The 44,754-nt window shown below is 74.0% G+C and carries 33 protein-coding genes; 24 read left to right on the top strand and 9 right to left on the bottom strand.

Annotated features, from left to right (window positions below; all coding sequences use genetic code 11):
- Positions 1 to 154: 154 nt before the first annotated feature.
- Positions 155 to 2,314: a hypothetical protein gene (locus tag ACFV4N_RS09280; protein WP_499671985.1), complete on the bottom strand. Its 2,160-nt coding sequence runs from the start codon at positions 2,312 to 2,314 to the stop codon at positions 155 to 157.
- A gap of 253 nt (positions 2,315 to 2,567) precedes the next feature.
- Here ACFV4N_RS09280 and ACFV4N_RS09275 point away from each other — a divergent pair, with 253 nt between their 5' ends.
- The 14 genes from ACFV4N_RS09275 to ACFV4N_RS09210 all read left to right on the top strand — a co-directional run bounded on the left by ACFV4N_RS09275 (position 2,568) and on the right by ACFV4N_RS09210 (position 22,520).
- A complete protein-coding gene (locus ACFV4N_RS09275; RefSeq protein WP_499671984.1) occupies positions 2,568 to 6,062 on the top strand; it encodes an ATP-binding protein in 3,495 nt (1,164 codons plus the stop codon).
- Positions 6,063 to 6,081: 19 nt separating this feature from the next.
- Positions 6,082 to 9,849, top strand: a complete 3,768-nt coding sequence (locus ACFV4N_RS09270; protein ID WP_499671983.1) for a DNA gyrase subunit A — start codon at positions 6,082 to 6,084, stop codon at positions 9,847 to 9,849.
- A 30-nt stretch (positions 9,850 to 9,879) separates the two neighbouring features.
- On the top strand, positions 9,880 to 10,551 hold the full coding sequence (locus ACFV4N_RS09265) for a hypothetical protein (protein WP_499671982.1): 672 nt from the start codon (positions 9,880 to 9,882) through the stop codon (positions 10,549 to 10,551).
- Between the two features lie 158 nt (positions 10,552 to 10,709).
- Positions 10,710 to 11,471, top strand: coding sequence for a sugar phosphate isomerase/epimerase family protein (locus tag ACFV4N_RS09260; RefSeq protein ID WP_499671981.1), 762 nt, complete (start codon positions 10,710 to 10,712; stop codon positions 11,469 to 11,471).
- Positions 11,468 to 12,436 carry an ABC transporter substrate-binding protein gene (locus ACFV4N_RS09255; RefSeq protein WP_499671980.1) on the top strand — a complete coding sequence of 323 codons (969 nt, stop codon included), beginning with the start codon at positions 11,468 to 11,470 and terminating at the stop codon, positions 12,434 to 12,436. The genes ACFV4N_RS09260 and ACFV4N_RS09255 overlap by 4 nt, the downstream gene beginning before the upstream one ends.
- Positions 12,433 to 13,374: a FecCD family ABC transporter permease gene (locus tag ACFV4N_RS09250; protein ID WP_499671979.1), complete on the top strand. Its 942-nt coding sequence runs from the start codon at positions 12,433 to 12,435 to the stop codon at positions 13,372 to 13,374. The genes ACFV4N_RS09255 and ACFV4N_RS09250 overlap by 4 nt, the downstream gene beginning before the upstream one ends.
- Positions 13,361 to 14,314 (top strand): FecCD family ABC transporter permease, encoded by a 954-nt coding sequence (locus tag ACFV4N_RS09245; protein ID WP_499671978.1) that lies wholly within the window; start codon positions 13,361 to 13,363, stop codon positions 14,312 to 14,314. Before ACFV4N_RS09250 ends, ACFV4N_RS09245 begins: the two co-directional genes overlap by 14 nt.
- Positions 14,315 to 14,340: 26 nt before the next feature.
- Positions 14,341 to 15,090 (top strand): ABC transporter ATP-binding protein, encoded by a 750-nt coding sequence (locus ACFV4N_RS09240; RefSeq protein ID WP_499671977.1) that lies wholly within the window; start codon positions 14,341 to 14,343, stop codon positions 15,088 to 15,090.
- Positions 15,091 to 15,154: 64 nt separating this feature from the next.
- The gene (amiA, locus tag ACFV4N_RS09235; RefSeq protein ID WP_499671976.1) at positions 15,155 to 15,265 is read left to right on the top strand and encodes a streptamidine family RiPP; all 111 of its coding nucleotides are present in this window, start codon (positions 15,155 to 15,157) and stop codon (positions 15,263 to 15,265) included.
- Positions 15,266 to 15,323: 58 nt separating this feature from the next.
- On the top strand, positions 15,324 to 16,187 hold the full coding sequence (locus tag ACFV4N_RS09230) for a hypothetical protein (protein ID WP_499671975.1): 864 nt from the start codon (positions 15,324 to 15,326) through the stop codon (positions 16,185 to 16,187).
- Positions 16,177 to 17,529 carry a CocE/NonD family hydrolase gene (locus ACFV4N_RS09225; protein ID WP_499671974.1) on the top strand — a complete coding sequence of 451 codons (1,353 nt, stop codon included), beginning with the start codon at positions 16,177 to 16,179 and terminating at the stop codon, positions 17,527 to 17,529. Before ACFV4N_RS09230 ends, ACFV4N_RS09225 begins: the two co-directional genes overlap by 11 nt.
- On the top strand, positions 17,526 to 18,815 hold the full coding sequence (locus tag ACFV4N_RS09220; RefSeq protein ID WP_499671973.1) for a YcaO-like family protein: 1,290 nt from the start codon (positions 17,526 to 17,528) through the stop codon (positions 18,813 to 18,815). The genes ACFV4N_RS09225 and ACFV4N_RS09220 overlap by 4 nt, the downstream gene beginning before the upstream one ends.
- Positions 18,812 to 19,357, top strand: coding sequence for a SagB/ThcOx family dehydrogenase (locus tag ACFV4N_RS09215; RefSeq protein WP_499671972.1), 546 nt, complete (start codon positions 18,812 to 18,814; stop codon positions 19,355 to 19,357). Before ACFV4N_RS09220 ends, ACFV4N_RS09215 begins: the two co-directional genes overlap by 4 nt.
- Before the next feature lie 10 nt (positions 19,358 to 19,367).
- Positions 19,368 to 22,520 (top strand): NACHT domain-containing protein, encoded by a 3,153-nt coding sequence (locus tag ACFV4N_RS09210; protein WP_499671971.1) that lies wholly within the window; start codon positions 19,368 to 19,370, stop codon positions 22,518 to 22,520.
- On the opposite strand, the gene ACFV4N_RS09205 is transcribed toward ACFV4N_RS09210, so the two are convergent.
- Together ACFV4N_RS09205 and ACFV4N_RS09200 are read right to left on the bottom strand one after the other, a co-directional pair.
- Positions 22,517 to 23,755: an MFS transporter gene (locus ACFV4N_RS09205; protein WP_499671970.1), complete on the bottom strand. Its 1,239-nt coding sequence runs from the start codon at positions 23,753 to 23,755 to the stop codon at positions 22,517 to 22,519. The genes ACFV4N_RS09210 and ACFV4N_RS09205 overlap by 4 nt on opposite strands.
- Before the next feature lie 61 nt (positions 23,756 to 23,816).
- Positions 23,817 to 24,857 (bottom strand): acyl-CoA dehydrogenase family protein, encoded by a 1,041-nt coding sequence (locus ACFV4N_RS09200; protein WP_499671969.1) that lies wholly within the window; start codon positions 24,855 to 24,857, stop codon positions 23,817 to 23,819.
- A gap of 132 nt (positions 24,858 to 24,989) precedes the next feature.
- Between ACFV4N_RS09200 and ACFV4N_RS09195 the strand changes: the two genes are divergently transcribed.
- The 3 genes from ACFV4N_RS09195 (at position 24,990) to ACFV4N_RS09185 (ending at position 27,512) form a co-directional block, all read left to right on the top strand.
- Positions 24,990 to 26,078, top strand: a complete 1,089-nt coding sequence (locus ACFV4N_RS09195) for an LLM class flavin-dependent oxidoreductase (protein ID WP_499671968.1) — start codon at positions 24,990 to 24,992, stop codon at positions 26,076 to 26,078.
- Entirely contained in the window at positions 26,075 to 26,653 is a 579-nt protein-coding gene (locus ACFV4N_RS09190) for an FMN reductase (protein ID WP_499671967.1), read from the top strand. The genes ACFV4N_RS09195 and ACFV4N_RS09190 overlap by 4 nt, the downstream gene beginning before the upstream one ends.
- Positions 26,654 to 26,792: 139 nt before the next feature.
- On the top strand, positions 26,793 to 27,512 hold the full coding sequence (locus ACFV4N_RS09185; RefSeq protein WP_499671966.1) for a GNAT family N-acetyltransferase: 720 nt from the start codon (positions 26,793 to 26,795) through the stop codon (positions 27,510 to 27,512).
- Here the strand turns inward: ACFV4N_RS09185 and ACFV4N_RS09180 are convergent.
- Positions 27,509 to 27,838 (bottom strand): DUF7489 domain-containing protein, encoded by a 330-nt coding sequence (locus tag ACFV4N_RS09180; RefSeq protein ID WP_499671965.1) that lies wholly within the window; start codon positions 27,836 to 27,838, stop codon positions 27,509 to 27,511. The genes ACFV4N_RS09185 and ACFV4N_RS09180 overlap by 4 nt on opposite strands.
- A 119-nt stretch (positions 27,839 to 27,957) precedes the next feature.
- Complete coding sequence (locus ACFV4N_RS09175; protein ID WP_499671964.1) at positions 27,958 to 29,100, bottom strand: MFS transporter; 1,143 nt, start codon at positions 29,098 to 29,100, stop codon at positions 27,958 to 27,960.
- A gap of 300 nt (positions 29,101 to 29,400) precedes the next feature.
- On the opposite strand from ACFV4N_RS09175, the gene hisG reads away from it, so the two are divergent.
- The 3 genes from hisG to ACFV4N_RS09160 all read left to right on the top strand — a co-directional run bounded on the left by hisG (position 29,401) and on the right by ACFV4N_RS09160 (position 32,359).
- On the top strand, positions 29,401 to 30,264 hold the full coding sequence (gene hisG / locus ACFV4N_RS09170) for an ATP phosphoribosyltransferase (RefSeq protein ID WP_499671963.1): 864 nt from the start codon (positions 29,401 to 29,403) through the stop codon (positions 30,262 to 30,264).
- A 287-nt stretch (positions 30,265 to 30,551) separates the two neighbouring features.
- Complete coding sequence (locus tag ACFV4N_RS09165) at positions 30,552 to 31,520, top strand: ATP-binding cassette domain-containing protein (protein ID WP_499671962.1); 969 nt, start codon at positions 30,552 to 30,554, stop codon at positions 31,518 to 31,520.
- Positions 31,517 to 32,359: an ABC transporter permease gene (locus tag ACFV4N_RS09160; RefSeq protein WP_499671961.1), complete on the top strand. Its 843-nt coding sequence runs from the start codon at positions 31,517 to 31,519 to the stop codon at positions 32,357 to 32,359. Before ACFV4N_RS09165 ends, ACFV4N_RS09160 begins: the two co-directional genes overlap by 4 nt.
- Here ACFV4N_RS09160 and ACFV4N_RS09155 read toward each other — a convergent pair.
- Positions 32,344 to 35,337, bottom strand: a complete 2,994-nt coding sequence (locus tag ACFV4N_RS09155) for an ATP-binding protein (protein WP_499671960.1) — start codon at positions 35,335 to 35,337, stop codon at positions 32,344 to 32,346. The two genes, ACFV4N_RS09160 and ACFV4N_RS09155, sit on opposite strands and share 16 nt — an antisense overlap.
- 48 nt (positions 35,338 to 35,385) lie before the next feature.
- Entirely contained in the window at positions 35,386 to 35,976 is a 591-nt protein-coding gene (locus ACFV4N_RS09150) for a TetR/AcrR family transcriptional regulator (protein WP_499671959.1), read from the bottom strand.
- A gap of 76 nt (positions 35,977 to 36,052) precedes the next feature.
- Here ACFV4N_RS09150 and ACFV4N_RS09145 point away from each other — a divergent pair, with 76 nt between their 5' ends.
- The gene (locus ACFV4N_RS09145) at positions 36,053 to 36,946 is read left to right on the top strand and encodes an SDR family NAD(P)-dependent oxidoreductase (RefSeq protein ID WP_499671958.1); all 894 of its coding nucleotides are present in this window, start codon (positions 36,053 to 36,055) and stop codon (positions 36,944 to 36,946) included.
- Positions 36,947 to 37,114: 168 nt separating this feature from the next.
- Positions 37,115 to 39,196 (top strand): glycosyl hydrolase, encoded by a 2,082-nt coding sequence (locus tag ACFV4N_RS09140; protein WP_499671957.1) that lies wholly within the window; start codon positions 37,115 to 37,117, stop codon positions 39,194 to 39,196.
- On the opposite strand, the gene ACFV4N_RS09135 is transcribed toward ACFV4N_RS09140, so the two are convergent.
- Together ACFV4N_RS09135 and ACFV4N_RS09130 are read right to left on the bottom strand one after the other, a co-directional pair.
- Positions 39,186 to 41,297: a putative bifunctional diguanylate cyclase/phosphodiesterase gene (locus ACFV4N_RS09135; protein WP_499671956.1), complete on the bottom strand. Its 2,112-nt coding sequence runs from the start codon at positions 41,295 to 41,297 to the stop codon at positions 39,186 to 39,188. The genes ACFV4N_RS09140 and ACFV4N_RS09135 overlap by 11 nt on opposite strands.
- 2 nt (positions 41,298 to 41,299) lie before the next feature.
- Positions 41,300 to 42,127 (bottom strand): SAM-dependent methyltransferase, encoded by an 828-nt coding sequence (locus tag ACFV4N_RS09130; RefSeq protein ID WP_499671955.1) that lies wholly within the window; start codon positions 42,125 to 42,127, stop codon positions 41,300 to 41,302.
- Positions 42,128 to 42,304: 177 nt separating this feature from the next.
- Here ACFV4N_RS09130 and ACFV4N_RS09125 point away from each other — a divergent pair, with 177 nt between their 5' ends.
- Entirely contained in the window at positions 42,305 to 43,651 is a 1,347-nt protein-coding gene (locus tag ACFV4N_RS09125) for a cytochrome P450 (RefSeq protein WP_499671954.1), read from the top strand.
- 19 nt (positions 43,652 to 43,670) lie between these two features.
- The gene (locus ACFV4N_RS09120) at positions 43,671 to 44,669 is read left to right on the top strand and encodes an alpha/beta hydrolase (RefSeq protein WP_499671953.1); all 999 of its coding nucleotides are present in this window, start codon (positions 43,671 to 43,673) and stop codon (positions 44,667 to 44,669) included.
- Positions 44,670 to 44,754 lie beyond the last annotated feature (85 nt).

The raw sequence follows: 44,754 nt of genomic DNA, 5'->3' as shown, positions 1-44,754 counted from the left end.
CCAACGCCTACTGAGCGACCGACTGCCGAGCGATCGACTGATGACCGGTGCCCGCCGACTCGCCGACGTGGCGGAGTCGCCCGCCTCGATCAGGTCGTCGAACCGGTCCCGGGCCGCGACCGGTCCGACGACCCGACCTCGTCACCCGACCTCGTCACCCGACCTGGCCCGCCGTCGCCCGCGCGTGGTTGCGCAGCGCCACCGCGGCCCGCTCCAGGGTGCCCAGCACCCCCGGCGGCAGCTCGTGGTGGCGCCCCACCACCTCCTGCGCCATCACCTGCATCGGCGCGGACTCCTCCGCCTCGACCACCGCCAGCACCTTGAACGCCGTGCCCGGCGCGAACACCACCCGCTCCTGCACCAGGCCGCCGAACGAGTCCACCACCGACACCCGCCGCCCGGTCATCGACCACAGCAGGAACTCCACCCGCCCGTCCACCGGCACCACGGGCCCCGCCACCGTGCTCAACAGGCCGTGCTCCACCAGCACGTCACCCGTCCGGAACCGGCGCGCCTCGCCCCAGCACACCGTCACGCCCTGGTGCACCGGCAACCGCCGCAGGCCCGACACCACCGCCGCCGCGTACGGCCACAACCGGCCCAGCCTCCCCGTCCGCAACGCCTCCACCAGGATCTCCTCGTCCTGCTGGAAGCACGCCGACACCGCCGCCAGGTCCGTCACCACCGCCTCGAACGCCTCCGGGTCCTCCGGCCGCGACACGATGTGCCGGCACGCCACCGCCGCGTGCTCCCCGTACCGCTCGCCCAGCATCCGGCGCAGCGCGTCCCGCTCCTGCTCGGTGCTGCGGTGGTCCGAGGGCACCACCTCGTCGCCGGACCGCTCACCCCACACCGGCGCGACCGGAGGGTGGAGCGGCCCGTCCACGCTGATCGGCACCGGGGCGTCGGCCTCCTCCGGCCCGACCGGCTCCAGCCGGATGACCTCGGTCCCGACCTCCTCCGGCCCGGTCGCCTCGGGTACGGGTTCCCCCGCCACCGGCTCCGCGACCTCGACCTCCTCCGCCACCGGCGGCCGCGGCGGCGGCGTCGGGTCGCAGAACACCACCTTCAGCAACCGGCGCACCTCCGGCTCCAGCCGCTCCACCAGCGACGCGCCCACCACCGCCACCGCGCCCGCCGTCGTGCGACCCGGCGTGCCCACGGTCAGCCGCGCCCACTCCGGGTCCACCGGCAGCGCCCGCACCTCGGCGCTGATGTCCTCCGCGTCCCGCACCCACAACCCGGACGGCACCACCTCCAGGTACACGCCGCCACCCAGGTCGAAGATCCCCGGACCGCGCTCCACCAGCCCCGCGACCGGCACCCGGTACCCCGACACCACCGGCGGGCCGCCCGGCGAGTGCCGCACCTCCGTCACGTACGGCCGCCACGTCTGCTGCCCCCGCGGGTTCACCGCCACCACGGCCGCACCCGTGCGCAGCGACCCCACCGGCAGGCCCGTGTACAGCGAGATCGGCTCACCGAGCTGGTCGGCCACCGCCTGCGCCTGGTGCTCGCCGCCGTACCAGACCAACCGCACCCGCGACCGCGCCGCCGACGACAACCCGCCCAGCAGCCGGCACACCTCCTCGACCGGGATCGGCGGCTGACCCGGCCCGCCGACCACCACGGTCAGCACGTTCTCCCGGCACGGCAGCCCCAGCACCGCCCGCGACTCCGGCGCCTGCGGGTCGAACGGCGCCCGCTGCGCCCGCAACCACAACCCCGCCGGGATCGGTTCCGAGACCCCCACCTCGCCCGTCGGCCACGGCGCGTTCGGGTCCACCGCCTCCCACTGCGGCACCGGGAACCGCCTGCCCATCGGCACCGGCGAGGCGCCCGGCACGAACCGCAACCAGCACCCGTACCCGCCGTTACCCACCACGAACGCCGCACCCGGCACCGTGGTCACCGCGCCGTCCGGCGCCACCACCTCGGCCTGGAGCTGCTCCGCCAGCCACTGCGCCGGCGCCGTCGGCCGCATCGACCCCGAGTGCGACGTCATCAGCCGCACCGGGCCCCGGCCCTGCAGCGCCGACGCCACCACCGGCCAGAACGCCACCTCGTCGCCGTGCGGCGGGTCCACCACGACCACCGTCCGCCCCCGGTCCACCGGCAACGCCCTGGCCAGCGCCACCGCCTGCGGACCGGCCCCGCCGGGCGGCCCCACCACCAGCGTCGCCCCCGCGAACGAAGCCGAGAACCGCTCGGGCGCCGGCGGCGGAGGAGGAGGGGGCTGCGGCACGGGCTCGGGCTCGACCACGGGCTCCACGGGCGGAGCGGCCTCCTTCTTCGGCGCGGCACGTCGGAACATAAAGACGCCCTCCAGGCAGGTACTGCGGGGACCGCCCAAACTCTACGCGGACCCGCCCACCCGGGGGCCGGCGCGCCTTCCGCCCGTGCTCAAGCCCCGTCCACAATGGATCAACGCAGGTCGGGGCGCTGCCGACGTGTGCCGCGCCACCCCGGCCGGCCGTCGGGTACCACGCAAAAATGTCGGACCCACTGGTTACGCTCCTCTACCGTGAACCGCTCGCCGCACGCCACGACCTGGGGAGAACGACCCGGTGACCGCTGAGATCCTGTACGGTGCCGACGACCTGACCCACCTCGAAGGTCTGGAAGCGGTTCGCAAGCGCCCCGGCATGTACATCGGGTCAACCGACAGCAGGGGCGTCAACCACCTCTTCACCGAGATCGTCGACAACTCCACCGACGAGGGCGTGGCCGGGCACGCCACCAAGATCGTCGTCACCCTCCACGCCGACGGCAGCGTCCAGGTCGACGACGACGGCCGGGGCATCCCCACCGGCGTCCACGCCAAGTCCGGCCTCTCCGGCGTCGAACTCGTCCTCACCAGGCTCCACGCCGGCGGCAAGTTCGGCGGCTCCGGCTACAAGACCTCCGGCGGCCTCCACGGCGTCGGCGCCTCCGCCGTCAACGCCCTCGCCCACCGCTTCGACGTCGTCGTCCGCCGCGAGGGCAAGACCCACGAGATGTCCTTCGCCCACGGCGTGCCCGGCGTCTTCGCCGGCCCCGGCCCCGACGCCGCCTTCACCAGGCAGAGCGGCCTGCGCGTCACCGGCCGCACCCGGAAGACCGGCACCTCCATCCGCTACTGGCACGACGCCCGCTACTTCGAGAACGGCGCCGCCCTCGACGTCGAGGCCGTCCGCGCCAAGCTCCGCAACACCGCGTTCCTCGTGCCCGGCGTCACCTACGTGCTGCGCGACGCCACCGGGGGCTCCACCGCCGAGGAGACCTTCCACTTCCCCGGCGGCGTCACCGACATGGTCGACTTCCTCGCGCCGGCCGGCGACAAGCCCGTCTCCGGCACCCTCCTCATCACCGGCACCGGCGTCTACCACGAGAACGCCGCCGACGAGAACGGCGTCATGCGCGCCAAGGTCGAGCGCCACGCCGAGGTCGAGATCGCCCTGCGCTGGGGCACCGGCTACGAGCGCACCGTCGAGTGCTTCACCAACACCATCCGCAACGTGCACGGCGGCACCCACCGCCGCGGCTTCGAACGGGCCGTGCTCAAGGCCGTGCAGGACGCCATCGGCCGCACCCGGGGCCTGCTCAAGCCCAAGGAGGACCCGCCCACCCTCGACGACGTGCTCGAAGGCATGACCGCCGTCGTCCACGTGCGCATCCCCGAACCCCAGTTCACCTCCCAGACCAAGGACGAGCTGTCCACCGCGGGCATCACCAAGGTCACCCAGGGCATCGTCGAGAAGCACGTCAAGGCCTGGACCGAGGACCGCCGCACCAAGGGCGAGGCCAAGGTCGTCCTGCAGAAGGTCGTCGACGCCGCCCGCGTCCGGCTGACCCAGAAGCAGCAGAAGGACGCGGCCCGCCGCAAGACGGCGCTGGAGGGCGCCGCGATGCCGCCCAAGCTCGTCGACTGCCGCACCACCGGCGTCGCGCGCAGCGAGCTGTTCCTCGTGGAAGGCGACAGCGCCCTCGGGTGCTTCACGGGGGACACGATGGTCGCGCTGGCCTCGGGCCGGGCGATGAGCTTCGCCGACCTCGCCGCGGACTGGCGGAAGGGCGTCACGCACTTCGGCTACACCACCAACAAGTCGGGCCGCGTGATCGTCGCCCCGCTCGTCGAGCCCCGCCTGACCAAGCGCGACGCGCCCCTGGTCCGGGTCACGCTCGACAACGGCGAGTCCGTGCGCTGCACCCCCGACCACCTGTTCCGGCTGCGCGACGGCTCCTACCGGCGAGCCGACCAGCTCCGGCCCGGCGACTCGCTGATGCCCCTGTACCGCTCGGTCTCGGCCAAGGCCTCGGGCGACAAGCTCGACGGCTACGAGCGGGTCTGGATGAACGACCGCGCCGAGTGGGTCTACACCCACTACCTCGCGGATGCCCACAACCTCCGCCACGGTCTCGACAGCGCCGAGAACGGCACGGTCCGCCACCACGTGGACGTGGACAAGCGCAACAACGACCCGCGCAACCTGCGGCGCATGACGTGGGAGGACCACGCGGCCCTGCACGCGTCGATGATGGGCGAGCACGTCCACGCCGGTTACCGGGCGTGGTTGGCCGCGGGCGGTCTGGAGTTCAAGTCCGCGATGCTCTCCGCCCAGTGGCGCGACCCGGCCTTCCGGGAGTCCTGCCTGGCGAGGCTGGCCGCGCTCAACGCCGACCCCGCCTTCCGGCAGCGCATCGAGCAGGGGTTCCAGGACTGGTACGACTCGCTCACCGACGCCGAGCGCGCCGAGTACGCCGAACGGATGCGCGAGCGGCAAGCCGCTTACTGGAGCGACCCCGAGCACCGCGCCCGGGCCGCCGAGCGGGTTCGGGCCTTCTTCGCCGACCCCGCCCGCAGGCAGGAGTGGAGCGACCGCTCCCGCGCCCAGTGGCAGGACGCCGACCTGCGCGCATGGCGCTCCCGGGCCACCACCGAGCAGTACGCCGACCCCGCGGCCCGCGAGCGGCAGCGCGCCGCCGTGGTCGCCTGGCACCAGGAGAACCCCGAGTTCGGTCGCGAGCACTCGGCCCGCATGAAGAAGCGGATGCTCGACCCCGCGAACGGCCACCTCGCCGCGGCCCAGGCGGGTCGTCGGCGCTACGTCGAGAGCGTCCCGAAGGCCGCGCGGGTGGCGCAGCAGGTCGAGGGCAGGCGGCTCGCCGCGCTCAAGCGACTGCGCCCGCTCCTGCGACTCGACGACGCCGAACTCGCCACCGCGTACGAATCGGAGCGCCTGGCCACCGCGCGCACCGGTCTGCGCTTCGACCGGCTGCTCGACGGCTTCGACGGCGACCTCGTCCGCCTCCGCGAAGCCGCGAGCCGGGTCAACCACACCGTCGCCGCCGTCGAACCGCTGACCGAGACGGCCGACGTGTACGACCTCACCGTGGACGGCTACCACAACTTCGCCCTCGAAGCCGGCGTCTTCGTCCACAACAGCGCCCGCATGGCCCGCGTCTCCGAGTACCAGGCGCTGCTCCCGCTGCGCGGCAAGATCCTCAACGTGCAGAAGGCCAGCCTCGCCGACACCCTGCGCAACGCCGAGATCGCCTCGATCGTCCAGGTCCTCGGCGCCGGCACCGGTCGCACGTTCGACCTGTCGGCCATGCGCTACGGCCGCGTCATCCTCATGGCCGACGCCGACGTCGACGGCTCCCACATCCGCACCCTGCTGATCACCCTGTTCGCCAAGTACATGCGCCCGGTCATCGAGGACGGCCGCCTCTACGCCGCCATGCCGCCGCTGCACAAGGTCATGACCAAGGGCCGCAACCCGGAGACCCACTTCACCTTCACCCAGCGCGAGATGGAGCAGAAGGTCGCCCGGCTGGAGAAGGCGGGCAAGACCGTGGTCAAGCCCGTGCCCCGGTTCAAGGGCCTCGGCGAGATGGACGCCGACGAGCTGTGGGAGACCACGATGAACCCGGCCACCCGCTCGGTGCGCCGCATCACCCTGCACGACGCGGAGGCCGCGGAGGCCGCGTTGGAGCTGCTGATGGGTGAGAAGGTCGAGCCGCGCCGGGCGTGGCTCGTCGAGTCGGCCGCCCGGGTCGACCAGTCCGCGATCGACGTCTGACACGAGGGAACGCCCAGCCATGGCACGCCGCAAGACCCCCGTCACCCGGGTCGACCCGTCCGCCTTCGACCGCGCGGGCGCCCAGGTCTTCGACAACTCGCTGACCACGGAGATCGAGGACTCCTACCTGGAGTACGCGTACTCGGTCATCCACTCCCGCGCCCTGCCCGACGCGCGCGACGGCCTGAAGCCGGTGCACCGGCGGATCCTGTTCTCGATGAACGAGCAGGGCCACCGGCCGACGAGCCCTTACGTGAAGTCGTCGCGCGTGGTCGGCGACACGATGGGCAAGTACCACCCGCACGGTGACACGGCCATTTACGACGCGATGGTGCGGTTGGCGCAGGACTTCTCCCTGAACACGCCTCTCATTGATGGGCATGGAAATTTTGGAAGTCCGGACGACGGCCCGGCCGCGTCCCGCTACTGTGTCGTCGGTGATACGCGAATTCGTTTGGCGGACGGTTCGAGCCCGCGCATCGCCGACCTGGTGAACCTGCCGGCCGACGCCGAGGCGGATGCCGATTTCGAGGTCCTGGACAAGGACGGCAAGGCCGTTCAGGTCGACAAGGTTTTCAACTCCGGCGTGCACCCGACGATTCGGATGGCCACCAAGTCGGGTTTCTCGCTGCGGGGCAGTGAGAACCACCTCGTGCTGTGCCTGGAAGCCCCGATGGGGGTGCCCGTCTTCCAGTGGCGGAGGCTGGACGAGCTCAAGCCGGGCGCGGTGGTCGCGGTGGCGCGCAACGCCTGGTCGCAGGTAGTGCCGACGGCTCGTGAGTACATGCTCGGCGTGCTGGCGGGCGCCTGGGTGTCGGAGGGTTTCGCGAGCGAGGGCCGCGCCGGGTTCAGCAACACGGATGAGCACTTCTTCTCGGAGGTCTTGCACGCTTACGACCAGGTCGTCGGGGGGAAGCGGTATGTCTCCGAGCGGCAGACCCGGCGTGATCGCAAGCTGATCAGGGAACTCGACGTCCAGGACTACGCGGGCGGAATGGACGCCTTCCGGGCGAGTCCGATGGTCGAGTTCATCGGGCACCAGGCCCGGGACAAGTTCGTCCCGGAATTCGTCTGGAATGGTGGTTGGGGCGTTAAACGCGCTTTCCTCATGGCCGCTTTCGAAGGCGACGGCGGTTGCCGGGTGGCGGACAACGGCTTCACCATCCAGTACTCGACGTACAGCCCGCGACTGGCGGTGGAGATGCAGGAGTTGATGGCCGAGTTCGGGGTCATCGCCACGCGTCGCGGCTACACCAGGCCGAACGGCTCGGTGGAGCACCGCCTGGTGGTGTCCGGGTTGAGGAACGCCCGTGCGTTCGCGGAGCGCATCGGCTTCCTGAAGACCAAGCAGGCGAAGCTCCAGGACCTGCTCCGGCACTCCCCCCTGTCGGCGCACCGCTTGAGCGCGGACCACGTGCCCTTCGTGGCGGACTACGTGCGCGGCGCGCTGGACTTCGACCGGCGCGGCAGCGGGCGGAAGTGGCTGACCAGTCACAACTTCGACCGGGTCGAGCGGTGGGAGACCGAGCGGCTCCGGATCATCGACCGGATCAAGGACACCGAGGTCCTGGCGACCATCCTGCCGGTCATGGACTCCGGGTACCGCTTCGAGACCGTGACCGAGGTGGAGTCCGCCGAGCCGGCCGAGGTGTACTCGGTTCGCGTGCGGTCCGAGGACCACTCGTTCCTCGCGGGCGGGTTCGTCAACCACAACACCGAAGCGCGCATGTCGCCCGCCGCGATGTTGCTGGTCGGGGAGCTGGGCGAGGAGACGGTCGACTTCCGGCCCAACTACGACGGGTCGTTGGAGGAGCCGTCGGTGTTGCCGGCCGCTTTTCCGAACCTCCTGGTCAACGGCACGTCGGGGATCGCGGTCGGCATGGCGACGAACATGATCCCGCACAACCTGGGCGAGGTGGTGGCGGCCGCGCGGCACCTGGTGACGCACCCGGACGCTTCGTTGGACGAGCTGATGGGGTTCGTGCCGGGCCCTGACCTGCCGACGGGCGGGGTGCTGCTCGGGCTGGACGAGGTGCGCAAGGCCTACGAGACCGGGCGCGGTGTGGTGCGGATGCGGGCCAAGGTGGAGACCGGGCCGCTGGAGGGCAGCCGGGGCCGGCAGGCGATCACGATCACCGAGCTGCCGTACGGGGTGGGCCCGGAGAAGATCATCGAGAAGATCACCGACGAGGTGACGAAGTCGAAGCGGCTGACCGGGATCGCCGACGTGAAGGACCTGACCGACCGGGAGAACGGCGTCCGGGTGGTCATCGAGTGCAAGGTCGGGGTGAACCCGCAGGCGCTGCTGGCCGACCTGTACCGGCTGACGCCGATGGAGCAGTCGTTCGGCATCAACAACCTGGTGCTGGTGGACGGTCAGCCGCGGACGCTGGGGTTGAAGGCGTTGCTGGAGGTGTTCCTCCGGCACCGGTACGAGGTGGTGACGCGGCGGACCCGGTACCGGCGGCGGCGGCGCGAGGAGCGGTTGCACCTGGTCGAGGGCCTGTTGAAGGCGCTGCTGGACATCGACAAGGTGATCCGGTTGATCCGGGGCAGCGAGAACGCGGCGGCGGCCAAGGAAGGCCTGGTGAAGCGGTTCAAGCTCTCCGAGGTGCAGGCGGCCTACATCCTGGACACGCCGTTGCGCCGGTTGACCCGCTACGACTCGCTGGAGCTGGAGGCGGAGCAGGAGAAGCTGCGCGGTGAGATCGCGGAGCTGAGCAAGATCCTGGACGACGAGCGGGTGCTGCGCCGGGTGGTGTCCTCCGAGCTGGGCCGGGTGGCCAAGGAGCTGGGGCGGGAGCGGCGGACGGTGCTGCTGGGCGGCGACCTGAAGGAGGTCCTGGCGGCGTCGAGGCCGGCCGGGCCGCTGGAGGTGGCGGACGACCCGTGCCAGGTGGTGCTGTCGGCGACGGGCCTGGTGGCGCGCACGGCGGCGGAGTCGGAGGAGGCGACGGAGGCGCGGCGGCGCAGCGGTCGGGTCCGGCACGACGCGGTGGCGGCGGTGGTGCACACGACCGCGCGCGGGCAGGTGCTGCTGGTGACGAACCGGGGTCGGGCGTTCAAGACGGACGTGCTGCCGCTGCCGGTGCTGCCGGAGCAGAGCGGCACGGTGTCGTTGAGCGGTGGCATGGCGGCCGGTGAGCTGGTCGACCTGGTGGCGGGTGAGCGGGTGGTCGGGATCGCGCCGCTGAACCCGGGGGAGTCGCCGGGGCTGGCGCTGGGCACGCGGCTGGGCACGGTGAAGGTCTGCGCGCCGGAGTGGCCGGTGCGGTCGGACGAGTTCGAGGTGATCACCCTCAAGGAGGGTGACGAGGTGGTCGGCGCGACGTGGTTGGGCGGCGCCGAGGAGTCGTTGGTGTTCGTGTCGTCGGACGCCTCGCTGCTGCGCTACTCGGCGTCGCTGGTGCGGCCGCAGGGCCTGAAGGGCGGCGGCATGGCGGGCATCAACCTGGCGTCGGGCGCGAAGGTGGTGTTCTTCGGCGCGGTGCGCACGGACGACGACGAGCACGGTGAGCCGATGGTCGTGACGTCGACGGGGCAGAGCGTGAAGGTGACGCCGTTCTCGGTGTACCCGGCCAAGGGTCGGGCGACCGGCGGTGTGCGGGCGCAGCGGTTCCTGAAGGGCGAGGACGCGCTGGCGCTGGCGTGGGTCGGGCCGAGGCCGGCGGGCGCGGCGGAGAACGGTTCGCCGGTGGAGCTGCCGGCGGTCGACGAGCGGCGGGACGGCTCGGGGCACGCCCACCCGGGTCCGGACGTGGTGGGCCATCTGGTGGAACGGGGTTGACCGGGCCCGTTCCCGGGCACTGTTGAGGGTGTGATCGCGGAGAGCGGAGTGGTGGTCCCGGCGCGTTTCAGCGGCGCGCCGGACACCGCGCACGGTGGTTACACGTGCGGTGTCCTGGCGTCGTCGGTGGGACCGGTCGCCGGCACGCCGGTGGTGTCGCTGCTGCTGCCGGTGCCGGTGGAGCAGCCGATGCACCTGGAGGTCAGCGCGGACCAGGCGGTGCTGGTGCACGGCGAGCAGGTGGTGGCCACGATGGTGGCGAGCCCCGACCCGGTGCCGGTGGTGCCGCCGGTGGGGGTGCTGGAGGCCGAGCGGGCGGCGGAGGCCTACGCGGGTTTCGACGCGCACCCGTCGCCGACGTGCTTCGCGTGCGGCCACGACCGCGTGGACGGGTTGCTGCTGTCGCCGGGGTTGGTGGGGGAGAACGCGGTGGCGTGCACGTGGACGCCGGTGGAGACCTCGCCGGAGGTGCTGTGGGCGGCGCTGGACTGCCCGGCGAGCTGGGCGACGGACGAGCCGATGACCCTGACCAGGATGGCGGCCGACCTGGTGGCGCCGCCGGTGCCGGGTGAGCGGCACGTGGTGGTGGCCCGGCAGGTGCACCGGGCCGGGCCGGTGGCGGCCACGGTGACGTCGATCTACGGGCCGGGTGACGTGCTGGTGGCCACGGCGACGGCGCAGTGGGCGCTGCCGGAGCTGTGACCCCGGCGCCGGCCGACTCGCGGTCGGCCGACCCGCGGCCGGTCGAGCCGTCGAACGGGTGAGCGGTCCTGCGGCGTTCGCGGCATCGCGGACTTGATAATCGTTGTCATCTTCAGGTAGATGTTGTGCGCTCTCACCCGCACGAGTGAAGGACGCGCATGATCACCGCAGGATTGGCCTCGGTCACCTTCCGGGGCAGGCCGGTCGAGGAGGTCGTCGACCTCGCCGCCGGGGCCGGGTTGGGGGTGGTCGAGTGGGGCGCCGACGTCCACGTGCCGCCCGGCGACCTGGTCGGCGCCGCCCGCACCGCCCGGCTGTGCCGCGATCGCGGCCTGGCCGTCGGCACCTACGGCTCCTACTACAAGGCGGGCGACAGCGACCCCGCCGACTTCGCCCCCGTGCTGGACACCGCCGAGGCCCTGGGCTCGCCGCGGATCAGGGTGTGGGCCGGGGTGCGCGGTTCGGCCGGGACGGACGCCGCGGAGCGCGCCGTGATCACCGACGACCTGCGGCGGTGCGCCCGGTCGGCGGCCGGGCGCGGGATCTCGGTGACCGTCGAGCACCACGTCTCCTCGCTGACCGACGCGCTCGACTCGGCCCTCCGGCTGCGGGACGACGTGCCCGAGCTGGTCGGGCACTGGCAGCCCCGCGAGGAGCCCGACGCGCGGGAGTGCCTGGCCGAGGTGACCGCCCTGCTGCCCGGGTTGGTCGCGGTGCACGCGTTCTCGTGGGGGCCGGACGGGTTCACCGAGCGGTTGCCGCTGGCCGCGCGCGAGGACCTGTGGCGGCCCGTCATCGCCCTGCTCGCCCGGGACGGCGCCGAGCGGCACGTCCTGCTGGAGTTCGTGCGGGACGACGATCCCGGCGCGTTCCGCCGCGACGCCGCGGACCTGCTCGCCTGGGTCGGTGAGGCCGCGTGAAGCGCGTCGCCCTGGTCGCCGCCGGACTGCTGCTCACCGCTTGCGGCACCGCCTCGCCCCAGTCCGAGGGCACCACCACCACCTCGATCGCGCGCGCCGCCGAACCGCTCACGGCCGCGTTGACCGTCACCGACCCGCACGGGCAGCAGGTCACCGTGGCCGAGCCGCCCGAGCGGATCGTCTGCCTCAACGGCCTGTGCGACGACATCGTGGTCGACCTGGGGCTCGTCCCGGCGGGCACCAGCAACCCCACCCTGATCACCCACCCGGCGCTGCTCGGCGACGCCGGCCAACGGGTGCCCGTCGTGCCCGGCACGTTCGGCGGCGAGGACGTCGAGGCGATCGCCGGGCTCGAACCGGACCTCGTCATCGGGCTGCCCGGCGTGCACGACGCGCTGCGGCCGGCCATCGAGAAGTTCGCCCCGCTGTGGCTGGCCGAGCCCGCCACGTGGGAGGAGTCCGTCGGCTACCTGCGGGCGCTGGGCGCGCTCACCGGTCGCACCGACGAGGCCGTGCGCGCCGAGGAGGCGTTCCGCGGCCACCTGGCCGACGCCGTCGCCAGGACCGCCGGCAACGGCCAGGGCGCCAGGAAGACCCTGCTGATGTACGGCAGCGTGGACTCCATCGGCGTGGACACCACCTCCTCGCTCAAGGGCCACCTGCTGGACCAGCTGTTCGACCACCCCTTCCCGGCCAAGGGCGCGGACGTCGACACGGCCTCCAACTACAGCGTGGAGGAGCTGCTGGCCAGGCAGCCGGACGTGGTGTTCGTGTACTCGCTGCTGTTCTCCGCCGACGACAAGACGTTGAGCAGCCAACTGGCCGACAACCCCGTGTGGCGGCAGATCCCCGCGGTGCGGTCGGGGCAGGTGCACGAGATGCACGCGAAGCTGTGGGGCTCCGGTCGCGGGCTGCGCAGCCTCACCGCCGTGGTGGACGAGGCGTTGGCCAAGGTCCCGGCTTGAGGCTGCTGGCGGCCGTCGCGGTCGTCGTCGTGCTGGCGTCGCTGGCACTCGGTCAGCCGGTGGTGTGGTTCCCCGGGACCGAGCTGGAGCAGGTCCTGGTGTGGCAGTTGCGCGCGCCCAGGCTGCTGCTCGGCGCGGTCGCCGGGGCGTGCCTCGGCGTGGCGGGGCTGCTGCTCCAGACGTCGTTGCGCAATCCGCTGGCCGTGCCCGAGCTGCTGGGCGTGGCCGGCGGGGCCGCCGCGGCGGTCGGGACGTGCGTGGCGTTCGGGGTGTCGGTGATCGGCGCGCCGCTGACGCCCGCGCTGTTCGGGGCGCTGGTCGGCGGCGGGGTGACGCTGCTGGCGGTGCGCGGCGCGACCTCGCCCTCCGCCGTGCTGCTGATCGGCGCGGCGGTCAGCTCGGCGTGCCAGGCGGTGATGCTCGCCGCCACCGCCGCGACCGACTCGCGCGAGCAGGGCGTGCTGGTCCGCTACCTGCTCGGGTCGCTGACCGGCACGACGTGGCCCACGCTCGGCCCGGTGGCCGCGGGCCTGGCGCTGGCGGTGCCCGCGGTGGTGCTGGTGCTGCCCCGGGTCCGGCTGCTGCGGCTGGGCGACGAGGAGGCGTGGTCGGCCGGGCTGCGGCCGGGTCGGGCGCGGGTGGCCGTGCTCGCGGTGGCGTCGCTGCTGGTCGCCGTGGTGGTGGGGCCGGCGGGGCCGGTCGCGTGGGTCGGGTTCTTCGCGCCGCGGCTCGCCGAGCGCCTCACCGCGGCCTCGGTCACGAGCGCGGCCGGTGTCGCCTCGACGGCCTTCCTGGGCGCGCTCCTGGTCGTGGCGGCGGACCTCGTCGCGCGGACCGCGCTCTACCCGATCGAGCTGCCGGTCGGCGGGTTGACCGCGTTCGCGGCCGTGGCCGTCGGGCTGCTGGCCGGGAGGAGGGGTCGTCGTGTCGCGCCCTAGCGCTCCGCTGGTGCTCGGCGGGCTGGCGGTCCTGGTGCTGGTCGCCGCGCTCGCGCACCTCGGCATCGGCGCCACCGGGGCGACCCTGGCCGCGTTGTTCGGGGACGACGAGCGCGCCCGCGCCGTGGTGCTGGAGCTGCGCGCGCCGCGGTTGCTGGTCGGTCTGTGCGCGGGGGCGTGCCTGGGCGTCTCGGGCGCGCTCCTCCAGGCGGGCGTGCGCAACCAGCTCGCCTCGCCGGAGATCACCGGCGTCGGGTCGGGCGCGGTGCTGGGCGCGGTGGTCGCGTCGGTGATCGGCGGCGTCGCCGCCCAGCCCCTGCCGATGGCCGCCGCCGCGCTGCTCGGCGGCGTGGTCGGCGGCGGGGTGCTGTGGGTGGTGGTCGGGCGGTCCGGCGACGTCGCGGTGCGCGGCGTGGTCGTGTCCGCGGTGCTGGTCGGCACGATGCTGGTGCTGCTCACCGCGCGCCCGCAACTGGCCGGCGCGGTGTCGCGGTGGCTGCTGGGCTCGCTGGTCGGCCGCACGTGGGAGCACCTGGCCCCGCTGTGGCCGGCGCTGCTGGCCGTCCTGGTCGTCGCGACGGCGCTGGGCGGCGTGCTCGACGTGCTGGCCGTGGACGACGACCACGCGCACGCCGTGGGCCTGGCGGTCGTGCCGTGGCGCAGCGCGGTCCTGCTGCTCGCCGCGGTGGCGACGTCGGCGGCGGTCGCGGCGGTGGGCGCGACCGCGTTCGTCGGCCTGCTCGCACCGCACGCCGCGCGGTGGCTGGTCGGGCCGGTGCACCGCTGGACCGTGCCCGCGTCCGCGCTGACCGGGGCGATCTCGGTGGCCGCGGCGGACGCGGTGGGGCAGCTCGTGGGCGTGCCGGCGGGGGCGATCACCGCCCTGGCCGGCGCGGTGGTGCTGGTGTCGGTCGCGCGGAGGACGGGAGGGATCGGGTGACACCGCTGCGCGCCGAGGGTGTGCACGTGAGGTTCGGGGAGCACGTCGTGCTCGAGGGCGTGGACCTGGCCGTGGGCGCGGGGGAGTGGGTGAGCCTGCTCGGGCGCAACGGCAGCGGCAAGACCACGCTGCTGAGGGTCCTCGCGGGACTCCTGCGCCCCGCCGAGGGGACCGTCCACATAGGTCGGGACCCGCTGGGTTCCCTGTCGCGCAGGGAGGTCGCCCGCCGCATGGCGGTGCTGCCCCAGTCGACGCCCGTGGTGCGCGGGCTGACCGTGCGGCAGTTCGTGCGCCAGGGCCGTTACGCGGCGCGGGGGGCGCTCGGGATGCTCGGCGACACCGACGACGACCAGGTGCGCGAGGCGTTGCGGTGCACCGGGGTCGCGGAGTGGGCCGACGTGCCGCTGGAGCAGCTGTCCGGCGGCCAGCGGCAACGGGTGCGGCTCGCGCTCGCCCTGGCCCAGGACGCGCCGGTGCTCCTGCTCGACGAGCCGACGACGTTCCTGGACGTGCGGCACCAGATCGACGTGCTGGAGCTGGTCCGCGCCCTGCAACGGGAACGCGGCCTCACCGTCGTCGCGGTCCTGCACGACCTCGCCCAGGCGGCCCGCTACTCCGACCGCGTGGTGGCCCTGCGCGACGGCGTGGTGCACGCCGACGGCGCACCGTCCGAAGTGGTCGACGCCGCGTTCCTGGCGGACGTCTACGGCGTGGCCGGGGAAGTGCGGTGGATCACCACGAACGGGGTGTTGAAAATGGTAATCATTCCCGATTAGGTTGGGGGAGGTCGAACGACCGAGCCCGGTCGCCCGGGTCAGCCGAGGAGGAAGGAGCCGTCCGATGGACCAGGTCTTCGTGAACGTCGAGGCCGAGCGCCTGCTGCCGCACAACTCCGCCAGCCACAGCAACGCGCTGGTCGAGAACCCGTTCGACAGCGGCGACGACGAGTGACAACCCCGGGGCCGCCCCTCACCGGGCGGCCCCGGGCCTCGAACCCGGAGGCGGACGCGTGGAAACCCTCAAGCCCGGCACGGCGCTGTTCAGCGGCCCGACCGGCGCGGTGCTGCGGGACTCGACCGGCGAGCTGTTCGCCGTCGCCCTGCCCGACGAGGCGGTCGAGGCGGTCCGGGCGGCGCTGACCGCGGACGCGCCCGCCCCGCCCGAGCTGGCGGCGTTCAGCCGCGCCGGGCACCTGGGCCGCCGCGCCGCCTGGCCCGCCGACCGGCGCGTGGTCGGCGTGCTCGACACCGGTGGCCCGGTCGGCGAACCCGGCCGCGGTGGGGAGGACGGCCGCGGGGAGGACGGCCGGGCCGGCGGCTTGGCCGGTGACCCGGCCGGCGGACCGCCCGGTGAGCTGGTCCGCGCCCTGCGCCTGGCCGGCGCCGAGGTGGTCGTCGTGCCGCCCGACCCCGCCGCCGTCCTCGAACTCGCGCCCGCCGCGCTGTGCGCGTGGCACGACGGCCCCGCGCCGGAGCACTGGCTGGAGCTGGATGCGCTGGCCGGGCACGGCATCGGCTGGCAGCGCGTCAGCCGCGAGGGCAGGCACGTGCTGCTCGAACCCCTGGGCGTGTCCCACCGCGACGTGCGGCTGCGCCGGCTCGCCGCCGCCGGTTCGGGGCACGAGCACCTGCGGGCCTACTGGGCCGGCACCCGCGCCGTCACCGGGGACGAGGCGCCCGACGCCGCCGAGCGGGAGCTGATCGCCGCCCTCGCGGTGAAGGACCTGGCCCGCTGGATCACCGGCGCGACCGGCTCCGGCGGCTCCCTGACCCCCGCCGGCGTCCCGGCCGACCGGCGGCTGCGCGTGCTCGACCTCGACACCGGCGCGATCGCCGACCACCCGGTGCTGCCCGTGCCGGACAGTGCGCCGTGAGCTGACCGTGGCGGGGCTCGCGCACACCCTCGTCACGGCCGACCGGCCCGGTCCCGCGGTGCTCATCCGCACCCCGTACGGCCGGCACCACCACCTGCCCGAAGCCGAGGCGTGGGCGCGGCGCGGCTTCCACTGCGCGGTCGGCGACGTGCGCGGCCGGCACGGCTCGCCCGGCGCGTTCCACCCCTACCGGCACGAGGCCGAGGACGGCGCGGCCGTCGTGGACCACCTGCTGGGCCTGGGTTACGACCGGATCATCACCGCGGGCGCCTCCTACGCCGCCCACTGCGCGGTGACCGCCGCCGTCGCCCGGCCGGCGCACGTCGCCGGCGTGCTGGCCGCCGTGCCCGCGCTCGGCCTCGGCGAGACCGCCCGCGAACCCGGCGGCGCGGCCCGCCTGGCGTGCCGGGTCGGCTGGTGGGGCGAGCACGTCTCCCCGGCGCGGCACCCCGACCCGCGGCACACGCCCGTGGTCGACGCGGTGGCCGGGTGGGACGACCTGTGGGCCGCGCCCGAGCGCACCGCCGGGCTGTGGGACGCCCTGCCCGGCCTGACCATGCCGCTGCTGGCCGTCGGCGGGCTGCGCGACCCGTTCGCCGCCGACACCGAACAGCTCGCGCGGCGCTGGGGCGGACCCACCCGGCTGGTCCTCGGGCCCTGGGGGCACGAGCTGGACGCGCCCGCGCCCGGCGCCGCGCTCGCGGGCCGCCGCGTCGGCGCGCTGTACGTCGCCTGGGCCCGTGCGCTGGGAGACCTGCGCGGCGACAAGGCCTTCCTGGCCGTGGACGGGTGGCGCCGCCACACCCCGCACGACGGCCCCACCGGTCCGCCCGTCCCGCTGCGCGTCGTGCGCGGGCGGTTCCGCGCCGACCCCGAGGACCCGTTCCGCTCCGCGCCGCAGGGCGTCCGCGTCGCCGACGACCGGTGCGCGCTGCTGACCGCCGACCTGCCGCCCGGCGAGCTGCGCGGCCGGACCACCGTCACCCTGGACGTGGTCGCCGACACCCCGGACGCCGACTGGGTCGTGCGGCTGTCCCACGACGGCGTCCACGAGGCGCACGCCGTGCGCCGGGTGGCGCACGAACCCGGCGTGCCGCGCACCGTCACCCTCGACCTGCCGCCGGTCGGCCTCGCGGTCACCGGGCCGCTGCGCCTGGAGGTCGCGGGCCACCACTGGCCCCGCCACGCCCGCAACCCGCACACCGGCGAGGACCCCGTGCGCGCCACGACCCTGCTCCCGAGCCGCCGCGAGGTCCGCGCGGCCACCGCCGACTTCCCCTGGCACCCCCGGCGCGCGGACGCCGTCCCCGCCGCCGCACTACCCGAGGAGATCGCATCGTGACCGCGCCGCTGCTGGTGGACCCGCTGACCGGGATCGTGCGCAGGCTCGTGGACGTCGCGCCGGTGCCCGGCGTGCCGCGCCGCTACCGGGCCGTCACCGCCGAGGTCGCCGACGCCCGCCGGCTCGGCACGTGGCCCGCCGACCGGGTCAGCCTGGGCACCACGTTCGGCGACGTGGACGCCGCCCGCGCCGCCGCGGTCGGCGAGGCCGTGGAGCGCTACTGCGGCAACCGCGTCCCGCCGGGCCTGCGCACCGCGACCGCCGCCGAGCTGCGCGCCGAGGGCGCCCGCCACTTCGGGCCCGACGACCTGCCGTTCTTCGCCGACTGGCAGTACGGGCAGCCCGGCTTCCCCTACCGGCCCTTCACCGACGACGTGCCGATCGCGTGGGCCGAGGGCGAGGAGGGCGGCGAACCGTGCCTGCTGCCCGCGTCCTGGGTCCACCTGAACTACCACTCCGGCGCACGCCGCCGCGAACCCCGCCTGCACCACCTCAACTACGCGGGCATCGCCACGGGCGTCAGCGCCGAGGACGCGTTCACCCGCGCCCTGCTGGAGCTGGTCGAGCGCGACGCCCTGGAGCGCTGGTGGCACCTCGGCGCGCCCACCACCGGCATCGCGGTGGACGACGTGCCCGGCCTGGCCGCCGAACTGGCCGGGTGCCCGCTGGAGGTCCACCTGGTGGAGCTGCCCACCGAGCACCCGGTGTCGTGCGTGGCCGCGGTCGTCGTCGACCCGGCCACCGGGATCGTCGCGGGCGGCGGCGCGGCCCGGTTCGACCCGGCGGAGGCGTGCACGAAGGCCGTGCTGGAGGCCGTGCACACGTGGGTGTTCACCCAGGGGCTGCTGGAACCCGACGGCTGGGTGTTCCAGGCCGTCGAAGCCGGTGTCCTCGCCGAGGGCCTGTACCTGGACCACCGCCCCGACCGCTCGTACCGCGACGCGGCGGGGGAGCGGTGCTCGCGCGTGCGCGACCTGGGCGCGCAGGTGCAGGTGTGGCTCGACCCGCGCGTGCGGGCGGAACTGCTGCACCGCTTCACGGAACCGTCCCGGACGACGTCGTTGGCGGTCCGCGGCGACCTGGCCGACCTGCGCGCGAGCCTGGCCGGCGAGCGCGTCGTCACCGTCGACCTGACCACGCCCGACGTGGCCGAGGCCGGGCTGCGCGTGGTGCGCGTCTGCGCCACCGGCCTGGTGCCCAACGCGCCCGCCGCGTTCCGCTACCTGGGGCTGCCCCGCTGGGGCGACACCTCGACCCTGCTCCTCGACCCGCCGCCGTTCCTGTGATCCCGCTGCCCGACCCCGCGCCGGACCTGGACGCGTCCCTGGGGCACGTCCTGCTGAACCGCCGGTCCCGCTACTCGTACCGGCCGCTGGGCCTCGACGTGCTGAGCACGCTGCTGCGGTACGCGGTGGGCGTGCAGCGGCGCGTCCCGCCGCACGTGCTGGGCACCAACCCGACCGCGGGCGGGCTGCCGTCGCTGCGGGTGCACGTGGTGGTGGGCGGCAGGCTGCACGAGTACCACCGCGAGCAGCACGCCCTGGACGACCTGGGTCCCGTGGACCTGGACGGGGTGTTCGCGCAGCCGGAGTTCGCCGAGCGCGCCCACACCGTGGTCGTGCTGAGCGGGCGGATGGGGCCGGGGCTGGCCAAGTACGGGCCGCGCCACCACCGCACGGTGCTGCTGGACGCGGGGATCGCGGTGCAGAACCTGTACCTGGTGGGCACGGCGCTGGACCTGCGGTGCTGCGCGGTGGCCGGGTTCGACGACGAGGTGGCGCGGGAGCGGGTGGGCGAGGCGCCGTTGGCGCTGTTCGTGGTGGGCTAGGGTGCGGTGGGTGCACCGAAAGCCCGCGCTGACCTTTTCCGGAGCCTTGCGCATCCTGGGCAGGCACGACTCCGAGGTGGTCGCCAGGCTCGACAAGGCGTTGGGCGGCGCGATCCTGGCCGCCGGGACGGGCGTGGTGCTGCCGGTCGCGCTGTGGGGGTGGGTCGACCAGAAGAACGAGGCCGTCCGCCTGCTGACCGGGCTGGTCGGCGGGTTGTCGGACCGGTTGGCCGGGGTGCGGGGGCTGGAGCGCCGGGACGCGGTCCTGGCCGCGCACACCACCCTCGTGGCGGCGGCGTTCTTCGAGGTGCTGGACGAGACGCTGGGCAAGGCGGTGCGCGAACTGGCCATCACCGAGGAGGAGCGGCGGTTCCTCGTCACCGGCCGGAGCAAGCGCACGGCGCACCAGTTCTACGAGGACCTGTACCGCTCGGAGGTCCCCGCCCCGTCACCCTCGTGCGGCTTCCACGAGAACCTGGAGCGCATCGCCGAGTGGCTCGTCGTCATGGCCCACCGGCTGTACCTCTTCATCGACGGCCTGGACGTCGAGCGGGGGCTCACCGTGCACTTCGGCGACGACTTCCGCGGGCGCGTCCTCGACCGCTACGAGTCGCACTACCTGCGATTGGCGGAGAAGGCGCCGGAGTTCGTGTTCTGGGCCGTGCTCGGGGAGCACGCCGCCGCCCGGCACCGGATCGACGTCCTGGACGCCGGCCTGAGGACCGCGCTGGACGCCCAGGGACAGGCGTTGTCGCGGGTCATGGCCTTGCTGTGCCTGGTGTCCGAGCGCGGGAGGGGCGTCGACCGCCACCGCGAGGGACTGCACAGGGTGAACACCGGCGTGCTGGACCAGCAGATCGTGCCCGGCGACGCCGAGCGGTACGACACCGAGGTCACGTTCCCGACCATCGAGCGGGCGTTCCTCACGCCGCACTACCGGATCACGGCGTACAGCAGGGAGTCCCGGCCCTCCGACGAGGACTGGTGGTCGGAGCGCGAGGTCTCGCGGGACCTGGAGGTGATGCTGGCCGCGTACCTGACGTCCGCCGACGCCACCAGGGCGCCGATGCTGGTCCTCGGCCACCCCGGCGCCGGGAAATCGATCCTCACCAAGGTGCTCGCGGCCCGCCTGCCGCCCGAGGAGTACACGGTGGTGCGGGTGCCGCTGCGCAACGTGGCGGCCGGCGCGCCGATCATCGACCAGGTGCAGCAGGCCCTGGACCAGGCCACGAACAACCGGGTGCAGTGGCAGGCCATCACCGACCACGACGTGGACACCGTGCTGGTCGTCCTCCTCGACGGCCTCGACGAACTGCTCCAGGCCGCCGCCTTCGGCCGCAGCGGCTACCTCCAGGAGGTCATGGAGTTCCAGCGCATCGAGGAGGAGCAGAACCGCCCGGTCGCCGTGGTCGTCACGTCGCGGACGGTCGTCTCCGACCGCGTCGACATCCCGGCGGGCTCGCCGGTCGTCAAGCTGGAGGAGTTCACCGATGACCAGGTCGTCGCCTGGCTGGAGGAGTGGTCGGTCACCAACGCGATGATGGTCCGGGCCGGCGCGGTGCGCGCGTTGACCGCGGACGAGGCGCTCCACCTGCGCCACCTGGCCCGCCAGCCGCTGTTGCTGCTGATGCTCGCGCTCTACGCGGCCGACCCCAGGTCGCCCAAGCTCGACGCCGGCCTGTCGACGTCGGCGCTGTACGAGAGGATCTTCGACAACTTCGCGCGGCGCGAGGTGCGCAAGCGCGCCGGCGCCCGGCTGTCGGACGACGAGCTGGAGCGCCGGGTGTCCGACCAGGTGTTCCGCCTCTCGGTCGCCGCGCTGGCGATGTTCAACCGGGGCGTCCAGCACGTTCGGGAGGTCGAGCTGCGAGCGGACCTCGTCGCGCTCACCGGTGGCGGCGACCTGCCCGACGACGCGGGGACGCGCCTGCTGGGCGAGTTCTTCTTCGTCCACGCGCCGGAGGCGGTGATCAGGGGCAAGGAGCGGTCCTACGAGTTCCTGCACTCCACGTTCGGGGAGTACCTGGTCGCCCGGCACGTGGTGGGCGAGCTGGCCGCGCTGGCGGACGCGGCGTACGGCGGCCGTTACGGCGACCGCCCGTTGGACGACGAGATGCTGTTCGCGCTGCTCTCCCACCAGGTCTGGGCCGCCCGCCCCTCGATCGCCCAGTTCGCCGTGGAGATCCTCACCACCGCGCCGGTCGGGGAACGGCGGGACGTCCGGCGCGCCCTGGAACAACTGCTCCGGTCCCACCGGGGGAGGCGGCGCTCCAACCGGTACGACGGCTACCGGCCGACACCGGTGGACCTCATCCGGCAGGCGGCGGTGTACTCGGCGAACCTGACCACGCTGGCGATCTGGTGCGGCGCGCAGGACACCGGTTTCAGCCTGGTCGGCCCCTTCGGCGACGACCGGGAGGAGGCCCTGGGGAACTGGCGGTCGGCCCTGTTCCTGTGGCGCTCCGGCCTCGACCGCGACAGCTGGCAGGCCCTGCTGTTCTCGCTGAGCGCCGTCGACGCGACCACCCTGCGCCCGACGCGGACACCCCCGCACCCCTCGGCGGCGGGGATGGAGGAGTACTGGCTGGCCCAGGTCGGCGCCGACCCGGTGCACGCCTCGCGGGTCCGCTGGGGCCTGGGGTTGGTCGACGGGCACGTCTTCCTCGAACAGGGCTCGAACTGGGTCGAGGAGGCGCTCGGCTGGATCGTGCCGGCCCTGGTGTCGACCTGGGAGGTGTCGACGTCGGTCGTCGTGGCTCCTCCCCGGGGCGCCCGCGACGAGGACGTCGAGGAGGTGGGTGGCGCGCTGTCGTTGTTGTTGCGGGTGCGCGTGAAGGAGCTGCCCAGGGAGTTCATCACCAAGGTGGCCCAGAGCCTGGCCGGGTACCCGGAGCCCTTCAGGGTGAGCGTGGAGACCGTGCTGGCGGTGGTCTACTTCCACCCGGCCGTCCTCCTGGAGGTGCCGCAGTGGCAGGACCCCGCTTTCTACCGGAACCGGCGCGAGGACCTGCACCTCATCATGGACTGGGCCTATGCCGACGGGCGGCTCGACCCCGCGCTGTTCTCGCGGTGGGCCGAGCTGCGCACCCGGCTCCTGGGGGAGGACGTGCCGAGGAAGTCGCCGGAGGGCAGCCGGGCGGACCTGTTCCTCCACCTCGACTAGCGGGCGGCCCGGCTCGACTGGCGGGCGGCCCGGCGCAGCGTCGGCGTCACCCACGCCAGCGCCACCCCGGCCGCCAGCACCGCCGCTCCCGCCGCCAACCCCGCCCGAGGTCCCGCCGCCACCGCCACCGCGCCCGCCAGCGCCGCGCCCAGCGGTTGCCCGACACCCCACGACAGCATCCGCGCCGTCGTGTTCACCCGGGACTGCAGCTCCGCCGGGCACACCTGCTGCCGGTAGGTGATCGCGTTGAGCACCACCGTCGAGTGCGCCGTGCCCCACGCCACCGCCGCCACCGCCGCGACCGGCCAGTGCGTGCTCAGCAGCGCCGACACCGCGCACAGCAGCGACACCGGCAGCGCGCCCAGCGCCAACCGCGCACCGCCCCACCGCCGCGCCAGCACCGGCACCAGCTTCGACGCCCCCAGCGCGCCCAGACCCCAGCAGCTGAACAGCACGGCCAGCCGCACGTCACCGCTCGGCGCCACCCCCAGCACCCGGTCCGCCCACGGCACCAGCACCGCCACCCACGCGCCGGCCGCGGCCGAGTGCGTGGCGCCGACCAGGGTCAGCGTGCGCACGACCGGGTGCCGCCACAGGAAGCGCAGGCCCACGCCGATGTCGCGGACCAGCGGGGGGCGGGTCTCCCTCGGCGCGGACAGCGCGCCCGTGATGGCGCGGACCAGCGCCGCCGAACCCGCGGCGGCCACCGCGTGCACCGCGATCAGGCCCGCGGGCGCGGTCACCGCCACGAGCAGGCCCGCGAGGGGCGGCACCGCCAGCTCGGCCAGCGTGGTGCGGCCGTAGAGCTTGGCGTAGGCGGCGGTCAGCGCCTCCTTGCCCACCAGCGACGGCAGCGCGCCGAAGTTGGCCGCGTCGAAGAACACGAACGCGGTCTGCGCGGTGAACGCCACCGCCACCACGTGCGGCGCGGTGAGCACGTCCAGCCACCACGCCACCGGCACGGTCAGCAGCGCGCCGGCCGTGGCCAGGTCCAGGCCGACCATGAGCCGCTTGCGGTCCACGCGGTCCGCCAGCGCGCCCGCGACCAGGCCGAACAGCAGGTAGGGGAGCGCCTCGGCCATCGCCACCGCCGACGTCCAGCCCGCCGAGGACGTCAGCCGGTAGACGAGCACGGGCAGGGCGACGACCGACACCAGGCTGCCCGCGACGGACAGCAGGCGGGCGGCCAGGTAGCGGTTGAAGTCGCGTGGCGGCGCGTCGAGGGTGATCGTCACGACGCCATGGTAATGAATACCATGTTCAATTCCTGAGGGGCCCCGGTGGCGGTGCCCGGCCTCAGCCCCCGTCCGGGCCTCCCGCGAAGACCTGCGCGTACCGCTCCAGGTTGGCGTTGGGGTGCAGCACGGCGTGCAGGCTCAGCGCGTGCACGTCCCGCCGGACGCGGTGCAGCACCGGGTCGTCGCCGGTCAGCACGTCGACCGCGTCCTTGGCCCGCAGGCACGCCTCGATGAGGTCCTGCCGCACCCACGCCCGCTCCTTGGGCGTCCACGTGCCGCGGGCGGTCACCTTCGCGTCGACCACCGAGGCGGCGCGGTGCGCGTGCAGTTCCGCGCCGTCGGCGAGCACCGCGGCCTCCCTGGTGCGGGGGCCGTCGTCGGCGAGCCCGAGCGCCGCGCGGACCAGGCCGATCGCGGGGCCGCTGACCGTCGCGCACGCGGCCGGCGTGTAGGGGGCGCGGAACAGCGGCTGCGCCTGCTCCGGGTCGCCCTCCAGCAGCGGCGTCAGCGGCAGGACGCGGTCCGCGGGCACGAACACGTCCCTGGCCAGCGTGGTCACGCTGCCCGTCGCGCGCAGGCCGGTGGTGTGCCAGTCGTCCACGACCTCCAGGTCGGCCACGGGCAGCGCCAGCACCACCGGCTCGCGGTGCGGCGCCAGCAGCGCGGCGTTGGTGGTCCAGTCGCACTGCGGCGCGCCCGTGGTGAACGCCCACCGGCCGTTGACCAGCACGCCGCCGGGCACGGGCGCGGCGGTCGCGGTCGGGCTGAGGATGCCGGTGATCCGCACGTCGGGTTTGGCGAAGACCTCCTCCCGCACGTGGTCGGGGAAGCGGCCGGCCACCCAGGTCGAGACCGCCCACACCGCCGCGGTCCACGCCGCCGACCCGTCGCCGCGGGCCAGCTCGGCGACCACCCGCAGCACCGTGCCCAGGTCGGCCTCGTGGCCGCCGTGCCCGGTCGGCGCGCGAAGGCGGAGCACGCCCGCGTCGGCCATGGCCTCCAGCGCCTCGTCGTGCAGGCGGCGGTGCCGGTCGCCCCAGTCGGCGTGGGCGTGCAGCACCGGGACGATCGCGGCGGCCCGCCGGACGTGCTCGTCCACCGCAGCCTCCCCCAGTTCTCGCGTTGGTCTCCCACCTTGGCGTGGGCCACGCCACCCGGCAAGCACGGAATAGCCGTAGGTCGGGTACGGTTGAGCCAGTTAGTTGAAAGTGCAACTACTTGAGGAGTGGTCATGCAGTTCGGTGTCTTCACCGTCGGCGACGTGACGCCCGACCCCACGACGGGCCGGACGCCGACCGAGGCCGAGCGCATCAAGGCGATGGTCACGATCGCGCTGAAGGCCGAGGAGGTCGGCCTCGACGTGTTCGCGACCGGCGAGCACCACAACCGCCCGTTCGTGCCGTCCTCGCCGACCACCATGCTGGGCTGGATCGCGGCCCGGACCGAGCGGCTGCTCCTGTCCACCGCCACCACCCTCATCACCACCAACGACCCGGTCAAGATCGCCGAGGACTACGCGATGCTCCAGCACCTGGCCGACGGCCGGGTGGACCTGATGATGGGCCGGGGCAACACGGCCCCCGTGTACCCCTGGTTCGGCAAGGACATCCGCGACGGCATCGACCTCGCGATCGAGAACTACGCGCTGCTGCACAAGCTGTGGCGGGAGGACGTCGTGGACTGGGAGGGCAGGCACCGCACGCCGCTCCAGTCGTTCACCTCCACGCCGCGCCCGCTCGACGACGTGCCCCCGTTCGTGTGGCACGGGTCGATCCGCAGCCCGCAGATCGCCGAGCAGGCCGCCTACTACGGCGACGGCTTCTTCGCCAACCACATCTTCTGGCCGAAGGAGCACTTCCAGCGGCTGATCACGTTCTACCGGGAGCGCTACGAGCACCACGGGCACGGCGCCGCGCACCAGGCGATCGTCGGCCTCGGCGGTCAGGTGTTCATGCGCCGCAACTCGCAGGACGCGGTGCGCGAGTTCCGGCCGTACTTCGACAACGCGCCGGTGTACGGGCACGGGCCGTCGCTGGAGGAGTTCACCGAGCAGACCCCGCTGACCGTCGGCAGCCCGCAGGAGGTCGTCGAGAAGACCCTCACCTTCCGCGACCACTTCGGCGACTACCAGCGGCAGCTGTTCCTGATGGACCACGCCGGCCTGCCGCTCAAGACCGTGCTGGAGCAGCTGGACCTGCTGGGCGAGATCCTGCCCACGCTGCGGCGCGAGTTCGCGATCGGGCGGCCCGCCGACGTGCCGGACGCCCCCACCCACGCCTCGCTGGTCGAGGCCCGCGCCGGGAAGGCGGACGCGCGATGACGGTGTTGACGGTGGTGCACGCGGGCCTCGGCTCGCCCTCGTCGAGCGAACTGCTGGCCGGTCGGCTGGCCGGCGCGGCGGCGGCCCGGCTGCCGGGCGCGGAGGTGCGCACGGTGCACCTGCGCGACCTGGCCCGGGACGTGGCCGACAACCTCGTCACCGGGTTCCCGGGCCCGAGGCTGCGGTCGGCCGTGGAGGACGTCGTCGGCGCGGACGGGCTGATCGCGGTGACGCCGACGTTCAACGCGTCCTACAGCGGGCTGTTCAAGTCGTTCGTCGACGTGCTGGAGCCGGAGTCGCTGGCCGGGAAACCGGTGCTGCTCGGCGCGACCGGCGGGACCGAGAGGCACTCCCTGGTCCTCGACCACGCCCTCCGGCCGCTGTTCGCCTACCTGAGGGCGGTCGTCGTGCCGACCGGGGTGTACGCGGCGTCGTCGGACTGGGGCGCGGAGGGGCTGCCGGCGCGGATCGAGCGGGCGGGCGGCGAACTGGCCGACCTGGTGGCCGGCCGGGCGCCCGCGGCCAAGCCCGCGCTGGACTTCGTGCCGTTCGACCAGGTGCTGGCCGAGCGGTGAGTTGTCCACAGGTGCGGGTGATGGGCGCGCGGGCTGTCGGTGGTAGCCGGCAGAGTTGAGAACAGGGGTCCCCCGGGCACGGGGACCCCTGCGGAAACGCGCCTGACCGCCCACCCGCGCCACGCATAAGGTGCCGATCATGCCCGTTCCGCCCCACCGCACCCCGCTCCACCTCGCGGTGCGCAACGCCGAAGCCCTGACCACCGCGCTCGCCCGCACCCGCGGCCACGAGCTGGTGACCCGCCCCGGTTTCCTGGCGATGACCGGGCCGACGCTGACGCGCGTGCTGGTGCGCCGGCCCGACCCGGCGGCCGACGACCTCGGCGAACTCCGGCTGCTGGTCAAGCGGGCCGAGGCGCGGGTGGTCGTCGAGGACTCCTTCGGCACCGTCGACGGCGCGGCGCTCGGCCTGACCGCCCGGCACATGCCCGTCATGGTCCGGGAACCGAGGCCGCTGCCCGCTCCCGCCGTCGAGGTCGCGCGCGTCCGCACCGCGGCCGACCTCGCGGTGGCCGAGCGGGTCGTGGTCGACGGGTTCCCGATGGCCGGCTTCCCGCCCGGCCGGGCGCTGCCCGCGGGCCTGCTGGACACCGACGGGTTCCACCTGCACCTGGCCCGGCGCGCGGGCGAACCCGCGGGCGCGTGCCTGACCGTCGTCGCCGGGGGCGTCGGCGGCGCGTACTGGGTGACCACCCTGCCCGCGCACCGCTCGCGCGGCGTCGGCCGCGCCCTGATGCACGCGGTCCTCAACGAGTTCCCCGTGCCGATGACCCTGACCGCCGCCACCGCCGGCCGCCCGCTCTACGACTCGCTCGGCTTCTCCGCCGTCGCCCTGGCCACCTGGTGGTCCAACGACTAACCCCGCTCCGGCCAGCGCACGCCCGCCCGCTTGACGATCCGGTCGCCGATCGAGAACCGGCCGTAGACCTTCCGGCTCACCAGGGCGGTGACCACCGCGCCCTCCTCGGTCCGCACGACCAGCAGGCAGTCCCGGCGCACCCCGGTGGTCAGCGCGACCTCCTCGACCCGTCGGTCCACCACCCTGCCGCGGTACGCCACCGCGACCTCGGCCCCGATGTGCCGCTGCTGGAGGACGACCAGGTACAGCACCGCCCCCAGGAGCACGAACCCCACGACGACCATGTCCACGGGCGACCCCCACTCCGGTTCGGATCGGGTGCTCACGACCACCGCGCCGGTGTGGCGGCGCCGGGCGGCCTCCGGCCCATTCTGGCCCTCCCGGGCCTCCCGCGGGTGGGCGTTCCCGGAAGTGGGGCGGCGGTTCTGACGGGGACCGCCGGCGATCACCGGCGGGCACGGGTCGCGAGCGGCCACCAGACGCCCAGTTGGACCACGGCCAGCGCCGCGGCGAATGGCACGAGCGCCCACGCGCCCGCACCCTGCGCCAACGCGCCGGCCAGCCACGGCAGGGCGGCGCCGCCCACCACCGAACCGGCGTTCACCACGCCGATGGCGGCGGGCGCGAGCCGTTCGGTGGTCAGCCTCGGCACGAGCGCCATCGTGGTCGGGAACACCGGGCCGAGGAAGAAACCCAGCAGCGCCAGGCCGACCACCGCGGCGCCGGGCAGCGACCAGACCACCGCGGCCGCGGCGACGCCCGCCAGGCAGGCGGTCATCAGGCCGGTGTCGGTCAGCCCCAGCCTCGCCGCCACCGGGCTGATCAGGAAGCGGCCCAGGGTCAGCCCCAGCCAGTAGCCGCCGACCGCGTACCCGGCGAGCTGGTCGGACAGGCCCCGCGAGTCGACCAGGTGGCTGAACGCCCAGTTGCCGACGCCCAGCTCCAGTCCTACGTAGACGGTCAGCAGGACCGCGCCGAGCAGCACCCCCGGCTGTCGCAGCGCCGCCGCGGCCAGGCCGCCCGGGACGCGTTCCCGGGACGTCCCCGGCGCCGGCCCGGGGTGCGCCACCAGGAAACCCGCCACCAGCGGCGCGCTCGCCAGGCCGAGCACCAGCCACACCGCGGGCCACGGCGCGTGCGCCAGGACCCGGGTGGCCAGGACGGGGCCGAGCAGGGCGCCGACGCCGAAGAACGCGTGCAGCCGGTTGAGCAGCGCGGTGGCCCCGGGCAGGGAGGCGAGGCGGGCGTTGAGGGCGGACTCCAGCAGGCCCGCGGCGTAGCCGATGGCGAGTTGGAGCAGCACCAGCACCGCGAACGCCGGGCGCGCGGCCGTGACCAGGGCGGTGAGGGTGTAGAGCGCGCCGCCGGCGACGAGCGTGGCGCGGTAGCCGAACCGGTGCAGCAGCGCCCCCGCGGTGGCCCCCGCGACCATGAAACCCGCGGAGGCGGTGAAGAAGGTGAGGCCGATCGTGGCCCGGTCCACGCCGTAGTCGTCCATCTGCTCGACCAGCAGCACGCCGCCCGCGCCGGTGCCGAGACCGATGAGCGCGAACGTCGCGTAGGCGAGGGGCACCGAGGCGCTGCGCATGGCCGGACCTCCCGGTCGGGTGATCCGGCCAGGGTAGTGGAATAACCCCGGGCAGATCACGCGTTAATTCGATCCGGACATTTCCGGTCGGGCGTGCTGTCGGGTTTCGTGGCTTTTCGTGGCGTGCTGCCCGGTGAATCGGCCGGGGTGACGCGGAAAGCGCGCCCGGGTGACCGGTGCTCAGCTGGTGGGAGCCGCGAACGGGTGATCATGCCGCGACACCGCGTGGTTTCCACACCGTGGGACGGCGGGGTGTGCCCGGGACGGGGAAGGGGCACGCGGTGTGGGAGACTGCGCGCCATGGCTCCTCTTCGCTTCGCCCTGCCCAACAAGGGTTCGTTGAGTGCTCCCGCGGCGCAAATGCTGGCGGAAGCGGGCTACCGGGTGAACAGGTCCGGCCGTGAGCTGATCGTGGCGGACCCGGCAAATGATGTGCAGTTCTTTTTCCTGCGGCCCCGGGACATCGCGGTGTACGTCGGGGAGGGGTCGTTGGACGTCGGTATCACCGGCCGCGACTTGCTGCTCGATTCGACGGTGTCCGCGAAGGAAATCCTGCCGCTCGGCTTCGGGCGGGCGAAGTTCTTCTTCGCGTCCAAGCCCGGCACCATCGACGACGCGGCGGGGCTGGAGGGCAAGCGGATCGCGACCAGCTACCCGAACCTGGTCGAGCAGCACTTGAACGACCTGAACATCAAGGCGCACCTGGTGCGGCTGGACGGCGCGGTGGAGACGGCCGTGGAGCTGGGCGTGGCCGACGCGATCGCCGACGTGGTGGAGACCGGCATCACGCTGAAGACCTCGGGCCTGGAGACGTTCGGCACGCCGATCCTCAAGTCGGAGGCCGTGCTGATCCAGGGCGACACCGTCGCCGACGCGCCGGATTCGGTGCGCGCGGTGGAGATCCTGCACCGGCGGCTCCAGGGCGTGCTCATCGCCCGGCGCTACGTGATCCTCGACTTCGACTGCCCCGTGGAGGCGCAGGAGGAGGCGTTCAAGCTGGTGCCCGGCATCGAGTCGCCCACCGTCTCGCCGCTGGCCCGCGAGGGCTGGGTCGCGGTCCGCTCGCTGGTGCCGCGCGACGACGCCCCGTTCATCATGGACGAGCTGTGGCGCGTGGGCGCCCGCGCCATCCTGGTCAGCTCCCTGGACACCTGCCGCATCTGAAAACCCCGCGAGTCGTACGTCCAGGACTCGCGAGTCGTACGTCCAGGACCCCCGAACTCCACGTTCACGCACGCCCCGGTGTGCGCGGACGTGGAGTTCGTCGTTTCCGGACGTACGACACGGTGGTCCTGGACGTACGACTCGCGGTGTCTGGACGTACGACTCGCGGTGCTAGGTCTGGTCTAGCGGGGAACTCGCGACTTCAGGGTGGGGGCGTGGGAGTGGGCGTCGGAGATCAAAAGGTGGAGTGGCGCGGCGCGTCCCCGGGACGTTCTGGAGAGGACAAGATGAACGCCATCGAAACGTCGGGACTGGTCAAGGTGTTCGGCGACACCCGCGCGGTGGACGGCGTCGACCTGACCGTGCCCGCCGGGACGGTGTACGGGCTGCTCGGCCCCAACGGGGCGGGAAAGACCACGACGGTGCGGATGCTGGCCACGCTGCTGCGGCCCGACGGGGGAGAGGCCAGGGTCTTCGGTCACGACGTGCGCGCCGACCCCGACGCCGTGCGCTCGCTGGTCAGCCTCACCGGCCAGTACGCCTCGGTCGACGAGGACCTGACCGGCACCGAGAACCTGGTCATGCTCGCCAGGCTCCTCGGCCACGGCCGGGCGCCCGCGCGCGACCGCGCGGCACGGCTGCTGGAGGCATTCGGCCTCACCGACGCGGCAGGCAAGCAGGTCAAGCACTACTCGGGCGGCATGCGCCGCAGGCTGGACATCGCGGCCAGCATCCTCAACACCCCGAAGCTGCTGTTCCTGGACGAGCCCACCACGGGCCTCGACCCGCGCAGCCGCAACCAGGTGTGGGACATCGTCCGGGCGGTCGTCGCGCACGGCACCACCGTGCTGCTCACCACCCAGTACCTCGACGAGGCCGACCAGCTCGCCTCCCGCATCGCGGTGATCGACCACGGCCGGGTCATCGCCGAGGGCACCAAGGGCGAGCTGAAGGCGTCGGTGGGCGTCGGCGCGGTGCACCTGCGCCTGCGCGACGCCGAGCAGCGCCCGGTGGCCCAGCGCGTGCTGACCGAGGTGCTCGACGCGGACGTGCTGCTCGACCACGACCCGGTCGCGCTCACCGCCCGGCTGTCCGGCCGCGCCACCGAGCAGGCCGCCGAGGCGCTGGCCCGGCTCGCCCGCGAGGGCGTCACCGTGGACAACTTCTCCCTGGGCCAGCCCAGCCTGGACGAGGTCTTCCTCGCCCTGACCGACAAGAACGAGAAGAACGACGAGAACGAGGAGGCGGCGGCGTGACCGTCACCAAGGACGCGGAACTGCTGCCCGCGCCCAAGACCGAGGACCTGGCCACGGTCCTGCTGGAGACCGGGCGCCCGCCGCGGCCGACCGCGCTGTCCGCGTCGCTCACGTTCGGCTGGCGCGCCGTGCTCAAGATCAAGCACGTGCCCGAGCAGCTGTTCGACGTGACCGCGTTCCCGATCATGATGATCCTGATGTTCACGTTCCTGTTCGGCGGCGCGCTGGCCGGCTCGCCGGGCGAGTACGTCCAGTACCTGCTGCCGGGCATCACGGTCACCAGCGTCGTGATGATCACCATGTACACGGGCGTCGCGGTGAACACCGACATCGAGAAGGGCGTGTTCGACCGGTTCCGGACGCTGCCGATCTGGCGGCCCGCGCCGATGGTCGGCTACATCCTGGGCGACCTGCTGCGCTACGTGCTCGCCTCCACCACCATCATGGTCGTCGGCCTGATCCTCGGGTTCCGGCCCGGCGGCGGGTTCGCCGGCGTCGTGCTCGGCGTCGCGCTGCTGGTCGTCTTCTCGTTCGCGTTCTCCTGGGTGTGGACCATGTTCGGCCTGCTGATGCGCAGCGAGAAGTCCGTGATGGGCGTGAGCATGCTGGTGCTGTTCCCGCTGACGTTCCTGTCCAACGTGTACGTCATGCCCACCACGATGCCCGGCTGGCTCCAGGCGTTCGTCAACGTCAACCCGATCACCAAGCTGGTCGACGCGGTGCGCGCGCTGATGGCGGGCGAGTTCGACGCCGACGCGATGCTGTGGACGGCGGGGTACTGCGCGGCCTTCACGCTGGTGTTCGGCTCGCTGACCATGCGCCTCTACAACCGGAAGTGAGACCGTCCTGAGTAGACGCACGTCGTCCCGGTCGAGACGGTCTCCCGCAGGTGGGCCGCGAGACCGGGGTGGCGCGCGTCGAGCTTGCGCAGCGCGTCGCGGATGCGGGCGGTGACGGTCTTGCGGGCCCGCTCCGCCTCGTCGCCGAGCCTCCTGGTCCGCCCGGCCAGCCCGGCCGCGGCGCGCAGCTCCTCCAGCAGGGCCGCCCGTTCCCGGTCGAGCGCGGCGGCCCGGTCGTCGTCGGGCGCCCGGTCGATCTCCTCGTCCAGCAGCGCCAGGCGCCGCCGGTAGCGGGCCTTGGCCTCGTCGTCGAGCACCAGGTCGCCGCCGAGCCGCGCGAACGCCACCGCGCCCGGCGCGAGCAGCGTCACCGCGGGCACCGCCTCGCCGGGCCTGCTCAGCAGCACGTGCAGGTCGCGCAGCCCCTTCGAGTCCGGCACCCGCACCGTCACCCCGTCGAACGACAGCGCCCACACCTCGCCGTCGCGGCGGAACTCGTCGGCCGGCCCGGCGTCGGCGAGCCGCGCCAGGGTGGGCACGACCGCGGGCGCCGCGCCGGACCGCGCGCGGGCCGCCGCGGCGAGGTGCCGGTCCGCCAGCGCGGCCCACGGCCGGGCTCGCATCCGCTCGGCCGACCGGCGCGCCGCGGTCAGCTCCGCCACGGCCTCGTCGCACCGGCCCAGCACCAGGTCCACCACGCCCAGCCACAGGTCGACCGGGCCGCTGATGTCGCACCCGTACAGCGACACCAGCCACTTGCCGCGGTGCGGCGCCAGCAGCCCGCGCACCCGCGCCGCCAGCTCGCGGTCGCCCGCGGCGGCCGCGAACTGGGCCAGGAACCGCAGCCGCAGCGAGCCGAGCGCCAGCGGGTACCGCTCGTTCGACACCGGCGGGTCGAGCGGGTCCAGCAGGTCCAGGTGGACGCGGGCCGCCTCGACGTCGCCGCGCTCCAGCGCCGCGAGGCCGAGCAGCAGCCCGGCGGCCGGGTGCGCGGTCGCGGCCGGTTCCGCCGCCAGCTCGTCCAGCTCGGCGAACCGGCCCTGCGGCAGCAGCAGGGCCCACCGCAGGTGCAGGTGCATCACCGCGAACGCCGAGTGCCCGCACGCGCCCATGTCCGAGGCCCTGGCCAGCAGCGCCTCGGCTTCGGCGTACCGGCCGTGCAGGGTGCTGATGATCGCCTGGTCGACGGCGGCGGAGAAGCTGTACCTGGTGGCGCCCAACCGGTCCGCCAGGGCCACGAACGCGTGGAGCTGGTCCAGGTAGCGCGGGTCGCCCAGCTCCACCAGCGCCACCCAGCGCAGCGAGGACGCGAACTGCTCGGCGTTGTGGTCGCCGCTGCGGCGGGCCACGGTGATCAGCTCGTCGGTCAGCGCCAGCCGCTGCTCGGCGTCGGCGATGCCGGTGGAGGTGTCGTGCGCGACCCACAAGCCCGCGGCGAGCGCGGTGTCGTCGGCGGCCACCTCCGCGGCGCGCACGCCCATCCGGCGGGCCAGCTCCTCCACCGGCACGTCCGGCGGCGGTCCGATGAACCGGCCGTACGCCTCGCGCAGCAGCCGCCCGCCGGCCTCCTCCTGGTCGCCGAACCGGAAGCGGGCCAGCGCCACGCGGGCCAGGGGTTCCGGGTCGGCCAGCGACCGGGCCAGGTCGGCGGCCTCGTCGAAGACGCGGTGCGCGGCGGCGTGGTCGCCGGCGTGGCACAGCTCGGGCCCCAGCTCGACGGCCACCGCGATCCGCCGGAGCGGGCCGCGGGCCCGGTCCAGCGCCCGCCGGTAGTGGCCCACCGCCTCCTCGAACGCGAGCCGGCTGCTCGCGTCCCGGGCCGCCGCCACGATGGCGTCGACCACGCGGTCGGCGGGCAGCCGGTCGCCCGCCAGGTGGGCGTGCCGGGCCAGGTCCGCGGGCAGCACCAGCTCGGCCAGGTCGCCCTCCAGCGCCCGCACCACGGCGGCGTGCCGCTCGTCCGCGTCGGGCAGCGCGTCGTACAGCGCCTCGCGCACCAGGTCGTGGGCGAAGGCGAACCGCCCGCCGCCCACGGCGAGCACCAGCCGCGCCCGCACGGCCTGCTCCAGCAGCCGGTCCGCCTCGGGCGCCGGCAGGGCCGCGGTCGCGGCCAGCACCCGCCGGTCGAACTCGCGCCCCAGCACGGCCGCCGCGGCCAGCAGCTCGCCGACGGGAGCGGGCAGCAGCGACAGCCGCCGCCGCACCGCGTCCCGCACGCCCGGCGCGACCGCGGTGACGGGGCCGCCGCCGTGCCAGAGGCGGGCGGTCTGCTCGACGAAGAACGGGTTGCCGCCGGTGCGCCGGTGCACCTCGGCGGCCAGTCCCGGGTCCGGCTCCCGGCCCGCCGTGCGGGTCATCAGCTCGCGGACCCCGTCGGGGTCGAGACCGGTCAGCGAGAGGGTGGTGGCGCGGCCGAGCAGGGGCGTCAGCAGCGGGCGCGCCGGGTGCTCCTCGGCGTCCACCTCCGCGTCGCGGTAGGTGCCGACCAGCAGCAGCCGTTCGAACCAGGTGTGCCGGGCGGCGAACTCCAGCAGCCTCAACGACGCCGGGTCGGCCCAGTGCAGGTCCTCCAGCACGACCACCACCGGCCGGTGGTGCGACACCGCGACCAGCGCCGTGGTCACCGCGTCGTAGAGCGGGAAGCCCTCCGGCGGCTGACCGGCGGGCGCCTCGCCGAGCAGCACGGCCAGAGGCGCCCGGTCGACCGCGGCCCACTCCTCGGCGGTGGCGGCCCGGCGCAGCGCCCGCACCACCTGCACCCACGGCCAGTAGCCGGGCGCGCTGTCGGAGTCCCAGCACGACCCGGCGAGCACCAGGGCGCCGCGCTGCCGCGCCTGCTCGGCCGCTCCGGTCACCAGGGTGGTCTTGCCGATGCCGGGTTCGCCGGCGACCAGCACCAGCCCGCCGTGGCTGCGGGTGGCGCGGTCGACCTCGGTGTGCAGCACCCCGGCTGGGTGGTCCCGTCCGATGAGTCGCATGGCAGGTGGAACTTAGCCCACGGGACCGACGGGAACCCGGCGTTCAGGTCACTTCGGACGGAAAGATTCGCTCACCTGTGCGAACATCGCGTCCACCGCGCCGGGCAGCGCGGCCGGGTCGCCGTCGGACAGCTCCTGCCCCGAGCGGTAGCACGCCAGGGCCAGGTGCGGTGCGAGCACGGCCGCCTCGCGCGGCGCGCCGCGCGCCAGCAGGTTGTCCCGGAACAGCTCGCACAGCAGGTGGAACTTGCGCGCCGCGCGGTCCCGCAGCTCGGGGTTCTCCCGCACGAGCCGCTCGTGGGCGCGGTAGTGCTCCTCGTCGGCGGTGAGGTCGCGGCACAGCTCCACCACCAGCTCGCGGATCTGCGCGAGAGCGCCCGCCAGGTCGTCCACCGGCGGCAGCGCGCGGTGCAGCTCGGTGAGCCGCTCGACGACCTGCTGCTCGTCGGAGAAGGCGACCTCCTGCTTGTCGCCGAAGTAGCGGAAGAACGTGGTGCGCCCGACCTCGGCGCGCTCGGCGATGTCGGCCACGGTCACGTCGGCGAACCCGCGTTCGGCGAACAGGGCGTACGCGGCCTCCACGATCTGCTCGCGCGCTCGTTGGCGCTTGCGCTGGCGCAGCGGAGGGCGTTCGGGCACGGGAGCAGCATAGCGCTCCGGCACGGCGTTCAGTATGGTACTCAGTACCAGTTAGAATCGAGTACCTGGAGGAACCGTGTCCACCATACTGATGACGGGTGCGAGCCGGGGCCTGGGCCGCCACGCCGCCGAGCACCTGCTGCGCCACCACCCCGACCGCCACCTGCTGGTGTTCAACCGCAGGCCGGGCCTGGCCGCCGAGCTGGCCGCGAGCACCGGCAACCGCAACGTCTCGGAGATCACCTGCGACCTCGCGTCCTTCGCCGACATCCGGCGCGCGGCCGCCGAGGTGGACCGGCCGCTGGACGGGTTCCTGGGCAACGCCGGGCTCCAGATGCAGTCCACCCGCGAGACCACCGCCGACGGCGTCGAGGCGACCTTCGGCGTCAACGTGCTCGCCTACCACCTGCTGCTCAACCTGCTGCTGCCGAAGTTCGCCGACCCGGCGCGCATCGTGGTGGTCGGCAGCGACGTGCACGACCCGGCGCACAACAGCCTGGGCCTGATCCCGCCGCCGCGCTGGACCTCCCCGCGCGAGCTGGCCAGGCCGTCCGACGGCGGCGGCCGGGAGGGCAGGCGCGCGTACGCCACCAGCAAGCTCGGGGTGCTCTACCTCGTGCACGCGCTCGCGCGCCGGCTGCCGGAGGGCGTGGACGCCTACACCTACAACCCCGGCTTCGTGCCGGGCACGGACCTGGCGCGCGACGCGAACCCCGTGGGGCGGGCGCTGTTCGCGGGCGTCGGCAGGCTCCTGCTCGCCACGCCGGTCGCCACCGGGCCCGTCGAGGCGGGGCGGTTGCTGGCCGAGGCGATGGCGGGGCCGCGCCCCGGCACGAGCGGTTCGTACATCGACCGGGGCCGGGTCACGCCGTCGTCGGCGGAGTCCTACGACGAGCGGCGCGAGGAGGAGCTGTGGGCGGTGGCCGACGAGCTGTGCGGCCTCACGGGCGCGGAGCGCCGCCCCGCGTGAGCCCGCCGGGGCGCAGGGCCCGCCGGGGCGCGTGACGGGGGTGCGAAGGGCGGGCGAACAACCCTTTGTCGAACGCCATTCGCCTCCCTATGCTCCCTGGGAGCGCTCCCAGAACGACCTGGGACCGCGGCTGTCGCCCTGCCAACGGCGGTGAAGGGACAAGACGACGTGAGGCTGTTGCTGCTCGTCACGCTGATAGCGGCCACCCTGGTCACCCCCGGCACGGCCGGGGCCGACCCCGGCCCCTGGCTCGAGGCCGAGGACGGCGCGCTGTCCGGCACGGTGGTCGAGACGGGCGTCGAGGGCTTCTCCGGCACCGGCTACGTGGCCGGGTTCGACGAGCCCGGCGACACCCTGACCATCACCATCCCGGACAGCCCCGGCGGCCTGCACGACCTCACCATCCGCTACGCCACCCCGTACGGGCCCAAGAACGCCGCCCTGTCGCTCAACGGCGCCGCCATCGGCGAGGTCCCGCTGCCCGAGCACGCCTCGTTCACGGAAGCCACCGGCTCCAAGGTGCTGCTGGCCGAGGGCGACAACACCCTCACCTTCGGCACCGGCTGGGGCTGGTACCTGGTCGACGCGGTCAAGGTGACCCCGAGCGCGCCGCCCGAGCCCGGCGTCCACGAGGCCGAGGACGGCGTCCTGAACGGCACCGTCGTGGAGAGCGCGGTGCCCGGCTTCTCCGGCCGCGGCTACGTGGCGGGCTTCGACAGCGGCACCGACAGCGTCGCCATCACCATCCCGGACAGCCCCGGCGGCCTCCACGACCTGACGATCCTCTACGCCACCCCGTACGGGGCCAAGACCGCATCCCTGTCGCTCAACGGCAGCGGCCTGGGCGACGTCCAGTTCCCGGCGAACCCGTCGTTCAGCGCCATCGGCGCGGGCAAGGTGCTGCTGGCCGAGGGTGACAACACGCTGACCATCACGAACAACTGGGGCTGGTACCTGATCGACGCGATCAAGGTGACCCCGAGCGCGCCCCGCGGCCCGCACCGGGTCACCGGCGCGCTGACCGACCCGGCCGCCACCCCGGAGGCCAAGGGCCTCATGCGGTACCTGGCCGCCAACTACGGCGAGAACATCCTGTCGGGCCAGCAGGACCAGGCGAGCATCGACTGGGTCGAGCAGAACGTCGGCGAGGCGCCCGCCGTCGGCGGCTACGACCTCATGGACTACTCGCCCAGCCGCGTCGAGCGCGGCACCGTCGGCCGGGACGTCGACCACGCCCTGGCCTGGGACCGGCGCGGCGGCATCGTCACCCTGGCCTGGCACTGGAACGCGCCGTCCGGCCTGATCGACCAGCCGGGCAAGGAGTGGTGGCGCGGCTTCTACACCGACGCCACGACCTTCGACCTCGCCGCCGCCCTGGCCGACCCGAACTCGACCGACTACGAGCTGCTCATCCGGGACATGGACGCCATCGCCGTGCAGCTCAAGCGCCTGGCGGACGCGAAGGTGCCGGTGCTGTGGCGCCCGCTGCACGAGGCCGAGGGCGGCTGGTTCTGGTGGGGCGCCAAGGGCCCCGAGCCCGCCAAGCGGCTGTACCGGATCCTGCACGACCGGCTGGTGGACCACCACGGCCTGCACAACCTCATCTGGGTGTGGAACTCCATCGCGCCCGAGTGGTACCCCGGTGACGACGTCGTCGACGTGGTGTCCATGGACTCCTACCCGCCCCAGGGCGACCACGGCCCCGTGATCGGCCCCTACGAACGGCTGGTGGAACTGGGCGGCGACCGCAAGCTGGTGGCGCTGGGCGAGGTCGGCTCCATCCCCGACCCCGACCTGCTGGCCGCCTACGAGGCCCGCTGGAGCTGGTTCGTCACCTGGTCCGGCTCGTTCATCCAGGACGGCGTGGTCAACCCGCTGGACTTCGTGCGCCGCGTCTACGGCCACGAGCGCGTGGTCACGCTCGACGAGCTGCCCGACTTCAAGACCACGCCCGGCCGGTGCGACGCGACCCTGCGCGTGGTCGCCCGGTGGGGCAGCGGGTTCCACGCCGAGGTCACCGTCCGCCACCCGGAGAACTCGCCGTCCCGGGGCTGGCGGGTGAGCTGGCAGCTCGGCGAGGGCCAGCGGATCGGGAACCAGTGGAGCGCGAAGATCACCACCAGCGGTTCGACCGCGACGGCCGTGAACCTGCCGTGGAACGGCGCCGTCAAGCCCGGCGGCAGCACCACGTTCGGGTTCCTGGCCAGTGGCTCCCCGACGGCGCCTGCGCTGACTTGCGCTATCGGGTGATGTCGTCCGGTGGGCCGGCGGGGGCGAACAGGGGACCGGACGCGGTGTCCGCACCCACCTCCCGCCACCACCGGGCTTGCTCGGGTGTCGTGACGCCGGTCGCGGTCAGGCCGATGCCGGCGTCGCGCACCACCCCCAGCACGCCCGCCAGCGCGCGGGCCGCCGCGGTGCCCGGTCGGGCCGCGGCCGTCTGACCCACCCGCACCGCCCGCACCGGCAGGCCGTCCACCACCCGCGGCAGGTCCTCGGGCGAGCCGGTGAACCCCTCCAGCTCGACGCCCACCCCGTCGTCGGCCAGCACCTCCAGGTTGTCGGCCACCTCGCCGCGCCCGGAGAACAGCACCCGGCCGGTCACGCCCAGCCGCAGCGACGACGGCGCGAGCCCGGTCCCGCGCAGCGCCCCGTGCACCACGCCGACCAGGTCCGGGTCGGCGGCCTGGCTCGGCGACAGCGCCCAGTGCACCGGCAGGTCCCGGCCCAGCCGCTCCCGCCACGCCACCGCCTGACCGCACGCCTCCCGCAGCACCCACGAACCCAGCGGCACGGCCAGCCCGGTGTCCTCGGCCAGCGCCACGCACTGCTCGTGCGGCAGCTCGTCCAGCGCCGGGTGGTCCCACAGCAGCAGCGCCTCGGCGGACTCCACCGACCCGTCGGCCAGCCGCACCACCGGCCGGTACCGCACCAGCAGCTCGTCGTCCTCCCACGCGCCGGCCATGGTGGCGGCCAGGCTGAACGCGCGCCGGTCCCGGCCGTCCTGCTCCGGGTCGGCCAGCTCCCACTGCCGGGCGCCGCCGCCCTTCGCGCGCCGCAGCGTCAGGTCCGCCGAGTCGAGCAGGTCCAGCGGCGACGAGTCGCGCGGCGGGCGGTGCACCACGCCGATGGTGGCCGACACCGCGATCCGGTGGCCGTGCGAGGTGAACGGCGCGGACAGCACCTCGTTGATCCGCCGCACCGTGGTGACCACGTCCGGCGTGCCCGGCGAGTTCTCCACCAGGATCGCGAACTCGTCGTGGCCGAACCGGGCCACCATCGCGTTCTCGCCCGCGACGACCGACTCCAGCCGCCCGGCCACCACCTTGAGCACGTGGTCGCCGACCTCGCGGCCCAGCCCGCCGGTGAAGCGGGAGAAGCCGTCCAGGTCGAGGTGGAACACGGTCACGCCGGTGCGCGGGTCGGCGGTGCGCAGGGCCTGCTCCAGGCGGCTGGTGAAGTACTGCCGGTTCGGCAGCCTGGTCAGCACGTCGTGCAGCGCCTGGTGGTTGAGCTGGCCCTGGAGCAGGTTGACGTCGGTGGCGTCCTCGGCGAGCACGACCACCTGCGGCGGCGCCTCCACCCGGTGCAGCGGCGACAGCGTGAGCATCACCCACGCCGGTTCGCCGTCCGCGCGCAGCAGCCGGTACGGCTGGGTGACGGTCCGCGCGCCCTCCCGGGCGGCGTCGCCCGCCAGCCCGGCGACGTCGGCGCGCAGCCCCGCCCGCTCGTCGGGGTGCGCCAGGTCGAACAGCGACGTGCCGGTCAGCTCGTCGGGCGACCGGTCCAGGATGCGGGCCAGCGCCTCGTTCACGCGCACCAGCACGCCGTCCGGCTCGACGGTCGCGATGCCCGTGGACGAGTGCGTCTCCAGCAGCTCGACCCGCGCCCGGCTCAGCCGCAGCTCCACCTGGGCCTCGCGCATCGCCTTGTAGAGCGAGCGACCCAGGTGCTCCTGCTGCTCCATCGTGGCCTGCCGGACGCGTTCGACGAACGACGCCGACAGCGCGGCGATCACGTCCACCACGCGGTTGCGCAGCCGGTCGGCGGGCGCGAGCGACGTCATGCCGAGCAGGCCCTTGCTGACGACCTCGATCGAGATCTGGAGCCCCTCGGGCGTGGTGCAGTTCAGGCCCACCAGCGCCTCGCCGACGTCGCGGCCCGCGTGCTGCGCCGCCGACTCGACGGCCACGCCGGCGCACAGCCGGTCGACCAGGCCCGCCAGCCGGTTCTCCAGCTCGGCGGTCGACATCGGGACGAACGTCCGCGAGCTGAGCAGGTACGCCCACTTCTTGGCGAGCTTCGTGCGGACCCGCAGCTCGTCCGGGTCCAGGGGCAGCGGAGCGGTCACGGTCAGCCGCCGTCGAGGGGCTTGCGGCCGACGCCCACCCAGACCTGGGTGTTGTCCTCGGCCCGGTTCGCCACGTCGCCCGCGCCCGTCGGCCGCCACAGCGCGCACCCGACCACGCCCGGCTCGACCAGCTCGTAGCCGTCGAACAGCGCGGCGACCTCCGCGTGCGTGCGGTAGACCAGGTTGTCCCTGGACCTGCTCTCCCGGACCTGCTCGGCCGCGCGGCGCATGGTGCCGGGGCGCCCGTCGGCGGTGGCGTGCGAGACGACCAGGTAGCTGCCCGGCGCCATCCGGTCCCGGTAGCGGGCCAGCAGCGCGCCCGGCTCGTCCTCCGGGGTCAGGAAGTGCACGACCAGCAGCAGGAGCAGGGCCACCGGCTCGTCGAAGTCGAGCAACCCGGTGACCTCCGGTTTGCCCAGCACGTCGTCGGGGTCGCGCAGGTCGGCCTGCACGGCGGTGGAGTTCGGGTCGCCCGCCAGCAGCAGCTCGCCGTGCGCGACGGCCACCGGGTCCTTGTCCACGTAGACCACCCGGCACCGCGGGTCCAGGTCCTGGGCGACCTCGTGCACGTTGCCCACGGTCGGGATGCCCGAGCCGATGTCCAGGAACTGCCGCACCCCGCTCCCCACCAGGTGGCTCACCGCGCGGCGCAGGAACGCCCGGTTCAGCCGGACCAGGTCGCGGGTGCCGGGAAGCGCCGCGGCGACCTTCTCCGCCATGGCCCGGTCGACGGCCAGGTTGTGCGCACCGCCGAGCAGGTAGTCATAGGTGCGGGCGATGCTCGGCACGGACGTGTCGATGCCTTCCGGGACCCAATCGAGGTCACTCACGGCGCACTCCGGACTTTCACGCTGGGGTGTCGGGGTGGATCCATGACATCCAACCGCCTGTGGGCCGTCGGCACCAGGGGAGTCAACAACTTAACTCTAATGCGCGATCCCGCGGGCCTCCGAACGGCGCATAGAGTGCTCTGGGTCAATGCCCGGTAGGAGGAGGAGCGGCACACGATGACCGCAAGCCCCAAAACCGGTGGCGCCGGAAAGCGCGAGGTTCCCGCGGTTCCCGGCCGATTACCCGTGCTGGGGCACACCGCGGCCCTGTTGCGACAAAGGCTCGCGTTCACCTCCGCCCTGCGGCAGCACGGCCCCGTCGTGCGGGTCTACCTGGGAGGACTCCCGCTGCACTTCGTCACCACGGCCGAATTGGCGCACCGGGTGCTGGTCGGCGAGGCGTTCGAGAAGGGCATCTTCGTCGACAAACTCCGCCGCGCCTTCGGCGACGGCCTGGTGAGCACCGACGGCGATTTCCACCGCCGGCAGCGCCGGATGATCCAGCCCGCCTTCCACCGCCGGTTCCTGGTGCGCTATTCGGAAACCATGAGCGTGCTCGCCGACGAGGTCGCGAATTCCTGGCGGGATGGACTCGTGGTGCACGTGGACCGGTTGGCGCAGGACATCGCCATCTCGGTGGTCGGCAGAACCCTGTTCTCGACGGATTTCGACGCGCGGATCAGCGCGGAGATCCGGGCGCACACGCCCACCCTCATCAGGCTCGGGGTGGTCCGGGCGCTGTCGCCGGCGCTGCTGGAGAGGCTGCCGATCCCGGCCAACCGGCGGTTCGACGAGGCGGTCGCGCGCGTGCACCGCGTCGTGGACGAGGTCGTCGACTCCTCCCGCGGCGACCGCGGCGACCTGCTGTCGGTCCTGCTCGCCGCCCGCGACGAGGACACCGGCGAGCCGATGAGCAGGCAGCAGGTCCGCGACCACGTGGTCACCCTGCTCACCGCGGGCTCCGAGACCACCGGCACCACGCTGGCGTGGCTGTTCCACGAGCTGGCCCGCAACCCGGACGTGGCCGACCGGCTGCACGCCGAGGTGGACGGCGTGCTCGGCGGCCGGGCCGCGACGGCCGACGACCTGCGCGCGCTGCCGTACACCCGGCGCGTCGTGGACGAGGTGCTGCGCGCGTACCCGCTGTGGCTGACGCTGCGGCGCACCAACGCCGCCGTCCGGCTGGGCGACGTGGAGCTGCCCGCGGGCGCCGAGGTCGGGTTCAGCCCGCACGCCCTGCACCACGACCCGCGCTACCACGACCGGCCCGGGTCGTTCGACCCCGACCGGTGGCTGCCCGAGCGCGCCGCGGCCGTGCCCAAGGGCGCCTACGTGCCGTTCGCGGGCGGCCTGCACCTCTGCCCCGGCCACGCGTTCGCGCACCAGGAGCTCGCGATCGTGGCCGCCACCATCGCCGCCCGCTGGCGGCTCGTCCCCGTGCCGGGAAAACCGGTGCGGCCCAAGGTCTTCGGCCTGCTCTACCCCGATCGGCTGCCGATGACCGCGCGATCCCGTTCCCGCTGAAGATGGAGGTCGTCCCCCCTTGCGGTACTCACTCGCCGTCGCCCTGGTGGCCCTGCTGGTGGCGTCGTCGCAGACGTCCGCCTCGGCCGCGACCGGCCCGGCGCCCTGCCGTGACGTCGACGTGCCGGTGACCGTGCTCGGCCACGGCGAAGTCGTCCACGGCACCCTCTGCACCCCGCCCGCCGGGGCGGCCACCGTCCAACTGCTCATCCCCGGCTCCACCTACAACAGCTCTTACTGGGACTTCCCCGACCGGTCGTTCCGGGCGGCGCAGAACGAGGCCGGTTTCGCCACGCTCACCGTCGACCGGCTCGGCACCGGGCGCAGCTCCAAGCCCCTGGCCGCGGTGCTGACCGCGTTCGTCCAGGCCGAGGCGATGCACCAGGTCGTGACGGCGCTGCGGACCGGCGCGCTCGGACCGCGGTTCGACAAGGTTGTCATCGGCGGCCACTCGCTCGGCTCGGCGATCGCCGTCCTGGAGGCGGGCACCTACCGGGACGTGGACGGCGTGCTGGTGACCGGCATGACGCACCGGGTGAACCCCACCGGGGTGGTGGGCGCCTTCGCCAACTTCCGCCCCGCGAACCTGGACCCGAAGTTCGGCCTGCTGCACCCGCCGGGCTACCTGACCACGGCGCCCGGAACCCGGTACGGCAGCTTCCACGCGCCCGGACCCCTCGTGAAGCGGGTGGCGGAGCTGGAGGAGTCGCTGAAGGACGTGTTCTCGCCGACCGAGGCGGTGGACGGGCTCGGCGTGGCGGTGCTGCTGCCGTACAGCCGGCTGATCAGCGTGCCGGTGCTGTCGGTGGTGGGCAGCCGGGACCGGGCGGTGTGCGGCGCGCTCGCCACGGACTGCTCGTCGGCGGCGGCGCTGCACGAGGACGAGGCGCCGTACTACGCGGCCCCGCTGCGGACCTTCGTGCTGCCGGGGTACGGGCACTCGATCAACCTCGCGCCCAACGCGCGGGACTACTACTCAGCGGTCGCCGAGTGGGCGCTCGAAGAAGTCGGCCGCTGACCGGTGGTGGGGGGGGGCGGGGGGCGGGGGCCCCCCCACCACACCCCCCCCCCGACAGCCGCCCCCGCGAACCCCCCGCCACGCA

This window comes from Actinosynnema sp. NPDC059797 (genome assembly GCF_042732085.1).
Classification (GTDB): domain Bacteria; phylum Actinomycetota; class Actinomycetes; order Mycobacteriales; family Pseudonocardiaceae; genus Actinosynnema.
This window is presented reverse-complemented; position numbering and strand designations above follow the sequence as displayed.

What these genes read in the sequence shown, in the direction of transcription:
- ACFV4N_RS09280 (WP_499671985.1), bottom strand. Translation starts at nt 2,314, where the DNA reads ATGTTCCGACGTGCCGCGCCGAAGAAGGAGGCCGCTCCGCCCGTGGAG.
- ACFV4N_RS09270 (WP_499671983.1), top strand. Translation starts at nt 6,082, where the DNA reads ATGGCACGCCGCAAGACCCCCGTCACCCGGGTCGACCCGTCCGCCTTC.
- ACFV4N_RS09260 (WP_499671981.1), top strand. Translation starts at nt 10,710, where the DNA reads ATGATCACCGCAGGATTGGCCTCGGTCACCTTCCGGGGCAGGCCGGTC.
- amiA (WP_499671976.1), top strand. Translation starts at nt 15,155, where the DNA reads ATGGACCAGGTCTTCGTGAACGTCGAGGCCGAGCGCCTGCTGCCGCAC.
- ACFV4N_RS09195 (WP_499671968.1), top strand. Translation starts at nt 24,990, where the DNA reads ATGCAGTTCGGTGTCTTCACCGTCGGCGACGTGACGCCCGACCCCACG.
- ACFV4N_RS09190 (WP_499671967.1), top strand. Translation starts at nt 26,075, where the DNA reads ATGACGGTGTTGACGGTGGTGCACGCGGGCCTCGGCTCGCCCTCGTCG.
- ACFV4N_RS09185 (WP_499671966.1), top strand. Translation starts at nt 26,793, where the DNA reads ATGCCCGTTCCGCCCCACCGCACCCCGCTCCACCTCGCGGTGCGCAAC.
- ACFV4N_RS09175 (WP_499671964.1), bottom strand. Translation starts at nt 29,100, where the DNA reads ATGCGCAGCGCCTCGGTGCCCCTCGCCTACGCGACGTTCGCGCTCATC.
- hisG (WP_499671963.1), top strand. Translation starts at nt 29,401, where the DNA reads ATGGCTCCTCTTCGCTTCGCCCTGCCCAACAAGGGTTCGTTGAGTGCT.
- ACFV4N_RS09165 (WP_499671962.1), top strand. Translation starts at nt 30,552, where the DNA reads ATGAACGCCATCGAAACGTCGGGACTGGTCAAGGTGTTCGGCGACACC.
- ACFV4N_RS09155 (WP_499671960.1), bottom strand. Translation starts at nt 35,337, where the DNA reads ATGCGACTCATCGGACGGGACCACCCAGCCGGGGTGCTGCACACCGAG.
- ACFV4N_RS09125 (WP_499671954.1), top strand. Translation starts at nt 42,305, where the DNA reads ATGACCGCAAGCCCCAAAACCGGTGGCGCCGGAAAGCGCGAGGTTCCC.